Here is a 53,859-nt window from a genome sequence, read left to right as displayed (position 1 = left end):
GTCCGTCCGGGCGTCCAGCGACCCCGCCGCCGTCCCGGCGGCTTGGCCGGCCTTCCGCCACCGGGCGTCCGGCGGTGCGGCGGTGCGGTCGGGGCGGTCGGCGGGCACGGCCTCCTCGTGCGTGGCGGAGTCGTCGGTCCGCCAGCCGGCCCGGCCCCGGCTGACCCGGTCCAGGGCGGCGATCGCCGCCGGGACCGGGAGGAGCTCGGCGGGGGCGGCGGTGAGCGTGGGCACCAGCCCCACGCGCCGCGTGGCCGGCGCCACCCGTGACAGAACGGCCGACGCGTCGAATCCGGGCCGGGCGAAGGCCTCGTCCAGCGTGACGAAGTCGAGGCCGCCGCGCTCGGCGAGCCGCGCCAGCTCGGCGTACGGGCCGACGTCGTGGCCCTCGGGCCGGTCGACGGCGGCGGCCAGGTGCAGCAGGCCCCGGCCGGGCGATGAGGTCATGGGGATGAACCCTTTCTGTGGCGCGTCGGAGGGAGACCGGTTCACCCGACGGCGTCGGCGCCGAGGTCCCGCAGGAACACCAGGGCGGCCCGCGCGGTGGCGTCGTTCTGCCGGAACGCGGGACCGCCCGTGCGTGGCCGGGTGAACGCGCCCGGCGTGCGTCCGTCGGTGTGCGGCCCGAGCGCGAACCGCCGCGGATGGGGCCGGCCGCTCCGGTCCAGGACCCGCCCGTCCGCGTGGTCCACCCGCAGCAGCCCGTCCGCGGTCTCGCCGGCTCCGTCGGCGTGCAGGTCGCGCAGCAGCGGGTCGAGGGCGCGGCGCAGCGTCGGCTCCGGCAGCCGCGCCTCCACCAGCGCCCGCGCCTCGACCGAGGCGCCCGGCACGGTCGCGCCGGACGCCCGGAACACGCCGTCCTCGGCGCGTACGGTCATGTCGGCGCCGACGAACTTCACCACTCCCGCCCGGGACAGCGCGAGCAGTTGCCGCAGCCGGGGGCCGGGCGGCCCGGAGGCGAGGCAGCTGAAGAACCCGTGCCACCAGGAGCCGGTGCCCCCGAGCCGGACCAGTTGCCCGTAGACGGACAGCAACCCCAGGAAGACGGCCAGGTCGGCGCTGTACGCCGGGTCGTGACGGCGGCCCAGGTCGTCCTCGACGTATCCGCGCAGCGCCTCCTGCAACTCCTCGAAGGACCCGTACGTCACTCCGTCCAGCGGCCGGTCGAGCGCGGCCAGGTCGAGCCGGTCCCGCGGGTCGGGCACGGCGCAGGCCACCAGTGCCTCGCGTTCGGGCCCCTCGGCCGCGGCCGCGTACTTCTCCTCGAAGTCCGTCCAGGCGATCGCGGTCCGCTCGGCGTGGACCGTGAACAGCCGGTGGTAGTGGGCGAAACCCAGCTCCTTCTCCACCAGCGGCCACACATCCCGCCGGAAGTCGAGGCCCCCGGGCCGCGCCCGCAGGCCGTCGATCTCGGCCGGCCCCAGGAACCGGGGCAGCGGCGGCCGTTCGCCGGTCCAGTCGTAGCCGATCTTCGAGTGGTACGGCACACCGCGCCGCGAGCCGACGTACAGCACCGGCTCACGCCCCGACGGCACGTAGACGTCCCCCTCGTACCGTCCGCCGCGCCCCTCCGTGAGCAGCACCGTCAGATCGACGAAGGCCAGTCCGAAGCCGCGCACCAGGACGGGTTCACCGGCCCCGAGTGCGGACAGGTCGCTGTCGGCGGTGAAGTCCGGCGGAAGGTGGACGAGCCCGTGCTCACGGGCGTACGCGGCCAACGCCTTCTGCTCCTCGTCCGGTTCGGCGTCGAGATGGCCGAGGGCGAGGACGACGAGGTCGGCCGGGAGGGGCCGGGACCGGCCCTCCAGCCACACCTGCTGGCGCTCCTGGCGCGAACCGCTCACCCGCAGCGCCCGCCGCGGGTGGCGGTGCACGGTGATCTCCGGCGGCAGCGCGGCGACGGCCTGCTCGTGCACCCAGCGCAGATACGCGCCCTGGATCCGCCGGCCGGCGAAGACGCGCCCGTCGAGGCCGGCCCACTCGTGCAGGGTGGGCCCGGGCCGCACGGGCCCGGCCATCCGCACCGTCTCGTCGGTGAACATGGTGACGTCCTCGGCGTGCGAGTTCATCCACAGCAACGGGGACTGGGCGGCCCGCCAGATGCGCCCGGCGCCCGGTGGATGCGGGTCGACGAGATGGATGTCGAGCGCCGAACCGGCGTACAGCCCGGGGGCGTTGGCGGCGATCCGTTCGATGAGACCGGTCCCGCGCGGGCCGGCCCCGACGATCACGAGGGACGGTCTCGCCGGACGGGACGCAGGGCGGGGCGCCGAAGGTTCGGCAGGGGGCTCGGAGGGCATGCGAGGGCTCCGTGACACGGACGGGCCTTCACCACACGGCAGCAGACACGGCCGAGCCCCTCAGCAGGGCCGTGCAGCGAGAGTACGGCGGTGTTTCCCCTCACTGTCAAGGCTGTCCGAACTGTGAGCGGTGTGTCTCGGATCGGTTGACGGGTAATCGGAGACCTGTTCCACTTGGGCCATGCATCGGCAGCAGTGGCTGGTCACCCGCTCCCACATCGACTTCGGTCGAGTGTGGTCCTGTTCCTGTTGAGCGACCCCCTGCGCGCCCGCCCGGATTCCGGGGCGCCCCCTTCGCGTTCTCCCCTCGCCAGCTCCGCCTTCACCCACGCACCCTCTGCCCGGCCTCCCCTCACCCCTGCGCCGCCACCGCCCGGCGCCCGGGCACGGCCCGGGATCCGATGACCCGGTCCATCAAGGCCCCCAGCACATCCCGAACGGACCCCCGCTCCCGCGCGTCGCACTCCAGCACGGGAACGTCCGCGCCCAGTCCCAGGGCCTCCCTGACCTCGTCCGGTTCGAACCGGACGGCCCCGTCGAAGCGGTTCACGGCGAGGACGAACGGCGCGCCCTGCGCCTCGAAGTAGTCGAGAGCGGGGTAGCACTCCTCGATGCGCCGGGTGTCCGCGAGGACGACCGTTCCCAGCGCGCCCTCCACCAGGTCGTCCCACAGGAACGAGAAGCGGCCCTGCCCGGGCGTCCCGAACAGGTACAGCGCGATGGTCGGATCGAGTCTGATGCGCCCGAAGTCGAGCGCGACGGTGGTCGTCGTCTTGGACTCGACGCCGTCGAGCGAGTCGACGCCCACCGACACCTGGGTGAGCGGCGCCTCCGTGTCCAGCGGCTCGATCTCGGAGACGGCGGCGATGAAGGTGGTCTTGCCCACCCCGAGCCCTCCGCTCACGACGATCTTCACGGCGAGCGGCACGGTCTGATCAGAACGCCCGGGCATGGTCCCTGGTCCTTTCGAGCATCCGCATCCTTGGCGGAAGATACGGCCCGAAGACGCCCGCCGCTCACCGTGCGGGCGGCCGGCACGGACGATGAGCGGGCGCGCACGGCAGGTGACGGCGCGTCAGCAGGAGCAGTCGCAGGCGCAGCACTCACAGCACTCGCACGCGTCGCAGCAGTCGCAGCAGCCGCCGTCACAGTCGCCGCAGTCGTTGCACCAGCCCTCGCGCCTCTTGCGCGACCAGGGGCCCTCGAACTCGTCGGCGCAGCACGCCTTGCAGGTGCAGCACAGTCCGATCGCGACCGCGCAGCCGGCCAGGAAGCCCCGCTTCTGCGGGCGGGGCGGCTCGCCGCCATAGGGGTTGCCGTAGGGGTTGCCGGGCGGGTGCGGAGCGTTCGGATCCGCCGGGTTCTGCGGAGCGTACGGACCGGTGGGCGGCCCGAACGCGCCCTCCGCCCCGCCGGCGGCCTCCGGCGCGGGCCCGCTCTGCGGCCCGTGCGCGTGGCCGCAGGACTGCGTGTTGAAGGCCCGGTCCACCGACCGCCCCAGCTCGTGCGCGAGCAGCAGATGCGCCAGCCTGCCCTCTTCGAACTCGACGTCCCGCAGGGCGAGCCGGATGCCGTGCAGGGCGTCGTCGGCGAGCCGGCGGGCCTCGGCGCGCGGGGTGTGCGTGGCCGTCAGCGGGTTCCAGGCCCCGGCCGCCGCGTCCGCCGCCTGGTCCTCGACGGCGTCCAGCAGATGCGCCAGCCGTCCGAAGAGACGGCCGGCCTCGGCGAGCGGCGCCGCGTTGGCCGGCCGGCCCGCCAGGACCGCGGTGTGCGCGAAGGCGGCGGCGGTGGCGGTCTCGGTCGGCTCGGTGACGGTCAGCAGCGGGGTGCCCGGCCCGGCGAGCGCCTCGATGCCGATCTGCCGCTCCACGGCGTCGACGAGGACGGCGGTGTCGAACCCGACGGCGGCTCCGCCGCGTTCCCCGGCCCGCCCCCAGCTCGCCGCGACCCGGCGCGCGGCGACGGCGACCGGCCGCCGCGCCAGCACCCCGTCCCCGTCGGCGACGTGGTCACGCACCTTGGCCGAGGCGAGCACCAGCGAGACGGCGGCCGCGAGCCGCGCGCCCTCCCCCTGCGCGACCGAGGCGGTGCGCATGCCCCGCAGCGGGCACGGCCCCGCCGTGCGCCGCCACCCGCCGGCGGTGACGCGCTCGGCCTGAGCCTCCGTCAGAACCGAGATGAGCAGCCCGTCGTAGTTGGTGACGACCCGCGCGAGCTGCCCGTGATCTCCGCGCAGCGCGAGACACAGCCCGCACAGGTGGGCCATCCACTGGGTCCTGAGACTCTCTCCGAGCCGATGACTGCACGGCCTGACGATTCCGAACACGACAACCCCCGTCGTCCTTGGGACATTGAGCTGCCGCATGCTATCGACCGATTGTCATGCCGGATCGGGGGCACTCGGTTCACCCGGACGCACCGTCCGTCACCCGTCCGCCACGAAGAATCATATTTCACTCACAGTCAGCAGCCGTATGCGGTGCGACCCTTGGGAGACGCGGGCTCTCGACGTATTAGCTGTGCACCAGTACCGTCACAAACCCCCCGCGCGGCGTCTAACCACTTGGCGCGACATCCGCATCATGGACGACCATGGGGAATGCGGAAAGCAGAAAGACCGCTGTGAGAGGAGGCGTCCATGGGATCGGTGCGCAAGGCGAGTGCCTGGCTTGGCCTCGTCGACGACAACGAAGACGAGCGTTACTACGACGACGACTATTCCGAGGGGACCGACTCGCAGGACGCCTGGGTCACCGACCCGCGCGTGAAGGTGGCGGCGGACACGGCCGAGGAGAAGGGCCGCCGCATCGGCACCGTCACCCCGGACAGCTTCCGGGACGCGCGGGCGATCGGGGAGCTGTTCCGCGAGGGAGTGCCGGTCATCATGAACCTCACCGCCATGGAGGCCGGCGACGCCAAGCGAGTCGTCGACTTCGCGGCGGGGCTGATCTTCGGCCTGCGGGGTTCGATCGAGCGGGTGTCCACCCGGGTGTTCCTGCTGAGCCCCGCCAACACGGAGATCGTGAACGGGGACCCGTCCGCGCATCGGACGGACGGTTTCTTCAACCAGAGCTGAGGCAGGGCCGCTCGTCGGCCCTGCCTCGGCCCCCGGGCCGGATCAGCGGAAGGCGTCGAGTCCGGTGAGCGCCTTGCCCAGCACGAGCTGGTGCATCTCGACGGTGCCCTCGTAGGTGAGGACCGACTCGAGGTTGGTCGCGTGCCGCATGACGGGGTATTCGAGCGAGATCCCGTTGGCGCCGAGGACGGTGCGGGCGGTCCGGCAGATCTCGATCGCCTCCCGCACGTTGTTGAGCTTGCCGAAGCTGACCTGCTCGGGACGCAGGCGGCCGGCGTCCATGCGTCGCCCCAGATGGTGGGCGAGCAGAATCCCCTTGTGCAGTTCGACCGCCATGTCGGCGAGCTTGGCCTGGGTGAGCTGGAACCCCCCGATGGGCCGCCCGAACTGCTCCCGGCTCTTCGCGTACTCGACCGCGGTCTCGAAACACGACCGGGCCGCGCCCATCGCGCCCCAGACGATGCCGTAGCGCGCGTGGGACAGACAGCTGAGCGGGCCGCGCAGCCCGGTGACCTCCGGCAGGACGGCGTCGGCGGGCAACCGCACGTCGTCGAGCACGAGTTCGCTGGTCACACTGGCCCGCAGGGACCACTTGTGCTTGATCTCCGGGGCGGAGAAACCGGGGCTGCCGGTCGGCACGACGAATCCCCGGACCCCTTCCTCGGTCTGCGCCCACACCACGGCGACGCCGGCCACCGACCCGTTGGTGATCCACATCTTCCGCCCGTTGAGCACCCAGTCGGAGCCGTCCCGCTTGGCGTACGTCCGCATGCCGGCCGGATCGGATCCATGGTCGGGCTCGGTGAGCCCGAAGCACCCGATGACCTCGCCGGCGGCCATGCGGGGCAGCCACTCACGCTTCTGCTCCTCGGAGCCGAACCGGTGGACGGCGTACATGGCAAGGGATCCCTGCACGGAGACGAGCGAGCGGATCCCGGAGTCGGCGGCCTCCAGCTCCAGACAGGCGAGCCCGTACTGCACGGCACTCGCGCCCGCACACCCGTATCCGCTGAGCGACATCCCGAGCGCCCCGATCCCGCCGAGCTCCCGGGCGAGCTCCCGGATGACCGGCAGCTCCCCGCTCTCGTACCACTCGGCGACATACGGCAGCACCCGGTCGGCGGCCCAGCCGCGCACGGTGTCACGGATCGCGAGATCCTCCGCGTCCAGCAGGTCGTCGATCCCGAGCGGGTCGGCGGGGTCGAACGGGGGCAACTTCGAGGACGCGGACATACGACAGCCTCCGACAGAACCTTAAAACTAGCACCGCTAGTAAACTCTCCCGCCCGACCCTACGGCCCCCCACCCCACACGTCCAGTGGCCCCCACGGGCACCGTCCACCGCTCCCCCGACCGCCACGGGCGGTGCGCGGGCGGGTGAGGGGCGGCGCGTGGGCGGGGTGGGCGGTGCGTGGCGGGCGGGCGGCGCGTGGACTGCGGGCGAAGGTCAGGCCGAGACGCGGGACTCCACGACCTCGCGGGGTGCGGGAAGCCCCACGCCCGCCGAAGACGCCTCGCACTGCATGACCCGCGGCAACCGCAACGCCATCACCGCGCCCAGCATCAACAACCCCGCACTCACCAGCAGCGTGACATGCAGCCCGTGCACGAAGCTGTCCTTCGCGACCCGCCGCAGCGCCACCCCGGCCGGCCCGCCCAACTGCCCGGCCACCTCATAGGCCTCGCCCAGCGAATGCCCCGCGGCCGCCGACGCCGACGCCGGCACCCCGGGCACGGAGGACAGCCCGGGAGCGTAAGCGGCGTTCATCACGCTCCCCAGGAGCGCGATCCCGATCCCCGCCCCCAGCTGGTACGACGTCTCCCCGATCGCCGCCGCCCCACCCGCCTGCTCCTGCGGGGCCTCGCTCAGCATCGACTCGTACGCCGCGAACAACGTCGTCTCGAGCCCGAATCCGAGCAGCAGGAACCCGAACAGCAGCAACCCCGTGTTGTCCGATCCGCCCATCGCGGTCAGCACCAGGACGGCCACCGCCGTGAGCACGAACCCCCCGCACACCATCCGCCGCGGCCCGAACCCCCGCAGCAGCCGCGCCCCCGCCAGCCCCGCCGCCATCGCGGCGAAGGTCAGCGGCAGCAGTCGCAGCCCCGTCTCCAGGGGAGACAGGCCCAGCACGAGCTGCAGATACTGCGCCGCGATCAGTTCGAGTCCGACCAGCGCCAGCATGGCCAGCACGATGCATCCCACCGACGTGCTGAACGCCGGGCGCGCGAACATCCCGAGGTCCACCAGGGGGTGCGTGCGCCGCCGCTGACGTCGCACGAAGAGGACGATCAGCACCGCGCCCACCGCCAGCGGCAGCACGGTGACCGGCCCCACCTCGCCGCCGCCCAGCCGTTTCACGCCCAGCACGACGCCGAACAGTCCCACGGCCGCCATCAGCGCGCCCACCACGTCCCAGGGACCGTCCTCCGTGCCGCGCGACTCGGGCAGCAGCAGCCGTCCCACGGGCAGACTGACCAGCATCAACGGAATGTTGACGAGGAAGACCGAGCCCCACCAGAAGTGTTCGAGGAGGAAACCGCCGAGCAGCGGTCCGATCGCCGCGCCCACCGCCGCCACCGCGCTCCAGATGCCTATCGCCAGCGCCCGCTCGCGCCGGTCCGGGAACACCTGCCGCAGGATCGACAGCGTCGCGGGCATGATCATCGCGCCGCCCACCCCCAGCAGCGCCCGCGCCACGATCAGCGTCTGCGCGCTCCCGGCGAACGCCGCCAGCGCGGAGGCGACGCCGAAGAGGGCGTATCCGAGCAGCAGGATCCGTCTGCGGCCGACCTTGTCGCCGAGCGTGCCGAACAGGATCAGCAACGAGGCGCAGACCAGTGGATAGGTGTCGACGATCCAGAGCAGGTCTATCGCGCCGGGCCGCAGGTCCTCGGTGACGGCGGGCACCGCCACGTGCAGCACGGTCGCGTCGACGGCGACCAGGAGCAGGCTGACGCACAGCACCACCAGGACGACCCAGCGGTTGGCACCGGCCCCGGCCGTCCTCCGGCGCAGCCCAGCGGCGGCCGTGGTCGTCCCGGACATGCACGTACCTCCCAGGTGATCCCTCGGTCCGGCGGGCTCGCGGGGTGGGGATCCCCGCGACTCGGCCGGAGAGGAGCGGTGGTCTCCGGCCCGCGCAAACGAACACGAGTGACACGCAGCGTACGCGAGTTCGCGCCAGGGCCACGTGGCGGACATCTCACCGTTCAGAAGGACCCGTGTGGCGTATGCCACTACACACCCGGGTCCGCCGCACGCTCCACACCCGGGCCCCGCACCCGCCCCCGACCACGGCCCCTCACCCGCTCTACCCCGTCCACCGCCGTGTCCCGCATCCGCTCCCCCTGTCCGATCCACCCCGTCCGCCCCCCCTTCCGCACCCGCCTCGCGCCCCGTGGCGCACGACCGGCGCACCCCGCTCTGCGCGCCCGGGCCGCCCTCGGCGGCCCCGGGCACCTGGGCGCCCGTCGATAATCGAGCCCGTGACCGATCTCCAGACCCGTGTGACGCCCCCCGGCTCCGCGGCCCCGCGCAGGGCGGCCCCCGCCCTCCTGGGGTACGCGGCCGTGCGCGCCCTGGGCCTGCTCGGCCTCGCCCTGTGGAGCGCCGCCCGCGACAAGAGCGCGTACACGCTGCTCACCGCCCGCTGGGACGCCCTCTGGTACACCAGGGTCGCCGAGCTGGGATACGGCTACGAGGTCCGCCTGCCGAACGGCGACGTGCATTCCAATCTGGCCTTCTTCCCGCTGCTGCCCTGGCTGGAAAGGCTGCTGCACGCGGCGACCCCGCTCTCATACGCGGACGCCGGTTTCGTCGTGTCCCTGGTCGCCTCGCTCGCGGCGGCCTGGGGGATCTTCGCGGTCGCCGACCACCTCCACGGACGGCGGGCCGGGGTCTGCGCGGTTCTGGTGTGGGCCGTCCTGCCCGTCGGGATCGTGCAGTCGATGGCGTACAGCGAGTCGCTGTTCACCGCGCTGGCCGCCTGGTCGCTCTACGCGGTGCTCACGGGCCGGTGGGTGACCGCGGGGGCCCTCGCGTCGTTGTCCGGTCTGACCCGCCCGGTGGGGCTCGCGGTCGTCGCGGCGGTGTGGGCGGCCGGCCTGGCGTCCCTCCTCCGTGACCGTGCGGTCGTCCCGGAGGTCTCGATCGCGGGAACCCGCAGCACAGCGCCCGCGTCCGGCGCGCACGCCCCCGTACACGCCCCCGGCCCGTCGGCCGAAGCCCCCGCGGGGCGCGAACGAACGACCGTGGAGCCTCGATTCGCCCCGCGCGCCCTCGCCATGCTCCTCGCGCCCCTCGGCGCCGCCGCGTACGTCCTGTGGGTCGGGCACCGCACCGGCCGCGGTCCCCTCGGCTATCTCGACGTCCAGGCGGGCTGGCGCAACGGCTTCGACGGCGGCTACGCCTTCGCCCGGTTCGTCGGCGACAAGTTCACCTCGTTCCCCTCGGCCCTCGCCGGTGTCGGGCTGATCGTCGGTGTCGCCCTCCTGCTGTGGCTGTACGCGGTCTGTGTACGGCAGGGTCAGCCGCTCCCGCTGCTGGTCTACAGCGGCACGGTCCTCGCGCTCGCCCTGTGCGCGTCGAGCTACTTCGGCTCGAAGCCGCGGCTGCTGCTGCCGGCCTTCCCGCTGGTGCTGCCGCTCGCCCTGGCCCTGTCCCGGCTGCGCACGAGCAGGGCGGCGCTGGTCGTGGGGTGCGTGGCGACGGTCTCGGCCGTGTACGGGGCGTGGTGGCTGAACGGTTCCGGTCCCCCGTGAGCGACGTCCCGCTTTTCAGTGAAGCCTTTCATCATTTCCCTAAAACTATCCCTAGGAATGATCAAAGGAATTGAAGGAAGCGGCGTTCGCCGATTAGGGATTCCATGGGGATAAACAGGGTTCTGAGAGCAATCCCACATCACATCGTCATCACAAACCAGCGGATTCGGCCGGGTCCACAGCTCACTCGCTGTAACGTCGTTTAGGTGCGTACCGACCAAAACCTCACCCGTCTGGACCGGGTGTTCGCCAGGCTCGACCGTGAGCCGGAACGACCGGCCCACATCGATGTGCCGAAGATGAGCAGGCACCGGGTCGCCCTGTTGCTGGCGACCCTGGCCTTCTATCTGGCGATCGTATGGCTCGTGGTGATCACCTCGTGGCTGGTCCGCCTCGACTGGCAGGTCATGTTCTTCCGGCCGTACCAGCAGTGGCCGGAGATCCACGCCTTCCTCGACTACTACGTGGTCCTCGGCCAGCGCGGCCCGACCGCCGTGATGGTCGCCGCCTGGCTCGGCTGGAGGTCGTGGCGCCAGCACACCCTGCGCCCGCTGCTCACTCTGGGCGCCTCGCTGCTGCTGCTGAACATCACCGTGGGCGCCGCGAAGCTCGGCATGGGCCGGCTGGGACCGCACTACGCGATCACCATCGGCTCGAACGAGATGGGCCTGGGCGGCGATATATTCCCCAGCGGCCACACCGCCAACGCGGTCGTGACCTGGGGAATCCTTGCGTATCTGGCCTCCACGCCGAGGGCTCGCCGCTGGCTGTCCGCCGTCTCCGCGGTGGTCTCCCTCGGCGTCGGCCTCACCACCGTCTACCTCGGCACACACTGGCTGAGCGACGTGGTGCTCGGCTGGGCCGCCGGACTGCTGATCCTGCTGGCGCTGCCCTGGTGCGAGCCGCTGATCGCCCGCGCCGAGGTCTCGATCTTCGCGCTGCGCGACCGTCTGCGCGAGCGTCGCAGCCGGGTCGCCGCCCCCGCCCCGGCCCCGTCGCCGTCCACCCCCGTCGCGGTGCCCGTGCTCGCGCAGCTCCCCGCGGCCCAGGACGAGGCCGCCGCGCCGCACGAGCCGGCCTCCCCGGCGCGCGCGCCCCGCTCGCCCGCCTACCTGGCGCCGGGCCCGCACACGACCCGCTCCGAGCGCACCCCCGTCACCCCGGTCGGCAGCCGCCGCCCACCGCACTCCGACCGCCTGCCGCGCGGCGCCGCGGCCTCGGCCCGCCCCCTGGCCGGCGGCTGAACCAGGCGAAGGCCCCCGCATCGCGGCGGAACCCCGGTACGCATCCCCGGTCCCGCACCGCCGAAGGCCCCGGTTCCCCTTTCAGGGACCGGGGCCTTCGCCGTTTCCGCGGGCCGGGGCCTTCGCCGTGCTCATGGCGCTGATGCGCCCCACGCGGGCCCGTGGTGGCCCCCGCTCGCCTCCGGCCGCGCGCCGTGCTCGTAGCGGTGCCGTACGCGTACGCGCCCCGGCGGGCCGTCTCAGCCCTTCCAGGCGCGGGTGACGCGGCCGTCCCGCACCTCGAGGTTCAGCCGCCCGAAGCGGTACTCCATGGTGACGATCGTCCCGGGTGCCAGCGAGCGCACCGTCGACCACCCCCGTTCGCGTGCGAGCCGCTCGGCCTGTGCGGTTTCCAGGCCGACGTAGCCGTCCGGACTGTCCTGGGGCTCCGTCGGCGGAGTGGTATTCGGTGCCATACCTCCACGCTAGGCCCCGACGCATCCCAGGAACACCGAACCGGAGATGCGGAACCCCCCGGTCACACTTCTGTCACAGGATCCCGACATGCGTTTCAACCGCCGTTCGGCCATCCGTGCACAGCGGACCGTCACACGTACGAGCGGTTTCGGAGGCCTTCCCCGCATATTCGAACGCAATTCGCCGCACCTGTCCGAGTGCCGCCGATAACCCGTCGGAAAGAGGTCGGTGAAGCGCCTCCGGAGGCCATTTCATTTCGTTTTCGGCCCATCGCCCGGAAGCTGACGGCACATAGGAAATACACGACCCCTCCACACGTCCTCCCAACGGACGCGGCGGCCCCGGCCGGTCGTCTCACCGGCTGGGGCCGCCGTGTCACGGAGCGGGGACGGGTCAGAGCGTGAGGCGCTGCCCGGGGACGATCAGGTCGGGGTCGCCGCCGATGACGGCCTGGTTGCCGGCGTAGACCCGCTGCCAGGTCATCCCGTTGCGGGCCGCGATGGTGCTCAGGGTGTCGCCCTGGCGGACGGTGTAGTCGCCGCGGGACGTGCCGCGCGAGGCCTGGCCCGTCGCGCGCTCCGGCGCCACGGAGGACCGCGTCCTCGACGACCCGGACTCGGACGTCGCGGAGCCGGACCCGGCGGAGTTCGTGGACCTCGCGTACTTCGAGCCGTTCGAGGAGGCGGAGCCCGACTTCGAGGAGCTCGACCCGGCCGAGCCGGACTCGTCGGAGGAGTACCCGCCGGCCCCCGGTGCGCTGCCGGCCGCTCCCGCCCGCGCCGAACAGGTCGGCCACGCGCCCCACCCCTGGGAGTTCTGCACCTTGGTGGCCACGGAGATCTGCTGTGCCTTACTGGCCTTGTCGGCGGTCGACGCGTAGGCGGCCCCGCCGTACGCGCGCCAGGTACCGGCGGAGAACTGCAGCCCGCCGTAGTAACCGTTGCCGGTGTTGATGTGCCAGTTGCCGCCGCTCTCGCACTGGGCGATGCGGTCCCACACCCCGCTGTCGGCCGCCACCGCGTCGCTGGTGGCGGAGAGCAGTCCGAGGGGAGCGAGAAGAACCGCCCCGGCGAGGACCGCCGTCTTGCGCGACGATTTGCGGATGTGGTGATCGGCACATTCGGACATGTAGATCCCTCTCTACGTACCCGGGCTCCCCCTGACCGGAGCGCGGCGGCCGCGCAGGGACGCGGTCGGCGCACTCCGCCCCGTCCGTCGGCGGTGGTGCTGCGCGCTGTCTGGCTCTGCGCGGCCGGCGGACGTTCCCGAGCGGTGCTCGTTGCACACGGCGGAGCAATCTAGGGAACCTGACGCCCCGTTATCAACCAACACGCCGTTCCCGCAGGCCAGTTGGCAGTTACCTTAGGTAGCGGCGAATTCCGGCCACCCAGTTCATTCCTACTTTTCATGATTTGTCGAGCAAGGAAGCACTCACCCTGTGAGCCAGGTCACCGACCCAACTGTCGTGACCTCCCCGTTACTTGACATGAAGTGATCGATTCCGCACACAGAGTCATCGCCGACGCAGGTCGGTTCGATTCCGTTCGCTCTGCAGCGTGACTCCCGCCACAGATCGCCCGTTGTCATCTTCATGAGCCGGGGCCCACCCGGACCACGAGCCGGAGTCACCCGGCCTCGCCCACGCACCGCATCCGAGGGAGCCCCCGTGCCGCGCATGCTCGACGTCAGCGACGAGGTACGCGCCGAGATCGGCGACGAAGAAGCCGACCGGCTGCTCGCCGGAGACAACGCCCCGGGCAGTTACGACTGCACGTCCTGCCGCACCCCGGGCGACTCCGACAACGAGCACACCAGCACCGTCCTGTTCATCGGTGACGAGACCGCCGTCCTCGCCTTCGCCCACGCCACCTGCCTGCCCTCCCAGGTCGTCCAGGTGACCGAGGAGCAGTTGCAGGGCGCGGTGCGCTCCATCAGCGGCGACACCGTCGACCTGGACCCCGACAAGGTCGTGCCCGAGCAGGCGGTGCTCGGCGTGACGAGCGGACTCGTCCTGATCGCCGGGGAGTTGCACCCCGCCCTGGTCGTGGAGCCGACCGCGCCCATCGTGCGGCCCGGCACGACCGGCGCCGGCGACGACTTCCTGCCGCTCCTCATCGAGCAGGGCTTCATGCCGCTGAGCGAACTGACCGAGGTGCCGCCGGTGCAGCACGGCTGGTCCGTGCTGCTGGCGATGGGGCAGCTGCACGCCGTGCTGCAGCCGTCGTCCACCGGCGGCCAGCCGATCGCCTGGTGGCAGGCGCACCAGCCGCTGCAGGTGACGGAGGGATGGCGGGCCGCGGCCAACAAGCACCAGCAGGTGCTGATGTTCGCGGCGCCGGTGGGCTCCATCGGACGCCAGCCCCGGGAGGACCTCCTGCGGGACGCGCTGGACAAGGCCGCCGCGAACGGGCACCTGGTCGGCGCGGCCCTCCCCCTCGCGGGGACCTGAGTCCGCCTCGGGCGGGGGCCGGGGTCCGTACGGCGCGGCGCGGCCGCCGCCGGCCCACGGCCCCGCGTCCGCCGCAGACGCCCGCTGTGCCGCATCCCTTCCCGTGTCGCGTCGTTTGGACATACGTGCACACCTACGACGTTCCCCGCCGCCCGTCCTACCCGTCGATCCCGTCCGCGCGACCGGCTCAGGACTCCCAGGGCGGCCCTTCGGCCACGCCGATCTACGACGCGCTCTACGCGGAGTACGTCAAGACGTTCCGTTCGCTGCCGGGCGACCGCAGCGGGGAGGACGATCTGGGGTTCACCGCCTTCGGGAACATCCCGTACCACACGGGCTCGTACGCGGCGCCGCGCCCGGGGTCGTTCAGCAGCTCGTACAGCGCCTACAGCGCCGGGGCGCAGAGCGCCCGGCACGGGACGGGGCAGCAGTCCCAGTGGCAGCGGGTCGGGCAGATCGGTCAGCAGCAGCCCGCGCCCGCCACGATGCACCACGTCCCGGCGGCGCTTCCGCCGGCCCCCCGCAGAACCTTCTGAGCGGATCCCGAGGCGGATCCCCGGATGGATCCCGACACGGATCCCGAGACGGATACGCAGACGGCTGGAGGGCGGCGCCCGCGATGGGCGCCGCCCTCCAGCCGTGTCGTCACTTCTTCTTGCTGCCGCGCTTCTCGCGCACCCGGACCGAGATGTGGATCGGCGTGCCCTCGAAGCCGAACTCCTCGCGCAGCCGGCGCTCGATGAAGCGCCGGTACCCCGCCTCGATGAACCCGGAGGCGAAGAACACGAACCGCGGGGGCTTGGTGCCGGCCTGGGTGCCGAACAGGATGCGCGGCTGCTTGCCGCCCCGGACCGGGTGCGGGTGGGCCGCGACCAGCTCGCCGAGGAAGGCGTTCAGACGGCCCGTCGGGACACGGGTCTCCCAGCCTGCCAGGGCGGCCTCGATCGCCGGTACCAGCTTCTCCATGTGCCGCCCGGTGCGCGCCGAGACGTTCACCCGCGGCGCCCACGCCACCTGCGCGAACTCGGTCTCGATCTCCCGCTCCAGGTAGTAGCGCCGCTCCTCGTCGAGGGTGTCCCACTTGTTGTAGGCGATGACGAGCGCGCGCCCGGCGTCCACGGCCATCGTCACGATGCGCTGGTCCTGCACCGAGATCGACTCGGAGGCGTCGATCAGGATGACCGCCACCTCGGCCTTCTCCACGGCCGCCGCAGTGCGCAGCGAGGCGTAGTAGTCGGCGCCCTGCTGCAGGTGGACGCGCTTGCGGATGCCCGCCGTGTCGACGAACTTCCAGGTGACGCCGCCGAGTTCGATCAGCTCGTCGACCGGGTCGCGGGTGGTGCCCGCGATCTCGTTGACGACGACGCGCTCCTCGTTGGCCACCTTGTTCAGCAGCGACGACTTGCCGACGTTCGGACGGCCGATCAGCGCGATGCGGCGCGGGCCGCCCACCGCGGCGCCGAAGGTCTGCGCGGGAGCCTCCGGCAGGGCCTCCAGGACGGCGTCCAGCATGTCGCCGGTGCCTCGGCCGTGCAGTGCGGAGATCGGGTGCGGCTCACCGAGGCCGAGGGACCACAGGTAGGCCGCGTCGGCCTCCGCGCTCGGGCCGTCGACCTTGTTGGCGGCCAGCACGACGGGCTTGCCCGCCTTGCGCAGCAGCCGGACGACCGCCTCGTCGGTGTCGGTCGCGCCGACCTTGGCGTCGACGACGAAGACGACGGCGTCGGCCGCCTCGATCGCGTACTCGGCCTGGGCGGCCACCGAGGCGTCGATGCCGAGGACGTCCTGCTCCCAGCCGCCGGTGTCGACGAGCTTGAAGCGGCGGCCCGACCATTCGGCCTCGTAGGTCACGCGGTCGCGGGTCACGCCCGGCTTGTCCTCGACGACCGCCTCGCGGCGGCCGATGATCCGGTTCACCAGGGTCGACTTGCCGACATTGGGCCGGCCGACGACGGCGAGCACGGGGAGCGGCCCGTGACCGGCCTCCTCGATGGCGCCCTCGACGTCCTCGATGTCGAAGCCCTCGACCGCGGCGAGCTCCATGAACTCCGCGTACTCGGCGTCGCCGAGCGCCCCGTGGTCGTGCTCGAAGGAGTCCGAGCCGTCGGGCTGGATGTGGTCGTTCATGAAGTCCGTACCTCGTCGTTCATTCGTGGTGATCGGTGGAGCACCCGTTCTGTCCGGGTTGATCCACTACTCGGTTATTCAGTGTCGCTCAGCGTCCCGTCAGGCGCCTGGCGTTTTCCAGGTGCGCGGCGAGCTGCTTCTGGATGCGTTCGGTGGCCTCGTCCAGCGCCTTGCGGGTGCGCCGTCCGCTGCCGTCGCCCGCCTCGAACGCGTCTCCGAAGACGACGTCGACGCGGGAGCGCAGCGGGGGCAGCGCCTTGACCAACCGTCCGCGGCGCTCCGTGCTTCCCAGCACGGCGACGGGCACGATCGGCGCCCCGCCGCGCACGGCGAAGTAGGCGAGCCCGGCGCGCAGGGCGGCGAAGTCGCCCTCGCCCCGGGTGCCCTCCGGGAAGATCCCGAGGACCCCGCCGTTGTCCAGCACGCCCAGCGCGCGGGTGATGGCCGTGCGGTCGSTGGTGTCCCGGTCGACCTTGAGCTGGCCGATGCCGGTCAGGAAGGGGTCCAGCGGGCCGATGAACGCTTCCTTCTTGATCAGGAAGTGCGTCGGCCGGGGCGCCACGCCCATCACCATCGGGCCGTCGATGTTGTGCGAGTGGTTGATCGCGAAGATCAGCGGGCCGCTCGCCGGCACCTTCCAGGCGCCCAGCACGCGCGGCCTGAACAGCCCGTACATCAGGCCGACGCCGATACGTCGCCCGACCTCGGCGCCCCGCTCCGAGGGCACGGTCGTCGTCGAGGTCACCGGGCGGCCCGCTTCTCCTCGACGAGGGTGACGACGCACTCGATGACCTGGGTCAGCGTCAGGGCGGTGGTGTCCACCTCGACGGCGTCGTCCGCCTTGGCGAGCGGGGAGGTCTTGCGGGAGGAGTCGGCGGCGTCGCGCTTGATCAGCGCCTCACGGGTGCTGTGCACGTCCGCGCCCTTCAGCTCGCCGCTGCGGCGGGCGGCGCGGGCCTCGGGGGACGCCGTGAGGAAGATCTTCAGGTCGGCGTCGGGCAGCACGGTCGTGCCGATGTCCCGCCCCTCCACGACGATGCCCTGCTCCGCGTCGGCGGCCAGCGAGCGCTGCAGTTCGGTGATCCGGGCCCGCACCTCGGGCACGGCGCTCACCGCGCTGACCTTGGAGGTGACCTCCGGAGTGCGGATCGGGCCGGCCACGTCGACGCCGTCCACCGTGATCGTCGGGTGGGCGGGGTCGGTGCCGGAGACGATCTCGGGCTTGCCCGCGACGGCCGCGATCGCGGTCGGGTCCTCGATGTCGATCCCGTTGTTCACCATCCACCAGGTGATCGCCCGGTACTGGGCGCCGGTGTCCAGGTAGCTCAGCCCGAGCCGGCCGGCCACGGCCTTGGACGTGCTCGACTTGCCGGTGCCGGACGGACCGTCGATGGCGACGATCACGGGCTGGGCGGCGCCGTTTTCCACGGGGGGACACCTTCCTGGTGCGAGGCGGTGGAGGTACGGGGCGCGACTGTGCCCCGTACAAGGTTACCGGCCGCACGTCACTCGTCCGGCCGCACGGGGGCCGCCCGGCCGGCCTCGGCCCTCCGTCGGCGCCGTCCGGCCCCTCTCCGGCGGCCGCGCCGGGCCTCCTCGGCGGCCGGATCGGCGCCCCGAAGCGGCGTCCCCCGGCGTCGGGCGTCACTGACGGATGGCCCAGCCCCGCTCCCGCAACGCGGCCGAGAGGACCGGCGCCGACTTCGGCTCGACCATCAGCTGCACCAGGCCGGCCTGCTGTCCCGTCGCGTGCTCGATGCGGACGTCCTCGACGTTGACGCCCGCCTGCCCGGCGTCGGCGAAGATCCGGGCGAGCTGCCCCGGCTGGTCGTCGATCAGCACCGCGACGACCTCGTAGGCCCGCGGAGCCGCCCCGTGCTTGCCGGGGACACGGACCTGGCCCGCGTTGCCGCGGCGCAGGACGTCCTCGACGCCGCCGGCCCCCTCGCGCCGCTTGGCGTCGTCGGAGGACTGCAGGGCGCGCAGGGCCTGGACGGTCTCCTCCAGGTCGGCGGCGACCTCGGTGAGCAGGTCGGCGACCGGTCCGGGGTTGGCGGACAGGATGTCGATCCACATCCGTGGGTCGGAGGCGGCGATCCGGGTGACGTCCCGGATGCCCTGTCCGCACAGCCGTACCGCGGCCTCCTCGGCGTGCTCCAGGCGCGCGGCGACCATGCTGGAGACCAGATGGGGCATGTGGGAGACGAGCGCCACGGCGCGGTCGTGGGCGTCGGCGTCCATGACCACCGGGACGGCCCGGCAGTGCGAGACCAGCTCGAGTGCGAGGTTCAGCACCTCGGTGTCGGTGTCCCGGGTCGGCGTCAGCACCCAGGGGCGGCCCTCGAAGAGGTCGCCGGTGGCGGCCAGCGGCCCCGACTTCTCCCGGCCCGACATGGGGTGCGTGCCGATGTACGCCGTCAGGTCGAGGCCGAGCGCCTGCAGCTCGCGGCGCGGCCCGCCCTTGACGCTGGCCACGTCGAGGTATCCGCGGGCCGCTCCCCGGCGCATCGCGTCGGCGAGCACGCCGGCCACGTGGGCGGGCGGGGCGGCGATGATCGCGAGGTCGACCGGGCCCTCGGGCTCCTCGTCGGAGCCGGCGCCCAGCGCGGCCGCGGTGCGGGCCTGCTCACGGTCGTGGTCGGCGAGGTGGACGGTGACGCCCCGCTGGACCAGGGCCAGGGCGGCGGACGTGCCGATCAGCCCGGTTCCGATGACGAGCGCGGTCCTCACTGGGCGATGTCCTTGCGCAGGGCGGCCGCGGCGCCGAGGTAGACGTGGCTGATCTCGGCGCGCGGTCGGTCGGACTCGACGTGCGCGAGGATGCGCACGACCCGTGGCATGGCGCCCTCGATGTCCAGCTCCTGGGCGCAGATCAGCGGTACGTCGACGATGCCGAGCTTGCGGGCCGCGGCCGCCGGGAAGTCGCTGTGCAGGTCGGGCGTGGCCGTGAACCAGATGCTGATCAGGTCGTCGGCGCCGAGCGAGTTGCGCTCCAGCACGGCGGTGAGCAGAGCCCCCACCTGCTCGTCCATGTGGCCGGCCTCGTCCCGCTCGAGTTGGACGGCTCCCCGGACCGCTCGTACCGCCACGGCGCTGCTCCTCGCTGAAGTGTGCTGATGCGCTGATGCGCTGGTGTACCGATGTGCTGATGCGTCGAGGTACCGGTGTGCCGGTATGCCGATGGGCTGGGCTACGACGCTTGACGCATCCAGCCTAGTCAGCCCGTGGCGGTCCGGTGCGCGCCGCCCGCGTGCCGAGACGGCGACGCCCCCGTACGCCCTTTACGAAGGGTGCGGCCTGCGCTGTCATGACACTCTGACGGCAGGACACCCGCATCGGGGAAGGCCCGACATGAAGCGTCCAGGACCCCTGCTCACCCTTCTCGCGGGACTGGTGCTCGGCCTGTCCCTGCTGGCGCTCGACGCGACGACGAGCACGAAGTCCCCCACCTCCCCGTACCGGGACCGTTCGCCGGGTCCGGCTCCCGTCCGGAGCCCGGTCTCCCCGGCTCCCGGCCCGGCGGCCACCCCCTCCCGCGCCCCGGACGGCGACTACGCAGGACGCACCGACGACGGCGCGGCGGCGATCGCGGTCTCCGTTCGCGACGGCAGGGCGCTCGCGTACTTCTGCGACGGCCGCACCCAGGAGGCCTGGCTCAAGGGCGACGTGAACGACGACGGCGCCCTGCGCCTCACCGGCCGGCACGGCGCGCGGCTCGCGGCCACGCTGCGGGACGGCGCGCGGATCGAGGGCACGGTCGGCGTCGGCGGCAGGCCCCGTGCCTTCACCGCGGACCGGGCGAAGAAGCCGTCCGGACCGTGGCGGGCGACGGCCACCGTGCGCTCCGCGAAGATCGACGGCGGCTGGATCGTCCTGCGGGACGGCAGCCAGGTCGGCGTCCTCACCCGCGACGACAAGCCCTCCCCCGCTCCCCGCATCGACCCGCACACCGGCGCGGTGACGGTCGACGGGCAGCGTCTCACGGCCCGCCCCGCCACCCCCTGACCCCCGTACGAGCAGGGAGCCCTCATGACCGTCGACCCGAACGCCGCCACCCGCGGCTTCCCCGAGCCCGCGGGGCGCGGCCCGCGTCCGGCCCGCTATCTGGTCCCGGCGTTCGTCGCGGGGGCCGTGGCGGTCGGCCTGGGCGTGTACGGCAAGGTGCACGACCCGGCCGGGACGGCCTTCGACCTGGCCGGCTTCAGCAGCACGGGCGCGGTGAAGGCCTGGATGGCGTCGGCCGCGATGTTCTTCGCCCTGGTCCAGCTCGTCTCGGCGCTGATGCTGTACGGGAAGCTGCCCGGCCCCGCCTGGTCCGCCGCGCTGCACCGCTGGTCGGGCCGCGCCGCCTTCCTGATCGCGGTCCCGGTTGCGGTGCACTGCCTGTACGCGCTTGGGTATCAGACGTACGAAACACGCGTGATGTGGCACTCCGTCCTGGGTTGCTTCTTCTTCGGGGCATTCAGTGCCAAGATGCTGCTGCTCCGCTGGGAGCGGCTCCCGGGATGGCTGCTGCCGATCGTCGGCGGACTCGTCCTCGCCGTACTGACGGTGATCTGGCTCACCTCCGCCCTCTGGTTCTTCCGCACCTTCGGAGTGACGACATGACCCTCCCCGCGACACGACGCACCGTTCTCCTGGCGACGGGCGGCGCGGCAGCGGCGCTCACGGCGGCCTGCAGCAAGTACGGCGACAACGGCTCGTCGTCGTCCGACAAGTCGTCGAACGCCGCCGCCGGCCAGGAACTGACGAAGACGGCCGACATCCCCGTCGGCGGCGGCAAGATCTTCGCCGACGAGAAGGTCGTCGTCACCCAGCCGACGAAGGGCGACTTCAAGGCGTTCTCCGCGGTCTGCACACACCAGGGCTGCACGGTCTCCGACATCTCCGACGGGATCATCCACTGCCCCTGCCATCAGAGCGAGTTCCGGATCACGGACGGATCAGTGGCCGGCGGCCCGGCGCCCCGACCGCTGCCCGCCGAGAAGATCACGGTGGCGCGCGGCTCGATCAGCCTGGCCTGAGCGCCTGCCGGGTCACCGGCTCACTGGTCCCACAGCGCCCCGAGCGTCATCAGCTCGCTCTGGTACTCGATCCGGTCGGCCCACTCCGTCGGCCAGGCGTCGGCTCCGGCGTACGCGCCCGCGAAGGCGCCCGCCAGGCAGGCGATGGAGTCGGAGTCCCCGGACGAGCAGGCGGCCCGGCGCAGCACGGTCATCGGCTCGTCGGGGAAGAGCAGGAAGCACAGCAGGCCGGCGGCCATGGCCTCCTCGGCGATCCATCCCTCGCCGGCCGCCAGACAGGGGTCGGCCTCGGGCGACGGGTCGCGCAGCGTCTCCTGGAGGCGCTCCAGCACGCCCAGGCACTCGTCCCAACCGCGCGCGATGAAGTGCTCCGGGGTGGGGTCCTGGCTGCGGGTCCACAGGTCGCCGAGCCAGCGGTGGTGGTAGCGGGAGCGGTTGTCGAGGGCGTACGAGCGCAGCAGTCCGACCAGGGAGGCCGGTTCGGCGCCCTGGACGAGCACGCGTACGGCGTGGGCGGTGAGGTCGGAGGCGGCGAGCGCGGTGGGGTGCCCGTGGGTGAGGGCGGACTGGAGCTGTGCGGCGCCGGCCCGCTGCTCGTCGCTGAGGCCGGGGACCAGGCCGATCGGGGCGACGCGCATGTTGGCGCCGCAGCCCTTGGAGCCGATCTGACTGGCGTCCTGCCACAGGCGCTTGTCGTCCTTGAGGAGGTTGCAGGCGGTCAGGCAGGTCCGGCCCGGGGCGCGGTTGTTGTCGGGTGACTGGTACCAGTCCACGAACTCCTCGCGCAGCGGCCGCGCCAGCGACGTCGGCACGAGGAGCCCGCGGTCCATGGCGGTCCGCAGGGCGCGCCCCACCGCGAGGGTCATCTGCGTGTCGTCGGAGACGAAGGCGCGCTTCGGCAGTTCCATCTCCCGCCACGGCCCGCACTCGGCGAGGATCGAGGGGACGTCGTTGAACTCGGTCGGAAATCCGAGCGCGTCCCCCAGCGCGAGTCCCAGCAGGGACCCGGTGGCGCGCTTCCTCACGGTGGTCGAGGTGGTCATGCGGAACGTCCTTCCCGGGGCGGTCGCAGCAGGGGCGGGTGGAGTGCGGTGGCGGCGCCCGCGCGGTAGAGGGCGGCGGGCTTGCCCCGGCCGCCGGTCAGGCGCGCGCCGCCGGGCACGGGCTCGACGAAGCCCGGGGTGGCGAGCACCTTGCGGCGGAAGTTGGGCCGGTCGAGGCCGGTCCCCCACACGGTCTCGTAGACCTGCTGGAGCTCGCCGAGGGTGAACTCGGCCGGGCAGAAGGCGGTCGCGAGGCAGGTGTACTCGAACTTGGCGCCCACCCGGTCGTGGGCGTCGGCCAGGATCCGGTCGTGGTCGAAGGCGAGCGGCCCGACGTCGTCGTAGGGCTGCCAGCACGCCTGGACGGCGTCGCCGCCGCCGGTGGGCTCGGGGGCGTCGGGCAGCAGGGCGGCGAAGGCGACGGAGACGACCCGCATCCGGGGGTCGCGGCCGGGCTCGCTGTAGGTGCGCAGCTGCTCCAGGTGGAGGCCGGAGACGTCCTTGAGGCCGGTCTCCTCGGCGAGTTCGCGCCGGGCGGCGGTCTCCGCGGACTCGTCCGGCAGCACGAAGCCGCCGGGCAGCGCCCAGCGGCCGGCGTAGGGCTCCTGGCCCCGCTCTACGAGCAGGACGTGCAGGGCGCCCGCGCGGAGCGTGAGGACGGCGAGGTCGACGGTGACGGCGAAGGGTTCGTAGGCGTACTTGTCGTACGCGTGTCCGTCGTGGGTGTGCCCGTCGCGGTCCCGCATGACGAACACCCCCTCTTAATAGTCACCACGACTATAAAAAGGAGGTGTTCGTGCGCACAAGCCCTGCGGGGCCCGGAACTGCCTAGAGGTCGACTTCCTTCATCAGCATGCCGACCTCGGTGTTGGACAGCCGGCGCAGCCAGCCCGACTTCTGGTCGCCCAGGGTGATCGGCCCGAAGGCGACGCGCACCAGCTTGTCGACCGGGAAGCCGGCCTCGGCCAGCATCCGGCGCACGATGTGCTTGCGGCCCTCGTGCAGGGTCACCTCGACCAGGTAGTTCTTGCCGGTCTGCTCGACGACGCGGAAGTGGTCCGCCTTCGCGTAACCGTCCTCCAGCTGGATGCCGTCCTTGAGCCTCTTGCCCAGGTCGCGCGGGATCGGGCCCACGATGTGCGCGAGGTAGACCTTCTTCACGCCGTACTTGGGGTGCGTCAGCCGGTGCGCGAGCTCGCCGTGGTTGGTGAGCAGGATGACGCCCTCGGTCTCGGTGTCGAGCCGGCCCACGTGGAACAGCCGCGTCTCACGGTTGGTGACGTAGTCGCCGAGGCACTGACGGCCCTCGTTGTCCTCCATCGTGGAGACGACACCGGCCGGCTTGTTCAGCGAGAAGAACTGGTACGACTGCGTCGCGACCGTCAGGCCGTCGACCTTGACCTCGTCCTTCTCCGGGTCGACCCGCTTGCCCTGCTCCAGGACGATCTCGCCGTTGACCTCGACGCGCGCCTGCTCGATCAGCTCCTCACAGGCACGCCGGGAGCCGTAGCCCGCGCGCGCGAGGATCTTCTGCAGCCGCTCGCCCTCCTGCTCGGCGCCCGGGAAGGTCTTGGGCAGTTTGACGTCCTTCTTGCCCGCGTACCGCTCGCGGTTGCGCTCCTCGGCCCTCGCCTCGTACTCGCGTGAGGTCGCCGGGACCGAACGGCCGCGCCCGGTGCCCTGGCCCTGCTTGGGGCCGCCCTTGGCGCCGCCGCGCGCCGAGGCGCCCCGGCCGGACTTCGGGCCCTCATGGGTGCCGCCGGGGCCCACGTCGTAGCGGCGCTCCTCCGGGCGCGGGTTCTTCGGCCGGCCGCCCTGCTGGTCGTCGCGGGCGTTCCCGGCGCCGCGGTGACTACCGCGGCCGCCGCTCCCCCCACTGCGGCCACCGCTGCTCCCGCCGCGGCCGCCACTGCTCCCGCCGCGGCCGCCGCTGTTGCCACCACGGCTCCCGCCGTTGTTTCCGCTGCTGTTCCTGCCGCTGCTGCTTCGCATCAAATTTCCGTCTTGTCGTCTGCGTCCTCGGAATCCGGAGCGTCCGGATCGAACGACGGCACGCCCTCCTGGGTCTCGGCCTCGATCGCCGCCGCCTCCGGGAGGAAGGGCGCGAGCTCCGGGAGCTCGTCCAGACCTCGCAGGCCCATCCGCTCCAGAAAGTAGTTCGTCGTCACGTACAGGATCGCACCTGTTTCGGGTTCCGCGCCCGCCTCCTCCACCAGACCGCGCTGGAGCAGCGTGCGCATCACCCCGTCGCAGTTCACTCCGCGCACCGCGGAGACCCTGCTGCGGCTGACCGGCTGGCGGTAGGCGACGACCGCGAGGGTCTCCAGCGCGGCCTGGGTGAGCCGGGCCTGCTGGCCGTCCAGGACGAAGCCCTCGACGGCCGCCGCGTACTCGGGGCGGGTGTAGAAACGCCAGCCGCCCGCGACGAGCCTGAGCTCGAAGCCGCGTCGCTGCACGGTGTACTCGTCGGCCAGCTCGCGCAACGCGTCGGCGACCTGCCGCCGGGGCCGCTGGAGGATCTTCGCGAGATGCTCCTCGGTCGCGGGCTCGTCGACGACCATCAGGACGGCCTCCAGGGCCGGCTTCAGGTCCAGTGCGGCGACGGTCTCCTCGCTCACTTCCGTGTCTCCTTCCCGGGCTCCTCCGGCGGCCGGTCGAACTCGTCGGTGACCGTCGGCTGCGCGTTCCCGTCCCCGCCGGTCCAGCGCACCACGAGCTCGCCCAGCGCGGTCTCCTGGTCCAGGGCGACGGCCTTCTCGCGGTACAGCTCCAGCAGCGCGAGGAAACGGGCCACGACGGTGAGGGTGTCGTCGGTGTCCTCGACCAGCGCCCGGAAGCTGGCCTCGCCGAGCTCCCTCAGCCGGGCGACGACGATCCCGGCCTGCTCCTGCACACTCACCAGCGGCGCGTGGATGTGGTCGACGTACACCTGCGGCTCGGCCCGGGGCTGCATCGCCTTGACCGCGAGCTTCGCGAACCCTTCCGCGCCGATCCTGATGACCACCTCGGGCAGCAGTTCGGCGTGGTGCGCCTCGAGGCCGACGGTGCGGGGGTAGCGGCGGCCCTCGCTCTCCAGGCGGTGCGTGAAGATGTCGGCGATCTGCTTGTAGGCCCGGTACTGCAGCAGTCGGGCGAAGAGGAGGTCGCGGGCCTCCAGCAGCGCCAGGTCGGCCTCGTCCTCGACCTCGGCGGCGGGCAGCAGCCGCGCGGCCTTCAGATCGAGGAGTGTGGCGGCCACGACCAGGAACTCGGTCGTCTGGTCGAGGTCCCAGTCGGGGCCCATCGCCCGGATGTGGGCCATGAACTCGTCGGTGACCTTCGACAGCGCCACCTCGGTGACGTCCATCTTGTGCTTGGAGATCAGCTGGAGGAGCAGGTCGAAAGGCCCCTCGAAGTTGGCGAGCCGCACCTTGAAGACACCGTCGGCCACATCCCGCGAGGCGGTGGCGTCAGAAACCGCTGGGAGCGGCTCCGCCGCATCCGGTCGCCCCGCGTCCGGCTCCGCCGCACGCGGTTCCCGGACGGCGTTCCCCGGCACGTCCGACCCACGGACTTCCGAGGCCGTCGCGTCCGGTCGCCCGGCGTTCGGGTCCGCCGTGTCCGTGTCTGCCGCATCCGGTTGTGGTCGCGGTTCCGGAGCGGCCGGGGCGGGCGGGTCGGGGGTCGGTTCGGCGAACGGCGGGGCCGCCCCCGGTCCACGCCCCAGCACGCGCCGGCGGCCGGATGCGCCGCCGGGGGCGGGGGCGGGAACGTCGTTCGAGGTCATGGCCCTCGCAGGCTACCGCTACCGCCCGCGAAGTCGTCGTACGAGGATGCTGGCGTCCCCGCGGCTCTCCAGGTCGGCTAGGACCACGGCGACCGCCTCGCGGACGATGCGCCCCCGGTCCACGGCGAGTCCGTGTTCGCCGCGGAGCACCAGCCGGGCGTGCTCCAGGTCCATGAGCTCCTCGGCGGAGACATAGACGGTGATCTTCTCGTCGTGGCGCTCACGCCCGCTGGGCCGGCGAGCCGCCGCCCGCCCGCGCTTGCGCTGCTGGCCGTCGTCCGGGGCGCCCGCGGCAGAACCTTCCTGCGCGCCCTGACGCCGCTCCGGACGCTCCCCCGAGGCGCCCCTGGTGCGGGACTCCCCGGCGTCGGTCCGAACGGAGTCGGCCGCCGCGTGCTCGGCGCCCTCGCCGTCACCGCCCTGCGCGGGTACGGCCTGCGGCGCGTCCTCCGCACCGGTGGCCGCCACCGCGTCGCTCTCGCCGGCCGGCGCCGGCACCCGGGCCTCGCCGTTGGCGGGGCGCCGGGGTGCGGACGGCTGAAGCGCCATTCCCCCTGTCGTACGGAAGAGTTCGTCGGCCCCCGGCAGACTCACTCGGCGTGACACCGGGCGAGCACCTCCCTGGCGAGCTGACGGTAGGCGGCGGCGCCGACGGAGTTGGAGGCGTACGTGGTGATCGGCTCACCGGCGACCGTGGTCTCCGGGAAGCGGACCGTGCGTCCGATGACCGTGTGGTAGACGTGGTCGTCGAACGCCTCGACGACCCGCGCGAGCACCTCACGGCTGTGCACGGTGCGCGAGTCGTACATCGTCGCCAGGATGCCGTCGAGCTCCAGCTCCGGATTGAGCCGCTCCTGGACCTTCTCGATGGTCTCGGTCAGCAGCGCCACACCGCGCAGTGCGAAGAACTCGCACTCCAGCGGCACGATCACCTTGTGGGCGGCCGTGAGGGCGTTGACGGTGAGCAGACCGAGCGAGGGCTGACAGTCGATGACGATGTAGTCGTAGTCGTCCATCAACGGCTTGAGCGCACGCTGGAGCGTGGACTCGCGCGCGACCTCGGAGACCAGTTGCACCTCGGCGGCCGACAGGTCGATGTTGCTGGGCAGCAGGTCCATGTTGGGGACCGCCGTCTTGAGGAGCACCTCGTCCGCCGCCATGCCCCGCTCCATGAGCAGGTTGTAGACGGTGAGGTCGAGCTCCATGGGATTGACGCCCAGACCGACCGACAGCGCGCCCTGCGGGTCGAAGTCCACGAGCAGCACCCGCCGGCCGTACTCCGCGAGCGCGGCACCCAGGTTGATGGTCGACGTCGTCTTGCCCACGCCGCCCTTCTGGTTGCACATCGCGATGATCTTCGCGGGGCCGTGCTCGGTCAGCGGGCCCGGGATCGGGAAGTACGGCAGCGGGCGTCCGGTCGGACCGACGCGCTCTCGGCGCTGTCGGGCCGCGTCGGGCGCGAGCGTGGCCGCGTATTCCGGGTCCGGCTCGTACTCGGCATCGGGATCGTAGAAGTGCCCGTCGGGCAGTTCGTCGTAGTCGGCGAAGTGGTTGCGGGGCGCGCCACTTCCGTCGCCGGCCATGGCGTTCACGTGATGGCCATCCATGCTCTGGTGTGCTGACAGAGCCACATGGGGACTGCGCTGGCTCTGGTGGGCTGCGAAGGTTCGGACAGCGACGGAGCCGACAGCCTCGAGCCCCGCGGAACCCGGGTCCCGCGTAGGCATTCCTGGTTGACCACCCCCGGGAGCAAATGTCGACTCATTCACAAGTCGTCTTACCTCCTTGGTGACCAGGAAACTTCTAGACAAGGTCAGCGTGGCACCATGCCGACGGTTGGCGACTCTATGGCGTGTCGGGCGTTCGCAGCAACACAATCCGCCGGACCCGGCCCGATGTGTCGGCAATGAAACATCCCTCTGTCAAGGGCGTACGGCCGTCGCACGGCAGGTTTCACGGGTGTGCGAATCGGTCGAAGAGTTACGTTCGAGGCGAGTTGACCGAGAGCCGCAAAGTGACCATACACACATCCGGCCGGACCTTGTCGGGCAAGGTCCGGCCAGGTGGACGCGGTTGACGCGCCTTGTTGACGTATCGCCTTTACGAAAAGGTGACTTGGTTCCCCGGTGCCCCCGGACGCCGGTCGGCTCAGCCGAGCAGCGAGTCCAGCTCGACGTGCTCCAGGCCGTGCGCCTCGGCGACCTCGCGGTAAACGACCTTGCCGTCATGGGTGTTGAGACCCTTGGCCAGCGCCGGATCGCGGCGCAGCGCCTCCACCCAGCCCTTGTCCGCCAGTTCGACGATGTAGGGCAGCGTGGCGTTGGTGAGCGCGTAGGTGGAGGTGTTGGGGACCGCGCCGGGCATGTTGGCGACGCAGTAGAACACCGAGTTGTGGACCGGGAAGGTCGGCTCGGCGTGCGTGGTCGGACGGGAGTCCTCGAAGCAGCCGCCCTGGTCGATCGCGATGTCGACAAGGACACTTCCGGGCTTCATCCGGGACACCAGCTCGTTGGTGACCAGCTTCGGGGCCTTGGCGCCCGGGATGAGCACGGCGCCGATGACGAGGTCGGCCTCCAGGCACGCCTTCTCCAGCTCGAAGGCGTTGGAGACGACCGTCTGGATCTTCGTGCCGAAGACCTTGTCGGCTTCCTTGAGCTTGTTGATGTCCTTGTCGAGCAGGGTCACGTGGAAGCCCATGCCGATGGCGATCTGCGCCGCGTTCCAGCCGGAGACGCCACCGCCGATGACGACGGCCTTGGCGGCCAGCACGCCCGGGACGCCGCCCGGCAGCACACCGCGTCCGCCGTTGGCGCGCATCAGGTGGTAGGCGCCGACCTGGGGGGCCAGCCGGCCCGCGACCTCGGACATCGGGGCGAGCAGCGGCAGCGCGCGGCTCGGCAGCTCGACGGTCTCGTAGGCGATCGCGGTGGTGCCGGACTCGACGAGGGCGTCGGTGCACTCCTTGGACGCCGCCAGGTGCAGGTACGTGAAGAGCGTCTGGTCCTTGCGGAGGCGGTGGTACTCCTCGGCGATCGGCTCCTTGACCTTCAGCAGCAGGTCAGCCGCGGCCCACACCTCGTCGGCGGTCTCCAGGATCTGCGCGCCGGCGGCCACGTACTCCCCGTCCGTGATGGACGAGCCGACACCGGCGCCTCGTTCGACGACGACCTGGTGGCCGTGGCGCACGAGCTCGTGCACACCGGCGGGGGTGATGGCCACCCGGAACTCGTTGTTCTTGACCTCGCGGGGGATGCCGACCTTCACGTCGATCACGGTCCTTGGCTCAGAGGGTGTGGGGGTACAGCGAAGACATTCCCGGAGGTACAGGACACACCGGGACGCACCGCAGGAGAACGTGCGGCAGAGCCAGTCTAATGAAGGCGTTCCCTCTGTCTAGCCTTTCATTGCATCAATCTTCAGCGGATGTACTGCGGATTTCGCAGGCGTTAGCGGCGTGTTCCGGCTGTTCGGGCCCCGTATCGCCGTCCGAGGGCTCCTCTTCCAGGATGCGCTCGGCCGCGCCCCGGTGCAGGCGGGCCGCCGCCGGGTCGCCCAGGCGCTCCAGGGTGTCGGCCAGTCTCAGCTGCACCGCGGCCTGCAGCCGGGTGTCCTCGGCGCGCCTGGCCCACTCCACCGCCTCCTGGCAGGTGCGCAACGACTCCTCGGGGCGGCCCGCGTACTCCTGGACCCGGGCCAGCTCGCTCAACGCCCTTGCGTGCGCGGCCACATCGCCGTTCTTGCGATGCCCCGCGGCGGCGGCCCGCCAGGCCCGCTGGGCCTCGCCGTAGCGCCCTGCGTAGGTGTGCGCGGTGGCGATGCGGCCGTACACACGCGCGGCGTCCGCGCGCTCGTCGCGGGCCAGGCGCTGGGCGAGGGCCCGGCCGAACCAGTCGGCGGCCCGCTCGTAGTCCCCGAGCTCCAGGTGGGCGCCGCCTACGGATTCCATCGCGCGGCCGGTCGCGTACGGGTCGTTCGCCTCGCGTCCGGCGTCCAGTGCGGCCCGGTAGCGCACCAGCGCCTCCGCGGTGCGGCCCGTCCGGGCGTCGACGTCGGCCAGGTTCAGCAGGGCCGCGGCCTTCTCCCGGGGCAGCCCGCGGCGCTCGGCCACGTCCAGGACGAGCTGGTGGACGCCGTAGAGGTCCGGGGCGGCCGCCTGGGTGCCCAGGTGCGCGACCATCGCCCGCACCAGCTGGGACATCAGCCGGCGGGCGAGGGTGTCCAGCTCGCCGTCCGCGACCGCGAGGCGGGCCGAGGCCAGCAGGGCGGGCCGGCGCACGCTCAGCCAGTCGGCGGCCGCGCGCGGGGTGGGGAAGCGCAGGGCACGGGGCATGCCCTGGAGCTTCTCGCGGGCCTGGGGGCTGTCGGTCTCGGTGATGGCCCGGCAGGACTGCAGCAGCCGTACCGTGCGCTCCAGCATGCGGGCGCGGGCCAGCTGGAGCTCGGCCGGACGGTCGTGCGACTCGGCGGCGGCGCGCAGCAGAGGGTGCAGACAGCCGGGGATCTCGTACTGGGGCAGCGGGGAGTCCACGGCCCGCAGCAGCCCGAGGGCGGTGAGGTCGTCCAGTGTGGTGCGGGCGGCGACCACCGAGCAGCCGGCCAGCGCGGAGGCGGTGTGCGGGTCGGCGAGGCCGGCCGGGGCCAGGCACAGCAGCCGCAGCACCCGGGCGGCCGGGGCGGGCAACGCGGCGTGCACGAGTCCGAACACCCGGCTGAGCGGCGAGCCCTCGTCGATCTCCGCGTGGAGTTGCCTGGCGAAGTCGGCGACGGCGGCCTGCGGACGGGCGGCGAGCCAGCCGCCGGCCAGCGTGAGGGCGGCGGGCTCGCCCTGGCAGGCCTCCACGAGCCCCTCGGCGGAGAGCGGGTCGACCGTGATGCGGACGGAGCCGGTGTACCGGGTCAGCAGTTCGAGGGCGGACTTCGTGTCCAGGCCGCCCAGGGTGCAGGGGCGGACGTCCGCGATGCCGGTGAGGGGTCCGGACGAGACGGCGACGAGCAGGCACTGGGGGGCGTCGGGAAGCAGCGCGTCGACCTGTTCGGCGCCGGTGGCGTCGTCGAGCAGGAGCAGCACCCGTCGCCGGGCGAGGGAGGCGCGCAGGAGGGCCGCCAGGTCGTCCTCGTCGGCGCCGGCGGGGGACGGCACGTCGAGCGCGGCGAGCAGCTCCCGGGCCGCGCGCTCGACCGGCACGGGCGTGCCGTCGGGCTCGGCGAGACGGGCGCGCAGCACTCCGTCGGGATAGCGGTCGGCGACCTGCCGGACGAGTTCCTCGGCGAGCGCGGTCCGGCCGGAGCCGGGCCGGCCGGCGATCAGGAGCACGCGCGCGCGAGGGGCCTTCCGGCCGGAGATGGTGTCCAGCCCCGCGCGCTCGATGTCGGCGCGCAGTTCCTTCAACTCCCGGGTGCGGCCCAGGAAATGGCCCTCTGTCGCAGCGTGTCCGGACAGCTGCGCGCCGCCTGTGTCCACTGCCTGATCCGTCACGGGCCACACTCCCGTCCCACCGCGCACGCAACCCGCCGGGACTCCGGATCGGGTGATTCCAGAGCCTAGTTCACGCTCTGCGACGTTCCGGGAGGAGCACGGCGGGGCGCGGCCGGACTCCCCCGATCGGATCAGCCGATCGTCACACCGCGAGCGGCCGGAGGGGTCGCGGGCGGGCCGACGCGGACGGCGCCGGACTCGCGCGCGGGTGACCGGGGACCCGCAGCGGGCGACGGGTGGATCCAGGCCCGTGCGGGTGGCGCGGGAGGGGTGAATTCAGGCCTGCGAGCGGGAAGGCGGCACGGGCGCGTGCGGGCCCGTGACGGGTGCCGGACGACGGGCGTGACGGGCGGCGGGTGACGGGCGGGTTCAGGCCTCGAACGGACGGGCCGGCCAGGGCGCCTCCGCCGGGCGCAGCGCGTCGACGCCCTCGCCGGCGCGGGCGGCCGCCAGCGACAGCACGCCGACCACCAGGCAGTTGTTGTGCACGTCGCCCGCGAGGACGGCCCGGACCAGGTCGGCGACCGGCACCCGCGCGTGCTCCATGTCGGCCTCCTCCTCCTCGACCGCGAAGCGCTGCCCGTCCGCCTCCGACAGCCCCCGGGCCAGGAAGATCCGCACGGACTCGTCACAGCCGCCGGGGGTCGTGTACACGTCGGTGAGAACGCGCCAGTCCTCGGCCTTGACGTGCGCCTCCTCGTAGAGCTCGCGCCGGGCCGCGTGGAGCGGGTTCTCGCCGGGCACGTCGAGCAGACCGGCCGGGATCTCCCACAGCTTGTGCCGCACCGGGTGGCGGTACTGCTTGATCAGCAGCACCCGGTCCTCGTCGTCGAGGGCGAGGACCGCCACGGAACCCGGATGGACCTGGTAGTCCCGGCGGACCACCGAGCCGTCGGGCATGACCACCTCGTCGGTGCGCACCGAGGTCTTGTTGCCCACGAAGGGGGTCTGGGTGGCCCGGATCTCCCACGCCTGAGGAGTGTCCTTGATCGTCATGCCTTGCGTCCTTCCACCGTGCCACCTGCGCAAACGAAACCGGGGTGCAAACCCTTGAAGGTTTGCACCCCGGCCACCGTACAACTGGTGTGTTACTTCGAAGTCTGCCCCGCGGCGACCTTCCGCTCGACCGCCGCCTTCACCAGGCCGGCGAACAGCGGGTGCGGACGCGTGGGCCGCGACCGCAGCTCCGGGTGCGCCTGCGTGGCCACCAGATAGGGGTGGACGTCACGCGGGTACTCGACGTACTCGACGAGCTTGCCGTCCGGCGAGGTGCCCGAGAACAGGATGCCCGCCTTCTTCTCCAGCTCGGCGCGGTAGGCGTTGTTCACCTCGTAGCGGTGCCGGTGGCGCTCCTCGACGTACTCCTTGCCGTCGTACACCTCACGGACGATGGAGCCCTCGGCCAGCTTCGCCGGGTACATGCCCAGACGCATCGTGCCGCCCATGTCGCCCTCGCCCGCCACGATGTCGAGCTGCTCGGCCATCGTGGAGATGACCGGGTGCGCGGTGGCCGGATCGAACTCGGTGGAGTTGGCGTCGCCGATGTCGGCCAGGTTGCGCGCGGCCTCGATCACGATGCACTGCAGCCCCAGGCACAGGCCCAGCAGCGGGATCCTGTTCTCACGGGCGTAGCGGATCGCGCCGACCTTGCCGAGCACACCGCGGTCGCCGAAACCGCCCGGGATGCAGATCCCGTCGACGTCCTCGAGCTGCGCCTTGGCGCCCGCCGGGGTCTTGCAGTCGTCCGAGGTGACCCACTTGATCTTCACGCGGGCCTTGTTGGCGAAACCGCCGGCGCGCAGCGCCTCGGTGACCGAGAGGTAGGCGTCGGGCAGGTCGATGTACTTGCCGACCAGCGCGAGGGTGATCTCGTGGTCGGGGTTGTGGACGCGGTCGAGCAGGTCGTCCCACGTCGTCCAGTCCACGTCGCGGAACGGCAGGTCCAGCTTGCGGACGACGTAGGCGTCCAGGCCCTCGCCGTGCACGGTCTTGGGGATGTCGTAGATCGAGCGCGCGTCGGGGCAGGCCACCACGGCGTCCTCGTCGACGTCGCACATCAGCGAGATCTTGCGCTTGATCGCGGTGGGCACCTCGCGGTCGCAGCGCAGGACGATCGCGTCCGGCTGGATACCGATGTTGCGAAGCGCCGCGACGGAGTGCTGGGTCGGCTTCGTCTTCAGCTCGCCCGAGGGGCCGATGTACGGCAGGAGCGAGATGTGCACCACGAAGACGTTGTCCCGGCCGACCTCGTGCCGGACCTGGCGGACCGTCTCCAGGAACGGCAGCGACTCGATGTCGCCGACGGTGCCGCCGACCTCGGTGATCACGACGTCGACCTCGTCCGTCGCCATGCGGCGGATGCGGTGCTTGATCTCGTTGGTGATGTGCGGGATGACCTGGACGGTGTCGCCGAGGTACTCGCCGCGCCGCTCCTTGGCGATCACCGTGTTGTAGACCTGACCGGTGGTGACGTTGGCGGAGCCGTCGAGGTCGCGGTCGAGGAAGCGCTCGTAGTGGCCGATGTCCAGGTCGGTCTCGGCGCCGTCGTTGGTGACGAACACCTCACCGTGCTGGAAGGGGTTCATCGTGCCCGGGTCGACGTTCAGGTACGGGTCGAGCTTCTGCATCACGACGCGCAGTCCCCGCGCCTTGAGCAGCATGCCGAGGCTGGAGGCCGTCAGACCCTTGCCGAGCGAGGAGGCGACACCCCCGGTGACGAAGATGTGCTTGGTCGTCGTGGATTTGGGCGTCATGGCCAAGAGGGGGCTCCCGTGGTCGCGATTGGGGTGTGCGGTTCGGGGGCTTCGAGACCACCGGTCCACGGGCTACCAGGGTATCAGCGCCTCGGAGAGATGGCTCCCGGCCACGCTCCGCGTACGGCCCGACACGGAAGGCCGTTCCAGCACCGGTTTCTCACCCGTTGCTCACCCGTTCGGCCCACCCGCGTTGCCGGGAGCGGCACGCAGATCATCTACGTGCGTCGTATCCTGCTCGGACACTCACTGCCGAGCCCGGTCGGCAAGACGGCACACCCCCGCCCGTCCCCCACCGGAACAACGAGAGCTCGTCAGTTCGTTGAGCAATAATCGGCGTTTTGCCCTCAGGGCCGAGCGGCTGCTTTGCTTCAGCGCTCAACGACGCATTACAAACGACCCCTTGACCGCACTAGCGACAGCCCCCGTGTCCCATGGGGGTGACGTGGCCGTTCGACTGGAGTTGCACGTGGCCGGGCGCATCGAAGACTACGCACTCATCGGAGACATGCAGACCGCCGCCTTGGTCTGCCGTGACGGGACAGTGGACTGGCTGTGCCTGCCCCGCTTCGACTCGCACGCGATCTTCGCCGGTCTGCTCGGCACCGAGGAACACGGGTTCTGGCGCCTCGGTCCGGCGCACGCCTCCGACGCGCCGCCGCCGCGCGCGGCCCGGCGCACCTACCGCGGCGACTCGCTGATCCTGGAGTCCGAGTGGGACACCCCGCGCGGCACGGTCCGGGTGACCGATTTCATGCCTCCCCGTGACGGCGCACCCCAGCTGATCCGGATCGTCGAGGGCGTCTCGGGCCGCGTGCCGATGCGCTCGACGCTGCGGATGCGGTTCTCCTACGGCCGGGTGGTGCCGTGGGTGCACAAGCACGAGGGCCGCACGGTGGCCGTGGCCGGCCCGGACTCGGTGTGGTTCGACACCGACTGCGAGACCTACGGCAAGTCTCTGACCACGTACGCCGACTTCACGGTCGCGCCCGGCGACCGCATCGCGTTCACGATCTCGTGGGAGCCCTCGCACAAGGAGCCGCCCCCGCTGCCGGAGCCGGAGCAGTCCCTGGAGGCGACCGAGGAGTTCTGGCGCGAGTGGGTCGAGCACTGCACGTACCACGGCCCCTACCGTGAGGCGGTGATCCGCTCCCTGATCACGCTCAAGGCGCTGACATACGGCCCGACCGGCGGCATCGTCGCCGCGCCCACCACGTCCCTGCCGGAGGACATCGGCGGCGTCCGCAACTGGGACTACCGCTACACCTGGCTGCGCGACGCGGCGATCACCCTGTCCTCGCTGCTGCGCACCGGCTACCGCGAGGAGGCCCGCGCCTGGCGCGAGTGGCTGCTGCGCGCGGTCGCCGGCGACCCCGAGAACCTGCAGATCATGTACGGCATCGCCGGCGAGCGCGAGCTCGGCGAGGCCGAGCTGGACTGGCTGCCCGGTTACGAGAACTCCGGCCCGGTCCGGGTCGGCAACGGCGCCGCGCACCAGCTCCAGCTCGACGTCTACGGCGAGGTCACCGAGGCCCTGCACCTGGGCCATATGACCGGCCTGGCCCGCAACGACTACGCGTCCCTGCTCCAGCTCAAGCTGATCCGCTACCTGGAGCAGCACTGGGACGAGCCCGACGAGGGCATCTGGGAGGTGCGCGGCCCGCGCCGCCACTTCGTGCACTCCAAGGTCATGGCGTGGGTCGCGGTCGACCGCACCATCAAGCTGATCGAGTCCGGCGACGCGGACGGCCCGCTGGACAAGTGGCGCGAGCTGCGCGACGACATCCACCGCGACGTGTGCGAAAAGGGTTACGACAAGGAGCGCAACACCTTCACCCAGTCCTACGGCTCCAAGGAGCTGGACGCGTCCTTGCTGCTCATCCCGCAGATGGGCTTCCTGCCCCCGGACGACAAGCGGGTGATCGGCACCATCGAGGCGATCCAGCGCGAGCTGTCCACCCCGGACGGCTTCATCCTGCGCTACCCGACCTCCGGCGGCGACGAGGGCGTGGACGGCCTCCCGGGCGACGAGGGCGCGTTCCTGGCCTGCTCGTTCTGGATGGCGGACGACCTCGCGATGATCGGCCGGGTCGACGAGGCGCGCAAGCTCTTCGAGAAGCTGCTCTCCCTGCGCAACGACCTCGGTCTGCTCGCCGAGGAGTGGGACCCGCGCCTTCAGCGCCAGGTCGGCAACTTCCCGCAGGCCTTCAGCCACGTCCCGCTGATCGACACGGCGCTGCGGCTGACGGCGTCGGGCGCGTACGGCGGCTGAGCTCCGGGGGCCGAGCTCCGGAGCCCGAACTCCGGGGGCTGATTTCCCGGGCCCAGGTCTTACGGACCGGTGACGTGCGGCCGCCGAACAGGACCGGGCGGCCGCGCCCACCTACGCTGGAGCCATCTGCCCCTGCACGGAAGGGGGCGCCACATGGCCTCCCCATCGAAGGCGGGCGCGGCGCTGTCCGCGCTGCGCGAGGAACTGGTCGGCGACGTGTTCGCCCCGGAGGATCCGGGTTACGACGAGGCCCGGGCCGTCTTCAACGCGATGATCGACCGCCGTCCGGCCGTGATCGCCCAGTGCGTCGACGAGTCCGACGTCGTTCGGTCGCTGCGCTTCGCCCGTGACCTGGACCTGCCCGTCGCGGTCCGAGGGGGCGGACACAGCGTCGCGGGCATGGCCCTCGGCGACGGTGCCCTGGTGGTGGACCTGCGTCACATGCGCGGCGTCACCGTCGACCCCGGCGCCGGGACGGCACGGATCGCCGGCGGGGCCACCATGAGCGACCTGGACCGCGCCTGTCAGCCCCACGGGCTGGCCACGACCGGCGGCCGGGCCTCCACCACCGGCGTCGGCGGCTTCGTCCTCGGCGGCGGCACCGGCTGGCTGGACCGCCGGTTCGGCCTGGCCGTGGACAACCTGCTCGGCGTCGAGCTGGTCACCGCGGAGGGCCGGCAGGTGCGCGCGACCGCCGACGAGCACCCGGACCTGTTCTGGGCGCTGCACGGCGGCGGCGGCAACTTCGGCATCGCCACCGCGCTCACCCTCGAGCTGCACGAGATGCCCGAGTTCTCCATCGCACTGCTGCTCCACCTGCCGGAGTTCGGCCCCGAGGTCACCCGCACCTACCGGGACGTGATCACGGCCGGGCCGGACGAGGCGGGCGGCGCCGTCATCTACTTCACCGGTCCGCCCGCGGAGTTCGTCCCGCCGCACCTGGTCGGCTCACTGCTGTGCGGGGTGCTGCTGACGTACGCCGGCCCGGAGGAGGACCTGCGCAAGCTCGCGCAGCCCCTGCTGGCGCTGCCGCACGAGGCCGAGGTCGTCGGGGCGATGCCGTACGCCGACGTCCAGTGCATGCTCGACGATCCGCCCGGGATGCGGAACTACTGGTCGGCGGAGTACCTGACCGGCGCCCCGGACGACTTCGTCGACGTGTACTGCGCCCGCGGCCGGGCCATGCCCGTACCGACCGGCACCATGCACACGCTGTTCCCGCAGGGCGGCGCCATCGGCGCCGGCCCGCACGAGTACCCCGTGCCGTACCGCGACGCGCCCTGGGCCGTGCACCCCTTCGGGCTGTGGGCGGACCCGGCGGACGACGAGCGATGCGTCCAGTGGGTCCGGGACGTCCGGGCCGACGCACAGCCGTGGAGCACCGGGGCGGTCTACCTCAACTTCATCGGCGACGAGGGCGCCGACCGGGTCGTGGCGGGCGTCGGCGAGGCGAACGCCCGCCGGCTCGCCGACGTGAAGCGCGGCTACGACCCCGAGAACGTGTTCCGCTTCAATCACAACATCAGGCCCGCCTGAGACCACCACGCAGATGCCGCCGGAAGGTCCGCGCAGGTAGCGTCCGCTGCATGGACAGCCGCCCCGACCACCGATTCGACAGCCGGAGCGCCGGTATCACCGTGCAGCGCGCCCTGGAGCTGCCCGGACTGCGCAGCGGGCTGCCCGAGGTCCTCGCGGGCGGCGAGCGGCTGGACCGCACGGTGCGCTGGGTGCACGCGGGCGAGGTCCCGCACATCGCCTCGCTGCTCAAGGGCGGGGAACTGCTGCTGACGACGGGCTACGGTCTCGGCACCCGTCCGGCCGAGCAGCGGGCGTTCGTCCGCACCCTGGCCGAGCGGGGCATCGCGGCCCTGGTGATCGAGCTGGGACCGCGCTTCGACCGGCTGCCCGCGGCCCTGGTGGAGACGGCGCGCACGACCGGGCTCCCCCTCGTCCAACTGCACCGCGAGGTGGCGTTCGTGACGGTCACGGAGGAGGTCCACACCGAGATCGTCAACGGGCACTACGCCCTTCTCCAGCAGGCCGAGGAGGTGCACCGGCGCTGTACGCAGGCCCTGCTCGGCGGCGGCGGGATCCCGCAGGTGCTGGGCATCCTGGCCGACTTCGGCGACAACCCGGTGTTCCTGGAGACGACCGACGGACGGCTGCTGTACGCGGCCGGCGAGGGCCCTCGGGGCGCGGATCCGCTCCAGGTGTGGGAGGGGCTGCGCGGGCCGCACAAGGACGCGCCGCCGCCCGCCGGTTCGGTGCTGGTGGACGTGCCCGGGGGCGGGCCGGGGGCCGGGGCCGTGCGCGCCCGGCTGGTGCAGCTGCCCGTGCGCGCCCCGCTCGCTCCCGTGCACCGCATCGCGGCCGAACGGGCGGCCGGGGTCCTGGCGGTGGTGCTGATGCAGGCCCGTCAGGAGGAGGAGCTCGCCGCGCGGGGCCGGGGCGACTTCCTGACCGACCTCGCCGAGGGCCGGATCGCCGCGGAGGACGCCCCGGCGCAGGCGCGGGTCCTCGGCTTCCGGCCGGCCGCCGGCCCGCTGCTGCCGGTCGTCATGCGGCTGGGCGACGGCATCTCCCCGGGTGGGGGCTGGGCGGTGCTGGCGCGGGCGGTCGCGGAGGAGCTGACATCGGTGGGCGTGCCGGTGCTGCTGGGCGTGCGGCCGGTGGAGGGCCGGGTGCCGGTGCTGCTGGGCCTGCGCTCGGAGTCGGAGCGGCCCGCGGTGGCGGACCGGGTCGCGGCGGCGCTGCGGGCCGGGGTGGAGCGGGCCGGGATGCAACGGCCGGGTGCCGCGCCCCCGGTGGTGGTCGTGGGGATGGCGGGCGGCTGGGCGGCCGCCTCGGCGGGGCTCCGACACGCCGCGGAGACGGCGACGGCCGCGCAGGGCCTGCCGGACCGCCCCTGGTACGACGCCCGTCGGCTGGACATCGACCTGCTGCTGTGGCGGCTGCGCGACCACCGCGACCTGGCGGCGTTCGTGGACCGTGCGATCGGCCCGGTCCGCGATCACGACCAGCGCTCCAAGCCGCCGCTGCTGCCGACCCTGGAGACGTATCTGGCGCACGCCGGCCGCAAGGCGGAGACGGCCCGCGAGCTGCACCTGAACCGCCAGACCCTCTACAACCGGCTCGCGCGCATCGGCGAACTGCTCGGCACCGACCTCGACGACCCCCAGACCGTCCTGGCGTTGAGCCTGGCGCTACGGGCGCGACGTCACGTGCCGTGACCCCGGGAACGCCACTGTGGACCGCCGGGGCGGTCCGCCGGGGCCGTCGACCGTGCTCGGTCGGTCCGCCGCGTCATCGGTCCGGCAGCTGTTCCTCCGGGCTCAGATCATCGGGCGGGGTTGCGTCAGCTCGTCGTAGACGCTGAGCACCTGGGCGACGGTCTCGTCCTCGGTGGGCCAGGTGGCCGCCTGCCGGGCGCCCATGTCCCGCAGGCGCTCGGCCCGTTCGGGGTCGTCGAGCAACCGCACGACGGCGGCGCCGAAGGCCTTCGCGTCTCCGGGCGGCACCAGCTCGGCCGCGTCGCCGACGAGTTCGCGGACGCCGTCGGCCAGAGCCGCGACGAGCGGCACGCGCGCGTGCAGCGCCTCCTGTGCGAGCACCGACCGCGACTCGCCGCCGCCGGGCAGCAGCGCCAGGTCGGCGGCGGCCAGGAGCTCGCCGACGTCGTCGCGCAGCCCGAGGAGCCGGACCGGCAGCTCCTCGTCCTCGATGCGGTGCTGCAGCTCGGCCCGCTGCGGCCCCTCCCCCGCGATCACCACCAGGGGGGCGGGATCCAGCTCGCGCCACGCGCGCGAGGCGTCCAGCAGGAGGTCGTACCCCCGGTGCCGGTCCAGTGAGCCGACGGCCATGAGCAAGGGCCGGCCGATCGCGCCGAGTTCGGCGCGCAGCTTGGGCAGCGGCTGCTCGCACTCCTCCTGCGCCCCCTCGCCCGCCCGGCGGCGGGGCAGCGCCACCGCGGCGAGCCGCGCGTCGCGGGCGCCCGTGCGGCGGGCCCGGTCGACGAGGTCGGAGGTGACGCCGAGGACGACCGCGGCCGTCCTCGCGACACGCCGCTCCAGCAGCCGCAGCAGATGGGCGCGGGCGCCCTCGGCGTGCGCGCGGTTGTGCCAGGTGACGACGAGCGGGGTGCGTCGGCCGCTGAGCGCGAGGACCGCACGGAAGGAGGCGTGCAGTCCGTGGGCGTGGACGAGGTCGGCGTTCGTGCAGGCAGCGCGGAGCGCCGCCACGGAACCCGGGTCACTGCTGCGCGGTACGTGCACGTGTTCGGCGCCGGCGCCCGTGAAGTCGTAGGTGTCATCGGCGTCACAGGGGGCGCACACCGTCACCCGCACGCCCCTCGCGACGAGCCCCGCGGTCAGGGAGCGCACGTGCGCGCTGCTGCCGGCGTTGCCGCCGCCCAGCACCTGCACGGTGCACAGCGACGACTGGCCGTACGGTGAGTGGCTGCTCACGTGGCCGGGGCTCCTGGTTCGGCGTCGGACGGTCACGAAGAAACGTACAGAAGGGCCGGGCGGAGGGGTGGACCGCTGGCGTTCCTCCACGTATTACGCCCAAGGATGCCAGGACGTACGGGTGTTCCGTGCCCTCCAGCCTCCTGCCGACGGCCCGCAGACCCCCGTGCTTCACCCACGCGGGTGAAGCCGTCCGGCCCCTTGTTCGATTCTCCGGCCCCGACCGGACCTCGCCGCACCCGTCGCTTCGCGTCGCACCCCGTCGCGTCACGTCCCGCCGCGCTAGCCTCAGCGCCCGTGACGCTGTCCGGCGGCCGCCGGACAGCCGACGGGGCGGCCGGTGCGAGTCGCCCCGCGCCGCCCGCCCCGCATCCGCCGTGCGCGCCCTCCGCGCACCCCGTGCCTGTCGTGCCTTCGTGCGGTCGGTGCCTGTCGCGCAGTCAGTGCCTGCCGTGCGGTTCGCCGCCGGGTGCCGTCACCCGTCCGCGCGAGCCGTGGCGAGGAGCTCCTCCGCGTGGGCCCGGGCCGTCTCGGAGTCCTCCTGGCCCGCCAGCATGCGGGACAGCTCGCGGATGCGCTCCTCGCCCTCGAGGACCTTCACCCCGGACCGGGTGACCGACCCGTCGTTGGTCTTCTCGACCAGCAGTTGCCGGTCGGCGAAGGCGGCGACCTGCGGAAGGTGGGTGACGACCACCACCTGCGCGGTCTTCGCGAGCCGCGCCAGCCGGCGCCCGATCTCGACGGCCGCCTTTCCGCCCACACCCGCGTCGACCTCGTCGAAGAGATACGTCGGCACCGGATCCGTCCCCGCGAACACGACCTCGACGGCCAGCATCACGCGCGAGAGCTCACCGCCGGACGCGCCCTTGGCGATGGGTCGCGGCGGGGCGCCCGGGTGCGGGGCGAGCAGCAGCTCGACCTCGTCGACTCCGGACGGCCCGTAGGCGACCGGACGGCCGCCGACCTCGACGCCCTCCGGGTCCTCGGTCTGCCGGATGTCGAACGACACGCGCGCGTGCGGCATGGCCAGCGAGGCCAGCTCGGCGGTCACCGCCGCGGCGAACCGCTCCGCGGCGTCGGCGCGCGCATCGGTGAGCGCCTGCGCCAGCCCGCCGAGTTCGGCCCGCAGCGCGTCCCGCTCGGCGGTCAGCTCGTCGATGCGCTCGTCGTCGCCGTCCAGCTCGGTGAGCCGGGCGGCGCTCTGCTCGGCCCAGGCGAGCACGGAGTTCATGTCCTGCCCGTACTTGCGGGTGAGGGCGGTGAGCGCGGCCCGCCGCTCCTCCACGGCCGACAGCCGCAGCGGATCGGCGTCCAAGTCGTCGGCGTACCCGGCGAGCTCGCCCGCGACGTCGCCCAGCAGGATGCCGATCTCCCCGATCCGGTCGGCGAGCGCGGACAGCGCCGGGTCGTGCGACCGGACGGCCTCCAGGGCCCGCTGCGCGCCCGCGACCAGCGTGGCGGCGTCGATGCCCTCGGGGTCCTCGGGGTTCCCGGCCAGCGCGGCGTGCGCGACCGTGGCGGCGGACGACAGCGCCTCCGCGTGCCCGAGCCGCCCGGCCTCCTCCGCGAGTTCGACGTCCTCTCCGGCGCGCGGTTCGACGCCGGCGATCTCGTCGAGCCCGAAGCGCAGGAGGTCGGCCTCCTGCGCCCGCTCACGCGCGCGGGTGACGATCTCGTCCAGCTCGACGGCCACCGCCCGCAGCCGCCGGTAGGCCTCGGTGTACTTGGCGAGCGGCACGGTCACCGCGTCGCCCGCGTACCGGTCGAGCGCCTGCCGCTGCCGGGACAGCTTGAGCAGCCCCTGCTGGTCGGTCTGCCCGTGCACGGCCACCAGCTCGTCGGCGAGTTCGGCGAGCACGCCCATGGGCACGCTCCGCCCGCCCACGTGCGCCCGCGACCGCCCCTCGGCGGAAACGGTACGGCTGATGAGCAACGCCCCGTCGTCGAGCTCGGCGCCCGCCTCTTCGGCCCGCAGGACCACCGCGGCGCCGGGAGGCACCGTGATCCGCCCCTCCACGACCGCCTTCTCCGCACCGATCCGCACGAGGGCGGGATCAGCGCGTCCGCCCAGCAGCAGTCCGAGGCTGGTGACCACCATGGTCTTGCCCGCGCCCGTCTCACCGGTGACGGCGGTGAAGCCTGGCGACAGCTCGACGACAGCGTCGTCGATGACTCCGAGCGACCGTATCCGCATCTCCTCCAACACGGAGACGACCTTACGAGGTCGGGGAGGGAAAGTGCGAGGCACCCTGTCACCCGCGCGAGTGGACGCGCCTCCCCGGCCTCCGCTGCGTGCTAGTTCCGCGCCCCGCGCCAGCCCGCGACGGGCAGCGCGAACTTCGCCACCAGCCGGTCGGTGAACGAGGCGTGGTGCAGCCGGGCGAGCCGCACCGGCACCGCGCCCCGCCGCACCTCGACCCGGGCCCCCGGAGGCAGCTCGAAGGTCCGCCGCCCGTCGCACCACAGGACTCCCGGCGGGATGTGCGGCAGCAGCTCGACCGCGAGCACCGAGTTCGGCGAGGTCACCAGCGGCTTCGCGAACAGTGCGTGCGCGCTGATCGGCACCATCAGCAGCGCCTCGACCTCGGGCCACACCACGGGCCCGCCGGCGGAGAACGCGTACGCGGTGGAGCCGGTGGGCGTCGACAGGACGATCCCGTCGCACCCGAACCCGGTGACCGGCCGCCCGTCGATCTCCAGCACCACCTCGAGCAGCTTCTCGGCGCCCGCCTTCTGCACGGCCGCCTCGTTCAGCGCCCAGTCGGTGTGCACGATGTCCCCGTTGCGATGCACGACGACGTCGACGGTCATGCGCTCCTCGACCTCGTACGCCCGGGTCACCACCCGGTCGACAACCTTGTCGAGGTCGTCGCGCTCGGCCTCCGCGAGGAAGCCGACGCTCCCGAGGTTGACGCCGAGCATCGGCACCCCGGACGCCCGTGCGAACTCCGCGCCGCGCAGCAGCGTGCCGTCACCGCCGAGGACGATGAGCAGCTCGCACCCCTCCAGGCACTGCGGGGTGGCCTCGGCGACCAGTTCCACGTCGTCCGGCACATGCAGGTCGGACGCCTCGTACTCCAGTACGCGCACCCCGATGCCCTCGCGCAGCAGCCCCTTGACCACCAGCTCGGCGCTGCGGATGGCCGCGGGCCGCCCGGTGTGCGCCAGCAGGAAAACAGTACGAGCTCGGTTCTGACTCAACGCGGCCCCTCCGCAACTGCACGGTCGACGTCGGCCGGGTCCAGGGCAGGCGCCCCGGACCGAAGCCACAGAAAGTACTCGACATTGCCCGAAGGCCCGGGCAGCGGACTGGCGGTGACCCCCCGCACCCCGAGTCCCAGGTCCCACGCCTTCGCGGCCACGCCCCGAACGGCTTCCGCCCGCAGCTGCGGACTGCGCACGACGCCCCCGCTGCCGAGCCGTTCCTTCCCCACCTCGAACTGGGGCTTGACCATCATCACCAGGTCCGCGTCCGGTCCGGTGCACCGTGCCAGGGCCGGCAGCACCAGCCCGAGCGGGATGAAGGACAAGTCCCCCACGACAAGATCCACAGGCTCCCCATCGATCGCTTCAAGCGTCAACTCGCGTACGTTCGTACGGTCCTTGACGGTGACGCGTTCATCGCTCTGCAGAGACCAGGCGAGTTGTCCGTATCCGACGTCCACGGCGACGACGTGCGCGGCGCCCGCCCGCAGCAGCACGTCCGTGAACCCTCCGGTGGAGGCGCCGGCGTCGAGCGCGCGCCGCCCCCGCACCGCGAGCCCCTGGGGCACGAACGCCTCCAGGGCCCCGGCGAGCTTGTGCCCGCCCCGGGAGACGTAGTCCGGGTCGTCGGCGTCCACGGCCACGACGATCGCGGCGGCGGTCTCCACCTGCGTGGCCGGCTTCGTCGCGACGGTCTTGCCGACGCTGACCCGGCCGGCCGCGATCAGCTGCCCGGCGTGCTCACGCGAACGCGCGAGTTTGCGGCGGACCAGCTCCGCGTCCAGACGGCGACGTGCGACTCCTGCCACGTTCGGTTCAGCTCCTACTGCCATACGAGGGTGAAGGCGTCCGCAGGTCGTGCGACGGTGCGGGCGCCGGGGGTCCCGGGCGGGCGTCGAGCGCGGTGAGCGCGTCGCGCAGCCCCCGGTGTACATCCTCGTACACCTCGACGTGTCCGTCGGTGGCGAGGTGGTCGGCGTCCGCCAGCCGCTCCAGATGCGCGTCCACCTCGGCGTGCCCGGTGGAGGCGCGGGGCACGGCCAGCGGCGCGGGAGCTGCGGGGTCGTGCTCCTGCTTCCGCTCCTGCTCGTGCTCTTCCCCGTGTGTCTGCCGCCGCTCCGGCCCGCGCTCCTCGGGCACCGCCGCCGACGGCGGCTCGGGCGCCTCCATCGCGGTCTCCGGCACTGTGTCGCTCATGCCCAGACGCTACCTCGAACACCTGGGGTACCGTCGTGCGCGATGGCCACGACCGAGGAGTGCCGCGCCGCACTCGAGAAGCTCTCCGACTCCATGCAGAGCGCCGAAGGGGACGTCCGCACGGCCACGGCCCTGGACCGCTCGGTGAGCTGTCGGATCACCGACCTGGACGTCACGTTCGTCGGCCGCATGACGGGCGGCCGGATCGTGGTGCAGGACACCCTTCAGGGCCCGCCGGTGGAGAAGGCGCAGATCAGACTGACCATGACCGGCGACGACCTGGTGGCGCTGGTCGACGGCGAGCTGAACTTCGCCAAGGCGTGGGGTTCGGGCCGGGTGAAGCTCGAGGCCGGCCTCAAGGACCTGTTCCAGCTCAGGAAGCTTCTGTAGCCGCGACCCTCCCGGCTCCCGCCCGCGCCCTGCGCGCCGCCGGCACCACCAGCGGCGTCCCCGTCTCGGGGTCGTCGATGACCTGGCAGCGCAGCCCGAAGACCTCCTCGACGAGACCGGCGGTGACGATCTCGCCCGGCGCGCCCTGAGCGACGACCTCACCGCCCTTCAGGGCGATCAGATGGGTCGCGTACCGGGCCGCGTGGTTGAGGTCGTGCAGCACCGCGACGAGCGTGCGCCCCTGCTCCTCGTGAAGCTCGGCGCACAGGTCGAGGACGTCGATCTGGTGCTGGATGTCGAGGTACGTGGTGGGCTCGTCGAGCAGCAGCAGCGGGGTCTGCTGGGCGAGGGCCATCGCGATCCACACCCGCTGGCGCTGGCCGCCGGACAGTTCGTCGACGTACCGGTCGGCGAGCCCGGCGACCCCGGTCTGCGCCATGGACTCCCGCACCACCCGCTCGTCCTCGGCCGACCACTGCCGCAGGACCCCCTGGTGCGGGTAGCGGCCGCGGCCCACCAGGTCGGCGACGGTGATCCCGTCGGGCGCGACGGACGACTGCGGCAGCAGTCCCAGCGTCCGCGCCACCTTCTTCGCGGGCATCGACTGGATGACCTGCCCGTCCAGCAGCACCCGGCCCCGGCTCGGCTTCAGCATCCGCGACAACGCCCGGAGCAGCGTCGACTTGCCGCAGGCGTTCGGTCCGACGATCACGGTGAAGGAGTTGTCCGGTATCTCCACCGAGAGCTGTTCGGCGATGATCCTCTGGTCGTAGGCGAGGGTGACGTCCTCGGCGGACAGGCGGTTCACGGTGCTCCTTCGGTTGTTCTGTTCGTCCGAGCCGCCGGGGCGGTCGACCGCGGCGGTCATATACGGCCCGCCTTGCGCTCGGTGACGAGGAGCCACAGCAGGTAGACGCCGCCGAGCACGCCGGTGACCACGCCCACGGGCAACTGCCCGTCGCCGAAGAGCCGTTGCGAGGCCCAGTCGGCGCTCACCAACAGGGCGGCGCCCATGAACAGGGACGCCACGAGGTTCGGTCCGGGCGAGCGGGTCAGCCGGCGGGCGAGCTGCGGCGCGGTGAGCGCCACGAAACCGACCGGTCCGGCGGCGGCGGTGGCGGCCGCGGTCAGCAGCACGGCGGACACCATCAGCACCAGCCGTACGCGCTCCACGCGCACGCCCAGCGCGTGGGAGACGTCGTCGCCCATCTCCATCATCCGCAGCCCGCGCGCCTGGGAGAGGACGAGCGGCACGAGCACACCGGCCAGCACGAGCAGCGGCCAGACCTGCTTCCAGTCACGGCCGTCGAGCGTGCCCGTCATCCACACCACGGCGCGGGCCGCATCGACGAAGTCGGCCTTGGTGAGGAGGTATCCGTTGACCGCCGTCGCGACCGCCGAGACGCCGATGCCGACGAGCACCAGCCGGTACCCGTGGACGCCCCGCCGCCACGCCAGCAGGTAGATCAGGGCCCCGGTGACGAGGCCGCCGACGAGCGCGCCCACGGTCACCTGGGCGGCGCTCCCGGAGAACAGCACGATCATCACGAGCGCACCGGCCGTCGCCCCCTGCCCGAGCCCCAGCACGTCCGGGCTGCCCAGCGGGTTGCGCGAAACGGCCTGGAACAGCGCACCGCCGAGCCCCAGCGAGGCCCCCACGAGCAGTCCCACGAGCACCCGCGGCAGCCGCAGTTCGTTGACGACGAACTCCTGTCCGGCGTCGCCGCCGCCGAACAGGGTCCGCACGACGTCGCCCGCCGGGATCGGGAAGTCGCCGGTGCCGATGAGCACCACGCCCGCGGCGAGCGCGACGACCGCCAGCAGCACGACGACGGTCAGCGTCCGCGGCTCCAGCCGGACGGACAGCCCGCCCGGGGTGCGCAGCGCACGGGGACCGCGAGGGGGCTTCTGCGCATTCTTCTTCTGCGCACTCTTCACAGCTGGGCCGTCCTCCGCCGTCGTACGAGAAAGATGAAGACCGGGCCGCCGATGATCGCGGTGATGATGCCGACCTGGACCTCCGACGGCCGGGCCACGACCCGGCCGACGACGTCGGAGCCGAGCAGCAGCACCGGCGACAGGATCGCCGCGTACGGCATGATCCAGCGCAGGTCGGGCCCGGTGAACGAACGGACCACGTGCGGGACCATCAGCCCCACGAACACGATCGGTCCGCAGGCCGCGGTCGCCGCGCCGCACAGCACGGTCGCGGCGAGCATCGACAGCGCCCGGGTGCGGTTCAGGTTCGCGCCGAGCGCCTTGGCCGTGTCGTCGCCCATCGCCACGGCGTTCAGCGGCCGGGCGAGGACGAACGCCAGGAGCGTGCCGGCCACGAGGAAGGGCAGCACCTGCCGGATGGTCTCGTCGGTCGCCGAGGACAGCGAGCCGACGGTCCAGAAACGCATCCGGGCGAGCGCCGCGTCGTCCAGGATCATCACGGCCTGGAGGTATCCGTAGAGCGCGGCGCTGATCGCGGTGCCGGCGAGCGCGAGCCGCACCGGGGTGGCCCCCCGGCTGCCGCCCAGGAACCAGACCAGCGCCCCGACCGCGGCCGCTCCGGAGAACGCGAACCACACATAGCCGCTCAGGCTGGTCACGCCGAAGAAGGAGATGGCGGTGACGACGGCGGCCGACGCGCCCGCGTTGAGCCCGAGCAGTCCGGGATCGGCCAGCGGATTGCGTGTCAGCGCCTGCAGCACGGCCCCCGACAGGCCGAGCGCGGCCCCGACGAGCAGCCCGAGCACGGTCCGCGAGAACCGCTCGTCGACGACGACGTCCGCGTAGGTCCCCGAGCCGTGGAACAACCCGTGCCAGACCTGCGCGACCGACAACTCCTTGGCCCCGACGGCGATGCTCGCCAGCGCCACCAGCAGCAGCACCGCCACGGCGGCCAGGAGTCCGACGGAGCGGACCGCCCGGCGGTTCGGGGGCGCGGGGGCGGTCTCCGCGCGCGATACGGGAACACTGTCGACCAACACGCAGTTAGGTTAGCCTACCCTCGTAACGCCGCCGGGGTCCCGGTCCGTCACGTCGACACGCGTCAGAGGCCGAGCCGTGCCAGCGCCTTCCCCCCGTCCAGCTCACAGGCTCCGTCCCCGGCCGCCGTCCAGGCCGCCGCGCACAACGCCCGCAGCCCGTCCAGGGCTTCGCCCTCACCCGACAGCTCCAGCCGCTCCGCCCCCGCCGTGGCCGTCCAGCCGCCGCACCGGAACCCGTCCCCCTCAGCGGCGACCTCCGGCTGCCCGGCGAGCAGCCCGCGCAGATCGGCGTCGACAAACGTCGGCCGGTGCTGCGGCGGCGCGGCGAGCAGTTGCGGCCCGTCGGTGACGCCGGTGAGGACGAGCAACGAGTCGACCTCACCGTTGAACGCGCCCTCGATGTCCGTGTCCAGCCGGTCCCCGACCACCAACGGCCGCTCCGCGCCCGTGCGCAGGATCGTCTCCCGGTGCATGGGAGGCAGCGGCTTGCCCGCGACCTGCGGCTCGGCGCCGGTCGCGATCCGCACGACCTCCACCGCCGCGCCGTTGCCCGGCGCGATGCCACGCCCGCTGGGAATCGTCAGATCCGTGTTGGACGCGAACCACGGCACCCCGCGCGCGACGGCGTAGGACGCCTCCGCGAACCGCCCCCACGGCAGGTCCGGCCCGCCGAAGCCCTGCACCACGGCCGCCGGGTCGTCGTCCGCCGATTCCACCGGCACGAGCCCCCGCTCACGCAACGCGACCCGCAGCCCTTCCCCGCCGATCACCAGCACCCGCGACCCGCCCGGCACCTGCTCGCCGATCAGCCGCGCCACCGCCTGCGCCGAGGTGATGACGTCCTGCGCCCCCGTCGGTATGCCCAGCTCCGACAGATGACCCGCCACCGCGTCCGGCGTGCGCAGCGCGTTGTTCGTGACGTACGCGAGCCGCATCCCGCCCGCCCGCGCGGAGGCGAGCGAGTCGACGGCGTACTCGATCGCGTTCCCGCCGGCGTACACCACCCCGTCGAGGTCGAGCAGAGCCGTGTCGTACGCCTCGCTCAGGGCCTGCCCACTGCCCTCGGGCTTCGTCCTGACGCTCCGGCTCATTCCACATCGCTCCTCGCTCGATCCGCTTTCCCTCGATCATCCCGCACGCCACCGACACACGTACGATGCCGGGATGAACACAGCAGGTCCCTCCGAGGCGACGGCGCCCCGAGGCCTGGAACTCACCCCGTTCCGAGGCCTGCGCTACGACCCCGACCGGGTCGGCAGTCTCGCCGCCGTCACCTCTCCGCCGTACGACGTCGTGGTACGCCCCGACGGCCTGCATCACCTCCAGGACGCGGACCCGTACAACATCGTCCGCCTGATCCTCCCTCAGGCCGCCACCCCCGCCGCCCGCAACGAACAGGCCGCCGACACCCTGCGCCGCTGGCTCTCCGAGGGCGTCCTCACGGCCGACCCCGAGCCCGCCCTGTACGTCTACGAGCAGCGCCACGCCGACGGCATGCTCCAGCGCGGCCTCATCGGCGCCCTGCGCGTCTCGGAGCCCTCGGAGGGCGTCGTCCTGCCCCACGAGGACGTCATGCCGCACATCGTCGCGGACCGCGCCGCCCTGATGCGCGCCACCCACGCGAACCTCGAACCCCTCCTGCTCACCTACCGGGGCGACGGCGCCGCGGCGGAGGCCGTGGACCGCGCGGCCGCCCTCCCCCCGCTCCTGTCCACCACCACGGAGGACGGCTACAGCCACCGGCTCTGGGCGATCACCGACCCCGCCGAGACGGCCCGCGTCCAGCAGGACCTCTCCCGCCGCCAGGCCCTTATCGCCGACGGCCACCACCGCTGGGCGACGTATCTCAGGCTGCGCGCCGAGCAGACCGAACCCGGTCCCTGGGACCATGGTCTCGTCCTCCTGGTGGACACGGCGCGCTACCCCTTGCGCGTACGCGCCATCCACCGCCTCCTGCACGGCCTGCCGGTCGCCGAGGCCCTGGCCGCGCTCGACGCGCACTTCCGCGTCCGGCCCCTGGACGTCGCCCTCCCGCAGGCCCTCGACGTCCTGGCCGACGCCGCCTGCGCGGGCAACGCGTTCCTTCTCGCGGGCGACGGCGCCTTCCACCTCGTCGACCGCCCGGACCCGTCCCTCCTCGCCCGAACGATCCCCACCGACCGCCCGGAGGCCTGGCGCACCCTGGACGCGACGGTCCTGCACGCCACGCTCCTCGACCACATATGGGACATCCCGGAGGACGACCCCGCCCGCATCGCCTACATCCACGACACCGCGGCGACCGTGCGGAAGGCGGAACGCCACGGCGGTACGGCGGTCCTGCTGCACCCCGTCCGCGAGGAGGTCGTCCGCGACCTGGCCCGCCAGGGCGTCACCATGCCCCGCAAGTCGACGTCGTTCGGCCCCAAGCCGGCCTCGGGACTGGTCCTGCGCGCACTCGACGCCTGAGCCCGGACGCACGAAGGGGCGGGACCCGGTGACACCGGATCCCGCCCCTCGTCGTACGTCAGTCCTCGCCGTCAGTCCTCGTCGCGCTCGACCTTCGCGTCGTCGGCGGCGTCCTCGACGTCCTCCGCCTCCGCCGCCTTCTTCACGGCGACCTCGTCGGTCCCAACGGTCGCGACGGCCTCGTCAGCCACGTCGCCCCCGTCGGTCCCTTCTTCGTCCAGGGCGTCGACGAAGTCCACCCCGTCCAGCTCGGCGAGCCGGTCGGAGGCATCGGTGCTGCCGTCCCGGTCCGCCTCGACGGCCTTGGCGAACCACTCCCGCGCTTCGCCCTCACGCCCGGCGGCGAGCAGGGCGTCGGCGTACGCGTACCGCAACCGCGCGGTCCACGGCTGGACGGAACCGGCCGCCAGCTCGGGGCTCTGCAGCGTCACGATGGCGGCGTCCAGCTGTCCCATGTCACGGCGGGCGCCGGCCGCGACGAGCCGCATCTCCACCTGTCCCGCCTTGTCGAGCTTGTTCACCTCGGGAGCGCCGGCCATGTCCAGAGCCTTCTCCGGCCGCCCGAGCCCACGCTCACAGTCGGCCATGACGGGCCACAGCTCCGCGGAGCCGCTCATCCGCCGGGCAGCCCGGAACTCGGCGAGCGCCTCGCTGTACTTCTGGTTGGCGTACGCGGCGAATCCGCCGGCCTCCCGGACGGCGGCGACCCGCGAGGCGAGCCGCAGGGCGATCTTGGAGTACGCGTAGGCGCGCTCGGGTTCCTCGTCGATCAGCCGGGCGACCATCACCAGGTTCTTGGCGACGTCGTCGGCGAGCGTCTTGGGCAGGCTCATCAGCTCCTGCCGTACGTCCTTGTCGATCTCCTCGCCGGTGACGTCCTCGGGGATCGGCAGACGCTTGATCGGCTCGCGGTCCCGGTCCCGGTCGTCGCGGAAACGGCTGCCGCCGCGATCGTCCCGACGGTCGTCACGCCCGTCGCGCCCGCGGAAACCACCGGGCCGTCCACCACGGTCGTCCCGGCGGGGACCGCGAGGGGCAGCGCCACGGTCGTCCCGCCCCCGGAACCCACCACGATCGTCACGCCGGTCGTCACGCCGGTCGTCGCGGCGGTCGTCGCGCCGGTCGTCGCGGCGGAAGGCAGGGCGGTCGCCCCGGTCGCCACGGTCGTCACGACGGAAGCCCGGACGGTCGCCACCGCGGTCGTCCCGACGCGGCCCACGGTCGCCGCGGTCGTCCCGCTGGAACGCGGGCCGGGACCCCCGGTCCCCCTCACGACGGTCGTCACGCCGATCATCACGACGGTCGTCCCGGCGGCCGAAACCGCCGCCATCATGACCACGGTCACGCTCACGACCAGCGAAGCCACCGCCACGACTGTCATCCCGACGACCGTAACCGCCACCGCGGTTGTCGTCGCGCCTGCCGCTCCCCCCACGATCGTCGTCACGACGGACGGCGGGACGGTCCCCACGGTCGTCACGACGGAATCCCGGACGGTCCCCGCGATCGTCGCGGCGGAAGCCGGGACGGTCGCCACGGTCGTCACGACGGAAGCCCGGACGGTCGCCACCGCGGTCGTCCCGACGCGGCCCACGGTCGCCGCGGTCGTCCCGCTGGAACGCGGGCCGGGACCCCCGGTCCCCCTCACGACGGTCGTCACGCCGATCATCACGACGGTCGTCCCGGCGGCCGAAACCGCCGCCATCATGACCACGGTCACGCTCACGACCAGCGAAGCCACCGCCACGACTGTCATCCCGACGACCGTAACCGCCACCGCGGTTGTCGTCGCGCCTGCCGCTCCCCCCACGATCGTCGTCACGACGGACGGCGGGACGGTCCCCACGGTCGTCACGACGGAATCCCGGACGGTCCCCGCGATCGTCGCGGCGGAAGCCGGGACGGTCGCCACGGTCGTCGCGACGGAATCCCGGACGGTCGCCACGGTCGTCGCGGCGGTCGTCGCGCCGGTCGTCCCGACGGTCGTCGCGGCGGAAGGCAGGGCGGTCGCCCCGGTCGCCACGGTCGTCACGACGGAAGCCCGGACGGTCGCCACCGCGGTCGTCCCGACGCGGCCCACGGTCGCCGCGGTCGTCCCGCTGGAACGCGGGCCGGGACCCCCGGTCCCCCTCACGACGGTCGTCACGCCGATCATCACGACGGTCGTCCCGGCGGCCGAAACCGCCGCCATCATGACCACGGTCACGCTCACGACCAGCGAAGCCACCGCCACGACTGTCATCCCGACGACCGTAACCGCCACCGCGGTTGTCGTCGCGCCTGCCGCTCCCCCCACGATCGTCGTCACGACGGACGGCGGGACGGTCCCCACGGTCGTCACGACGGAATCCCGGACGGTCCCCGCGATCGTCGCGGCGGAAGCCGGGACGGTCGCCACGGTCGTCGCGACGGAATCCCGGACGGTCGCC

The 53,859-nt window shown here is 72.7% G+C and carries 49 protein-coding genes; 14 read left to right on the top strand and 35 right to left on the bottom strand.

Annotation, left to right across the window (positions count from 1 at the left end; all coding sequences use genetic code 11):
• The 4 genes from BG482_RS34865 to BG482_RS34850 all read right to left on the bottom strand — a co-directional run.
• On the bottom strand, positions 1-447 hold a 447-nt coding region (locus BG482_RS34865), incomplete at its 3' end, for an LLM class flavin-dependent oxidoreductase (RefSeq protein ID WP_141746690.1).
• Positions 448-488: 41 nt separating this feature from the next.
• Positions 489-2,300, bottom strand: a complete 1,812-nt coding sequence (locus BG482_RS34860) for an FAD/NAD(P)-binding domain-containing protein (protein ID WP_079142521.1) — start codon at positions 2,298-2,300, stop codon at positions 489-491.
• A 352-nt stretch (positions 2,301-2,652) separates the two neighbouring features.
• Positions 2,653-3,252, bottom strand: coding sequence for an ATP/GTP-binding protein (locus tag BG482_RS34855; protein WP_069773221.1), 600 nt, complete (start codon positions 3,250-3,252; stop codon positions 2,653-2,655).
• 123 nt (positions 3,253-3,375) lie between these two features.
• On the bottom strand, positions 3,376-4,626 hold the full coding sequence (locus BG482_RS34850) for a DUF5685 family protein (protein ID WP_079142519.1): 1,251 nt from the start codon (positions 4,624-4,626) through the stop codon (positions 3,376-3,378).
• A 312-nt stretch (positions 4,627-4,938) separates the two neighbouring features.
• Between BG482_RS34850 and BG482_RS34845 the strand changes: the two genes are divergently transcribed.
• The gene (locus BG482_RS34845) at positions 4,939-5,376 is read left to right on the top strand and encodes a cell division protein SepF (RefSeq protein WP_069773219.1); all 438 of its coding nucleotides are present in this window, start codon (positions 4,939-4,941) and stop codon (positions 5,374-5,376) included.
• A 42-nt stretch (positions 5,377-5,418) separates the two neighbouring features.
• Here BG482_RS34845 and BG482_RS34840 read toward each other — a convergent pair whose 3' ends face one another.
• Entirely contained in the window at positions 5,419-6,609 is a 1,191-nt protein-coding gene (locus BG482_RS34840; protein ID WP_069773218.1) for an acyl-CoA dehydrogenase family protein, read from the bottom strand.
• Positions 6,610-6,823: 214 nt separating this feature from the next.
• Positions 6,824-8,425: an MFS transporter gene (locus BG482_RS34835; RefSeq protein WP_069773217.1), complete on the bottom strand. Its 1,602-nt coding sequence runs from the start codon at positions 8,423-8,425 to the stop codon at positions 6,824-6,826.
• A gap of 440 nt (positions 8,426-8,865) precedes the next feature.
• Between BG482_RS34835 and BG482_RS34830 the strand changes: the two genes are divergently transcribed.
• Complete coding sequence (locus BG482_RS34830; protein WP_069773216.1) at positions 8,866-10,140, top strand: mannosyltransferase family protein; 1,275 nt, start codon at positions 8,866-8,868, stop codon at positions 10,138-10,140.
• A 206-nt stretch (positions 10,141-10,346) separates the two neighbouring features.
• Complete coding sequence (locus BG482_RS34825) at positions 10,347-11,384, top strand: phosphatase PAP2 family protein (protein WP_069773215.1); 1,038 nt, start codon at positions 10,347-10,349, stop codon at positions 11,382-11,384.
• Between the two features lie 239 nt (positions 11,385-11,623).
• On the opposite strand, the gene BG482_RS34820 is transcribed toward BG482_RS34825, so the two are convergent.
• Together BG482_RS34820 and BG482_RS34815 are read right to left on the bottom strand one after the other, a co-directional pair.
• Complete coding sequence (locus tag BG482_RS34820; RefSeq protein ID WP_069773214.1) at positions 11,624-11,839, bottom strand: I78 family peptidase inhibitor; 216 nt, start codon at positions 11,837-11,839, stop codon at positions 11,624-11,626.
• Positions 11,840-12,233: 394 nt separating this feature from the next.
• Positions 12,234-12,968, bottom strand: coding sequence for a transglycosylase family protein (locus tag BG482_RS34815; protein ID WP_069773213.1), 735 nt, complete (start codon positions 12,966-12,968; stop codon positions 12,234-12,236).
• A 538-nt stretch (positions 12,969-13,506) separates the two neighbouring features.
• Between BG482_RS34815 and BG482_RS34810 the strand changes: the two genes are divergently transcribed.
• Entirely contained in the window at positions 13,507-14,289 is a 783-nt protein-coding gene (locus tag BG482_RS34810) for a hypothetical protein (protein WP_069773212.1), read from the top strand.
• Between the two features lie 125 nt (positions 14,290-14,414).
• On the top strand, positions 14,415-14,825 hold the full coding sequence (locus BG482_RS34805) for a hypothetical protein (protein ID WP_069773211.1): 411 nt from the start codon (positions 14,415-14,417) through the stop codon (positions 14,823-14,825).
• A gap of 109 nt (positions 14,826-14,934) precedes the next feature.
• On the opposite strand, the gene der is transcribed toward BG482_RS34805, so the two are convergent.
• The 5 genes from der to aroH form a co-directional block, all read right to left on the bottom strand.
• Positions 14,935-16,416, bottom strand: coding sequence for a ribosome biogenesis GTPase Der (der, locus tag BG482_RS34800; protein WP_069773210.1), 1,482 nt, complete (start codon positions 16,414-16,416; stop codon positions 14,935-14,937).
• 88 nt (positions 16,417-16,504) lie between these two features.
• Positions 16,505-17,200 carry a 1-acyl-sn-glycerol-3-phosphate acyltransferase gene (locus BG482_RS34795; protein ID WP_079142517.1) on the bottom strand — a complete coding sequence of 232 codons (696 nt, stop codon included), beginning with the start codon at positions 17,198-17,200 and terminating at the stop codon, positions 16,505-16,507.
• A complete protein-coding gene (cmk, locus tag BG482_RS34790; protein WP_069773209.1) occupies positions 17,158-17,844 on the bottom strand; it encodes a (d)CMP kinase in 687 nt (228 codons plus the stop codon). The genes BG482_RS34795 and cmk overlap by 43 nt, the downstream gene beginning before the upstream one ends.
• Before the next feature lie 216 nt (positions 17,845-18,060).
• A complete protein-coding gene (locus tag BG482_RS34785) occupies positions 18,061-19,146 on the bottom strand; it encodes a prephenate dehydrogenase (RefSeq protein WP_069773208.1) in 1,086 nt (361 codons plus the stop codon).
• Positions 19,143-19,505, bottom strand: a complete 363-nt coding sequence (gene aroH, locus BG482_RS34780; protein WP_069773207.1) for a chorismate mutase — start codon at positions 19,503-19,505, stop codon at positions 19,143-19,145. Before aroH ends, BG482_RS34785 begins: the two co-directional genes overlap by 4 nt.
• A 262-nt stretch (positions 19,506-19,767) precedes the next feature.
• Between aroH and BG482_RS34775 the strand changes: the two genes are divergently transcribed.
• From BG482_RS34775 to BG482_RS34765, 3 genes are read left to right on the top strand one after another with little or no spacing between them, the layout of a single operon-like run.
• Positions 19,768-20,421: a hypothetical protein gene (locus BG482_RS34775; RefSeq protein WP_069773206.1), complete on the top strand. Its 654-nt coding sequence runs from the start codon at positions 19,768-19,770 to the stop codon at positions 20,419-20,421.
• 24 nt (positions 20,422-20,445) lie between these two features.
• A complete protein-coding gene (locus tag BG482_RS34770) occupies positions 20,446-21,024 on the top strand; it encodes a DUF6529 family protein (RefSeq protein WP_069773205.1) in 579 nt (192 codons plus the stop codon).
• Positions 21,021-21,440: a Rieske (2Fe-2S) protein gene (locus BG482_RS34765; protein ID WP_069773204.1), complete on the top strand. Its 420-nt coding sequence runs from the start codon at positions 21,021-21,023 to the stop codon at positions 21,438-21,440. Before BG482_RS34770 ends, BG482_RS34765 begins: the two co-directional genes overlap by 4 nt.
• 20 nt (positions 21,441-21,460) lie before the next feature.
• Here BG482_RS34765 and BG482_RS34760 read toward each other — a convergent pair whose 3' ends face one another.
• From BG482_RS34760 to BG482_RS34710, 11 genes are all read right to left on the bottom strand, one after another.
• A complete protein-coding gene (locus tag BG482_RS34760) occupies positions 21,461-22,483 on the bottom strand; it encodes an ADP-ribosylglycohydrolase family protein (protein WP_069773203.1) in 1,023 nt (340 codons plus the stop codon).
• The gene (locus tag BG482_RS34755; RefSeq protein ID WP_069773225.1) at positions 22,480-23,229 is read right to left on the bottom strand and encodes an NUDIX domain-containing protein; all 750 of its coding nucleotides are present in this window, start codon (positions 23,227-23,229) and stop codon (positions 22,480-22,482) included. The genes BG482_RS34760 and BG482_RS34755 overlap by 4 nt, the downstream gene beginning before the upstream one ends.
• A gap of 82 nt (positions 23,230-23,311) precedes the next feature.
• Positions 23,312-24,475, bottom strand: coding sequence for a pseudouridine synthase (locus BG482_RS34750; RefSeq protein WP_069773202.1), 1,164 nt, complete (start codon positions 24,473-24,475; stop codon positions 23,312-23,314).
• On the bottom strand, positions 24,475-25,044 hold the full coding sequence (scpB, locus tag BG482_RS34745; RefSeq protein ID WP_256096575.1) for an SMC-Scp complex subunit ScpB: 570 nt from the start codon (positions 25,042-25,044) through the stop codon (positions 24,475-24,477). The genes BG482_RS34750 and scpB overlap by 1 nt, the downstream gene beginning before the upstream one ends.
• Positions 25,045-25,097: 53 nt before the next feature.
• Positions 25,098-26,249, bottom strand: a complete 1,152-nt coding sequence (locus BG482_RS34740; protein WP_069773200.1) for a ScpA family protein — start codon at positions 26,247-26,249, stop codon at positions 25,098-25,100.
• A gap of 18 nt (positions 26,250-26,267) precedes the next feature.
• A complete protein-coding gene (locus tag BG482_RS34735) occupies positions 26,268-26,855 on the bottom strand; it encodes a hypothetical protein (RefSeq protein ID WP_079142515.1) in 588 nt (195 codons plus the stop codon).
• Entirely contained in the window at positions 26,840-27,976 is a 1,137-nt protein-coding gene (locus BG482_RS34730) for a ParA family protein (RefSeq protein WP_079142513.1), read from the bottom strand. The genes BG482_RS34735 and BG482_RS34730 overlap by 16 nt, the downstream gene beginning before the upstream one ends.
• A gap of 421 nt (positions 27,977-28,397) precedes the next feature.
• Positions 28,398-29,522: an alanine dehydrogenase gene (gene ald, locus BG482_RS34725; RefSeq protein WP_176741547.1), complete on the bottom strand. Its 1,125-nt coding sequence runs from the start codon at positions 29,520-29,522 to the stop codon at positions 28,398-28,400.
• 136 nt (positions 29,523-29,658) lie between these two features.
• Positions 29,659-31,725 carry a tetratricopeptide repeat protein gene (locus BG482_RS34720; protein WP_069773197.1) on the bottom strand — a complete coding sequence of 689 codons (2,067 nt, stop codon included), beginning with the start codon at positions 31,723-31,725 and terminating at the stop codon, positions 29,659-29,661.
• A 369-nt stretch (positions 31,726-32,094) separates the two neighbouring features.
• Positions 32,095-32,721 (bottom strand): NUDIX hydrolase, encoded by a 627-nt coding sequence (locus BG482_RS34715; protein ID WP_069773196.1) that lies wholly within the window; start codon positions 32,719-32,721, stop codon positions 32,095-32,097.
• Between the two features lie 92 nt (positions 32,722-32,813).
• On the bottom strand, positions 32,814-34,478 hold the full coding sequence (locus tag BG482_RS34710) for a CTP synthase (RefSeq protein WP_069773195.1): 1,665 nt from the start codon (positions 34,476-34,478) through the stop codon (positions 32,814-32,816).
• 469 nt (positions 34,479-34,947) lie between these two features.
• Between BG482_RS34710 and BG482_RS34705 the strand changes: the two genes are divergently transcribed.
• The 3 genes from BG482_RS34705 (at position 34,948) to BG482_RS34695 (ending at position 39,980) form a co-directional block, all read left to right on the top strand.
• Positions 34,948-36,750, top strand: a complete 1,803-nt coding sequence (locus tag BG482_RS34705; RefSeq protein WP_069773194.1) for a glycoside hydrolase family 15 protein — start codon at positions 34,948-34,950, stop codon at positions 36,748-36,750.
• A gap of 153 nt (positions 36,751-36,903) precedes the next feature.
• Complete coding sequence (locus tag BG482_RS34700; protein WP_069773193.1) at positions 36,904-38,286, top strand: FAD-binding oxidoreductase; 1,383 nt, start codon at positions 36,904-36,906, stop codon at positions 38,284-38,286.
• A gap of 50 nt (positions 38,287-38,336) precedes the next feature.
• A complete protein-coding gene (locus tag BG482_RS34695) occupies positions 38,337-39,980 on the top strand; it encodes a PucR family transcriptional regulator (protein WP_069773192.1) in 1,644 nt (547 codons plus the stop codon).
• Between the two features lie 102 nt (positions 39,981-40,082).
• Here the strand turns inward: BG482_RS34695 and BG482_RS34690 are convergent, their stop codons facing one another.
• The 5 genes from BG482_RS34690 to BG482_RS34670 form a co-directional block, all read right to left on the bottom strand.
• Entirely contained in the window at positions 40,083-41,213 is a 1,131-nt protein-coding gene (locus BG482_RS34690; RefSeq protein ID WP_069773191.1) for a glycosyltransferase family 4 protein, read from the bottom strand.
• 475 nt (positions 41,214-41,688) lie between these two features.
• Positions 41,689-43,407, bottom strand: coding sequence for a DNA repair protein RecN (gene recN / locus BG482_RS34685; RefSeq protein ID WP_069773190.1), 1,719 nt, complete (start codon positions 43,405-43,407; stop codon positions 41,689-41,691).
• A 101-nt stretch (positions 43,408-43,508) separates the two neighbouring features.
• On the bottom strand, positions 43,509-44,414 hold the full coding sequence (locus BG482_RS34680) for an NAD kinase (RefSeq protein WP_069773189.1): 906 nt from the start codon (positions 44,412-44,414) through the stop codon (positions 43,509-43,511).
• Positions 44,411-45,226: a TlyA family RNA methyltransferase gene (locus BG482_RS34675; protein ID WP_069773188.1), complete on the bottom strand. Its 816-nt coding sequence runs from the start codon at positions 45,224-45,226 to the stop codon at positions 44,411-44,413. Before BG482_RS34675 ends, BG482_RS34680 begins: the two co-directional genes overlap by 4 nt.
• 7 nt (positions 45,227-45,233) lie before the next feature.
• Positions 45,234-45,614, bottom strand: a complete 381-nt coding sequence (locus BG482_RS34670; RefSeq protein ID WP_069773187.1) for a hypothetical protein — start codon at positions 45,612-45,614, stop codon at positions 45,234-45,236.
• A 42-nt stretch (positions 45,615-45,656) separates the two neighbouring features.
• Here BG482_RS34670 and BG482_RS34665 point away from each other — a divergent pair, with 42 nt between their 5' ends.
• Positions 45,657-46,004, top strand: a complete 348-nt coding sequence (locus BG482_RS34665) for an SCP2 sterol-binding domain-containing protein (protein ID WP_069773186.1) — start codon at positions 45,657-45,659, stop codon at positions 46,002-46,004.
• Here the strand turns inward: BG482_RS34665 and BG482_RS34660 are convergent.
• The 4 genes from BG482_RS34660 to BG482_RS34645 all read right to left on the bottom strand — a co-directional run bounded on the left by BG482_RS34660 (position 45,988) and on the right by BG482_RS34645 (position 50,073).
• On the bottom strand, positions 45,988-46,872 hold the full coding sequence (locus BG482_RS34660; protein WP_069773185.1) for an ABC transporter ATP-binding protein: 885 nt from the start codon (positions 46,870-46,872) through the stop codon (positions 45,988-45,990). The two genes, BG482_RS34665 and BG482_RS34660, sit on opposite strands and share 17 nt — an antisense overlap.
• Positions 46,869-47,942, bottom strand: coding sequence for an iron chelate uptake ABC transporter family permease subunit (locus tag BG482_RS34655; protein ID WP_069773184.1), 1,074 nt, complete (start codon positions 47,940-47,942; stop codon positions 46,869-46,871). Before BG482_RS34655 ends, BG482_RS34660 begins: the two co-directional genes overlap by 4 nt.
• Positions 47,939-48,982: an iron ABC transporter permease gene (locus BG482_RS34650; RefSeq protein ID WP_069773183.1), complete on the bottom strand. Its 1,044-nt coding sequence runs from the start codon at positions 48,980-48,982 to the stop codon at positions 47,939-47,941. The genes BG482_RS34655 and BG482_RS34650 overlap by 4 nt, the downstream gene beginning before the upstream one ends.
• Positions 48,983-49,044: 62 nt before the next feature.
• The gene (locus tag BG482_RS34645; RefSeq protein ID WP_069773182.1) at positions 49,045-50,073 is read right to left on the bottom strand and encodes an HAD hydrolase-like protein; all 1,029 of its coding nucleotides are present in this window, start codon (positions 50,071-50,073) and stop codon (positions 49,045-49,047) included.
• Positions 50,074-50,146: 73 nt separating this feature from the next.
• Between BG482_RS34645 and BG482_RS34640 the strand changes: the two genes are divergently transcribed.
• A complete protein-coding gene (locus tag BG482_RS34640) occupies positions 50,147-51,430 on the top strand; it encodes a DUF1015 domain-containing protein (protein ID WP_069773181.1) in 1,284 nt (427 codons plus the stop codon).
• Positions 51,431-51,501: 71 nt separating this feature from the next.
• Here the strand turns inward: BG482_RS34640 and BG482_RS34635 are convergent, their stop codons facing one another.
• Positions 51,502-52,263, bottom strand: a complete 762-nt coding sequence (locus BG482_RS34635; protein ID WP_069773180.1) for a tetratricopeptide repeat protein — start codon at positions 52,261-52,263, stop codon at positions 51,502-51,504.
• A complete protein-coding gene (locus tag BG482_RS44300; RefSeq protein ID WP_176741546.1) occupies positions 52,263-52,796 on the bottom strand; it encodes a hypothetical protein in 534 nt (177 codons plus the stop codon). The genes BG482_RS34635 and BG482_RS44300 overlap by 1 nt, the downstream gene beginning before the upstream one ends.
• On the opposite strand from BG482_RS44300, the gene BG482_RS44295 reads away from it, so the two are divergent.
• Positions 52,762-53,859, top strand: a 1,098-nt coding sequence (locus tag BG482_RS44295; protein ID WP_370745938.1) for a hypothetical protein, incomplete at its 3' end; no start/stop codon positions are given. The genes BG482_RS44300 and BG482_RS44295 overlap by 35 nt on opposite strands.

Origin of the sequence: Streptomyces sp. LUP30 (assembly GCF_001746365.1) — a bacterium.
Classification (GTDB): domain Bacteria; phylum Actinomycetota; class Actinomycetes; order Streptomycetales; family Streptomycetaceae; genus Streptomyces.
The sequence above is the reverse complement of the archived record's forward strand: the minus strand, read 5'-3'. Positions and strand labels throughout refer to the sequence as shown.

Excerpts from the sequence above, each read along its gene's own strand:
- BG482_RS34765 (WP_069773204.1), top strand. The coding sequence starts at position 21,021 with ATGACCCTCCCCGCGACACGACGCACCGTTCTCCTGGCGACGGGCGGC.
- BG482_RS34665 (WP_069773186.1), top strand. The coding sequence starts at position 45,657 with ATGGCCACGACCGAGGAGTGCCGCGCCGCACTCGAGAAGCTCTCCGAC.
- BG482_RS34775 (WP_069773206.1), top strand. The coding sequence starts at position 19,768 with ATGAAGCGTCCAGGACCCCTGCTCACCCTTCTCGCGGGACTGGTGCTC.
- BG482_RS34760 (WP_069773203.1), bottom strand. The coding sequence starts at position 22,483 with ATGACCACCTCGACCACCGTGAGGAAGCGCGCCACCGGGTCCCTGCTG.
- BG482_RS34860 (WP_079142521.1), bottom strand. The coding sequence starts at position 2,300 with ATGCCCTCCGAGCCCCCTGCCGAACCTTCGGCGCCCCGCCCTGCGTCC.
- BG482_RS34845 (WP_069773219.1), top strand. The coding sequence starts at position 4,939 with ATGGGATCGGTGCGCAAGGCGAGTGCCTGGCTTGGCCTCGTCGACGAC.
- der (WP_069773210.1), bottom strand. The coding sequence starts at position 16,416 with ATGAACGACCACATCCAGCCCGACGGCTCGGACTCCTTCGAGCACGAC.
- BG482_RS34710 (WP_069773195.1), bottom strand. The coding sequence starts at position 34,478 with ATGACGCCCAAATCCACGACGACCAAGCACATCTTCGTCACCGGGGGT.
- BG482_RS34660 (WP_069773185.1), bottom strand. The coding sequence starts at position 46,872 with ATGACCGCCGCGGTCGACCGCCCCGGCGGCTCGGACGAACAGAACAAC.
- BG482_RS34695 (WP_069773192.1), top strand. The coding sequence starts at position 38,337 with ATGGACAGCCGCCCCGACCACCGATTCGACAGCCGGAGCGCCGGTATC.
- BG482_RS34820 (WP_069773214.1), bottom strand. The coding sequence starts at position 11,839 with ATGGCACCGAATACCACTCCGCCGACGGAGCCCCAGGACAGTCCGGAC.
- BG482_RS34815 (WP_069773213.1), bottom strand. The coding sequence starts at position 12,968 with ATGTCCGAATGTGCCGATCACCACATCCGCAAATCGTCGCGCAAGACG.
- BG482_RS34855 (WP_069773221.1), bottom strand. The coding sequence starts at position 3,252 with ATGCCCGGGCGTTCTGATCAGACCGTGCCGCTCGCCGTGAAGATCGTC.
- BG482_RS34640 (WP_069773181.1), top strand. The coding sequence starts at position 50,147 with ATGAACACAGCAGGTCCCTCCGAGGCGACGGCGCCCCGAGGCCTGGAA.
- BG482_RS34750 (WP_069773202.1), bottom strand. The coding sequence starts at position 24,475 with ATGCGAAGCAGCAGCGGCAGGAACAGCAGCGGAAACAACGGCGGGAGC.
- BG482_RS34740 (WP_069773200.1), bottom strand. The coding sequence starts at position 26,249 with ATGACCTCGAACGACGTTCCCGCCCCCGCCCCCGGCGGCGCATCCGGC.
- BG482_RS34715 (WP_069773196.1), bottom strand. The coding sequence starts at position 32,721 with ATGACGATCAAGGACACTCCTCAGGCGTGGGAGATCCGGGCCACCCAG.
- BG482_RS34835 (WP_069773217.1), bottom strand. The coding sequence starts at position 8,425 with ATGTCCGGGACGACCACGGCCGCCGCTGGGCTGCGCCGGAGGACGGCC.
- BG482_RS34670 (WP_069773187.1), bottom strand. The coding sequence starts at position 45,614 with ATGAGCGACACAGTGCCGGAGACCGCGATGGAGGCGCCCGAGCCGCCG.
- BG482_RS34840 (WP_069773218.1), bottom strand. The coding sequence starts at position 6,609 with ATGTCCGCGTCCTCGAAGTTGCCCCCGTTCGACCCCGCCGACCCGCTC.
- BG482_RS34635 (WP_069773180.1), bottom strand. The coding sequence starts at position 52,263 with ATGAGCCTGCCCAAGACGCTCGCCGACGACGTCGCCAAGAACCTGGTG.
- BG482_RS34730 (WP_079142513.1), bottom strand. The coding sequence starts at position 27,976 with ATGCCTACGCGGGACCCGGGTTCCGCGGGGCTCGAGGCTGTCGGCTCC.
- BG482_RS34700 (WP_069773193.1), top strand. The coding sequence starts at position 36,904 with ATGGCCTCCCCATCGAAGGCGGGCGCGGCGCTGTCCGCGCTGCGCGAG.
- recN (WP_069773190.1), bottom strand. The coding sequence starts at position 43,407 with ATGCGGATACGGTCGCTCGGAGTCATCGACGACGCTGTCGTCGAGCTG.
- BG482_RS34770 (WP_069773205.1), top strand. The coding sequence starts at position 20,446 with ATGACCGTCGACCCGAACGCCGCCACCCGCGGCTTCCCCGAGCCCGCG.
- BG482_RS34755 (WP_069773225.1), bottom strand. The coding sequence starts at position 23,229 with ATGCGGGACCGCGACGGGCACACCCACGACGGACACGCGTACGACAAG.
- BG482_RS34645 (WP_069773182.1), bottom strand. The coding sequence starts at position 50,073 with ATGAGCCGGAGCGTCAGGACGAAGCCCGAGGGCAGTGGGCAGGCCCTG.
- scpB (WP_256096575.1), bottom strand. The coding sequence starts at position 25,044 with ATGGTCGTCGACGAGCCCGCGACCGAGGAGCATCTCGCGAAGATCCTC.